General features: G+C 71.2%; 50 protein-coding genes and 2 pseudogenes (1 of these 52 running past the window's edge). 25 read left to right on the forward strand and 27 right to left on the reverse strand.

The window, feature by feature from the left end:
- Positions 1–221 precede the first annotated feature (221 nt).
- On the forward strand, positions 222–1,454 hold the full coding sequence (locus ACIREE_RS05210; protein WP_404146446.1) for a methyltransferase: 1,233 nt from the start codon (positions 222–224) through the stop codon (positions 1,452–1,454).
- A gap of 65 nt (positions 1,455–1,519) precedes the next feature.
- Here the strand turns inward: ACIREE_RS05210 and ACIREE_RS05215 are convergent, their stop codons facing one another.
- Positions 1,520–2,734, reverse strand: a complete 1,215-nt coding sequence (locus tag ACIREE_RS05215; protein ID WP_404146449.1) for an MFS transporter — start codon at positions 2,732–2,734, stop codon at positions 1,520–1,522.
- Positions 2,731–3,318, reverse strand: a complete 588-nt coding sequence (locus tag ACIREE_RS05220; protein ID WP_404146452.1) for a helix-turn-helix domain-containing protein — start codon at positions 3,316–3,318, stop codon at positions 2,731–2,733. The genes ACIREE_RS05215 and ACIREE_RS05220 overlap by 4 nt, the downstream gene beginning before the upstream one ends.
- A gap of 189 nt (positions 3,319–3,507) precedes the next feature.
- Between ACIREE_RS05220 and ACIREE_RS05225 the strand changes: the two genes are divergently transcribed.
- Together ACIREE_RS05225 and ACIREE_RS05230 are read left to right on the forward strand one after the other, a co-directional pair.
- A complete protein-coding gene (locus tag ACIREE_RS05225; RefSeq protein ID WP_404146454.1) occupies positions 3,508–4,278 on the forward strand; it encodes a hypothetical protein in 771 nt (256 codons plus the stop codon).
- A 91-nt stretch (positions 4,279–4,369) separates the two neighbouring features.
- Entirely contained in the window at positions 4,370–5,047 is a 678-nt protein-coding gene (locus tag ACIREE_RS05230; RefSeq protein WP_404146457.1) for an AIM24 family protein, read from the forward strand.
- 19 nt (positions 5,048–5,066) lie between these two features.
- Here the strand turns inward: ACIREE_RS05230 and ACIREE_RS05235 are convergent.
- Positions 5,067–6,046, reverse strand: a pseudogene (locus tag ACIREE_RS05235) (IS5 family transposase).
- A 212-nt stretch (positions 6,047–6,258) separates the two neighbouring features.
- Here ACIREE_RS05235 and ACIREE_RS05240 point away from each other — a divergent pair.
- From ACIREE_RS05240 to ACIREE_RS05250, 3 genes are all read left to right on the forward strand, one after another.
- Positions 6,259–7,755, forward strand: coding sequence for a hypothetical protein (locus ACIREE_RS05240; RefSeq protein WP_404146460.1), 1,497 nt, complete (start codon positions 6,259–6,261; stop codon positions 7,753–7,755).
- A 563-nt stretch (positions 7,756–8,318) separates the two neighbouring features.
- Entirely contained in the window at positions 8,319–9,653 is a 1,335-nt protein-coding gene (locus ACIREE_RS05245) for an AAA family ATPase (RefSeq protein ID WP_404146462.1), read from the forward strand.
- Between the two features lie 167 nt (positions 9,654–9,820).
- Positions 9,821–11,026, forward strand: a complete 1,206-nt coding sequence (locus tag ACIREE_RS05250) for a VWA-like domain-containing protein (RefSeq protein ID WP_404146844.1) — start codon at positions 9,821–9,823, stop codon at positions 11,024–11,026.
- 242 nt (positions 11,027–11,268) lie between these two features.
- Here the strand turns inward: ACIREE_RS05250 and ACIREE_RS05255 are convergent, their stop codons facing one another.
- The 6 genes from ACIREE_RS05255 to ACIREE_RS05280 all read right to left on the reverse strand — a co-directional run bounded on the left by ACIREE_RS05255 (position 11,269) and on the right by ACIREE_RS05280 (position 18,080).
- Positions 11,269–11,730, reverse strand: coding sequence for an SRPBCC family protein (locus ACIREE_RS05255; protein WP_404146464.1), 462 nt, complete (start codon positions 11,728–11,730; stop codon positions 11,269–11,271).
- Positions 11,731–11,861: 131 nt separating this feature from the next.
- Complete coding sequence (locus ACIREE_RS05260) at positions 11,862–12,503, reverse strand: SUKH-4 family immunity protein (protein ID WP_404146467.1); 642 nt, start codon at positions 12,501–12,503, stop codon at positions 11,862–11,864.
- A 138-nt stretch (positions 12,504–12,641) separates the two neighbouring features.
- Positions 12,642–14,348, reverse strand: a complete 1,707-nt coding sequence (locus ACIREE_RS05265) for a nucleic acid/nucleotide deaminase domain-containing protein (protein ID WP_404146470.1) — start codon at positions 14,346–14,348, stop codon at positions 12,642–12,644.
- A 178-nt stretch (positions 14,349–14,526) separates the two neighbouring features.
- Entirely contained in the window at positions 14,527–16,215 is a 1,689-nt protein-coding gene (locus ACIREE_RS05270) for a hypothetical protein (RefSeq protein ID WP_404146473.1), read from the reverse strand.
- Positions 16,216–16,252: 37 nt separating this feature from the next.
- Positions 16,253–17,122 (reverse strand): nucleic acid/nucleotide deaminase domain-containing protein, encoded by an 870-nt coding sequence (locus tag ACIREE_RS05275; protein ID WP_404146476.1) that lies wholly within the window; start codon positions 17,120–17,122, stop codon positions 16,253–16,255.
- Between the two features lie 148 nt (positions 17,123–17,270).
- Positions 17,271–18,080 carry a class I SAM-dependent methyltransferase gene (locus ACIREE_RS05280; RefSeq protein ID WP_404146479.1) on the reverse strand — a complete coding sequence of 270 codons (810 nt, stop codon included), beginning with the start codon at positions 18,078–18,080 and terminating at the stop codon, positions 17,271–17,273.
- A gap of 114 nt (positions 18,081–18,194) precedes the next feature.
- Here ACIREE_RS05280 and ACIREE_RS05285 point away from each other — a divergent pair, with 114 nt between their 5' ends.
- Complete coding sequence (locus tag ACIREE_RS05285) at positions 18,195–18,797, forward strand: TetR/AcrR family transcriptional regulator (RefSeq protein ID WP_404146482.1); 603 nt, start codon at positions 18,195–18,197, stop codon at positions 18,795–18,797.
- Positions 18,798–18,866: 69 nt separating this feature from the next.
- Here ACIREE_RS05285 and ACIREE_RS05290 read toward each other — a convergent pair whose 3' ends face one another.
- Positions 18,867–20,291 carry a dihydrolipoyl dehydrogenase family protein gene (locus ACIREE_RS05290; protein WP_404146485.1) on the reverse strand — a complete coding sequence of 475 codons (1,425 nt, stop codon included), beginning with the start codon at positions 20,289–20,291 and terminating at the stop codon, positions 18,867–18,869.
- A 145-nt stretch (positions 20,292–20,436) separates the two neighbouring features.
- Here ACIREE_RS05290 and trxA point away from each other — a divergent pair, with 145 nt between their 5' ends.
- Entirely contained in the window at positions 20,437–20,832 is a 396-nt protein-coding gene (gene trxA, locus ACIREE_RS05295; RefSeq protein ID WP_363195219.1) for a thioredoxin, read from the forward strand.
- 97 nt (positions 20,833–20,929) lie between these two features.
- Here the strand turns inward: trxA and ACIREE_RS05300 are convergent, their stop codons facing one another.
- On the reverse strand, positions 20,930–21,988 hold the full coding sequence (locus ACIREE_RS05300; protein ID WP_404146489.1) for a LacI family DNA-binding transcriptional regulator: 1,059 nt from the start codon (positions 21,986–21,988) through the stop codon (positions 20,930–20,932).
- Positions 21,989–22,054: 66 nt separating this feature from the next.
- Positions 22,055–23,119, reverse strand: coding sequence for a glycosyl hydrolase family 18 protein (locus tag ACIREE_RS05305; RefSeq protein ID WP_404146491.1), 1,065 nt, complete (start codon positions 23,117–23,119; stop codon positions 22,055–22,057).
- A 71-nt stretch (positions 23,120–23,190) separates the two neighbouring features.
- Between ACIREE_RS05305 and ACIREE_RS05310 the strand changes: the two genes are divergently transcribed.
- From ACIREE_RS05310 to egtD, 5 genes are all read left to right on the forward strand, one after another.
- Positions 23,191–23,652, forward strand: coding sequence for a type II toxin-antitoxin system PemK/MazF family toxin (locus ACIREE_RS05310; RefSeq protein WP_404146494.1), 462 nt, complete (start codon positions 23,191–23,193; stop codon positions 23,650–23,652).
- A gap of 278 nt (positions 23,653–23,930) precedes the next feature.
- Positions 23,931–25,217 carry an ergothioneine biosynthesis glutamate--cysteine ligase EgtA gene (gene egtA / locus ACIREE_RS05315; RefSeq protein WP_404146497.1) on the forward strand — a complete coding sequence of 429 codons (1,287 nt, stop codon included), beginning with the start codon at positions 23,931–23,933 and terminating at the stop codon, positions 25,215–25,217.
- A complete protein-coding gene (gene egtB / locus ACIREE_RS05320; RefSeq protein WP_404146500.1) occupies positions 25,214–26,563 on the forward strand; it encodes an ergothioneine biosynthesis protein EgtB in 1,350 nt (449 codons plus the stop codon). The genes egtA and egtB overlap by 4 nt, the downstream gene beginning before the upstream one ends.
- On the forward strand, positions 26,563–27,318 hold the full coding sequence (egtC, locus tag ACIREE_RS05325; protein WP_404146503.1) for an ergothioneine biosynthesis protein EgtC: 756 nt from the start codon (positions 26,563–26,565) through the stop codon (positions 27,316–27,318). The genes egtB and egtC overlap by 1 nt, the downstream gene beginning before the upstream one ends.
- A complete protein-coding gene (gene egtD, locus ACIREE_RS05330) occupies positions 27,315–28,283 on the forward strand; it encodes an L-histidine N(alpha)-methyltransferase (RefSeq protein WP_404146505.1) in 969 nt (322 codons plus the stop codon). Before egtC ends, egtD begins: the two co-directional genes overlap by 4 nt.
- A 21-nt stretch (positions 28,284–28,304) precedes the next feature.
- Here egtD and ACIREE_RS05335 read toward each other — a convergent pair whose 3' ends face one another.
- Entirely contained in the window at positions 28,305–29,543 is a 1,239-nt protein-coding gene (locus ACIREE_RS05335) for an extracellular solute-binding protein (RefSeq protein ID WP_404146508.1), read from the reverse strand.
- 242 nt (positions 29,544–29,785) lie between these two features.
- Between ACIREE_RS05335 and ACIREE_RS05340 the strand changes: the two genes are divergently transcribed.
- A complete protein-coding gene (locus ACIREE_RS05340) occupies positions 29,786–29,998 on the forward strand; it encodes a dodecin (RefSeq protein ID WP_404146510.1) in 213 nt (70 codons plus the stop codon).
- Positions 29,999–30,047: 49 nt separating this feature from the next.
- On the opposite strand, the gene ACIREE_RS05345 is transcribed toward ACIREE_RS05340, so the two are convergent.
- Positions 30,048–30,536, reverse strand: a complete 489-nt coding sequence (locus tag ACIREE_RS05345; RefSeq protein ID WP_404146513.1) for a hypothetical protein — start codon at positions 30,534–30,536, stop codon at positions 30,048–30,050.
- Between the two features lie 11 nt (positions 30,537–30,547).
- Between ACIREE_RS05345 and ACIREE_RS05350 the strand changes: the two genes are divergently transcribed.
- Positions 30,548–31,609 (forward strand): MsnO8 family LLM class oxidoreductase, encoded by a 1,062-nt coding sequence (locus tag ACIREE_RS05350; protein ID WP_404146516.1) that lies wholly within the window; start codon positions 30,548–30,550, stop codon positions 31,607–31,609.
- Positions 31,610–31,775: 166 nt separating this feature from the next.
- Positions 31,776–34,145: an ABC transporter gene (locus ACIREE_RS05355; RefSeq protein WP_404146518.1), complete on the forward strand. Its 2,370-nt coding sequence runs from the start codon at positions 31,776–31,778 to the stop codon at positions 34,143–34,145.
- Here the strand turns inward: ACIREE_RS05355 and ACIREE_RS05360 are convergent.
- The 4 genes from ACIREE_RS05360 to ACIREE_RS05375 all read right to left on the reverse strand — a co-directional run bounded on the left by ACIREE_RS05360 (position 34,122) and on the right by ACIREE_RS05375 (position 39,212).
- Entirely contained in the window at positions 34,122–35,642 is a 1,521-nt protein-coding gene (locus ACIREE_RS05360) for an acyl-CoA synthetase (protein ID WP_404146520.1), read from the reverse strand. The two genes, ACIREE_RS05355 and ACIREE_RS05360, sit on opposite strands and share 24 nt — an antisense overlap.
- 161 nt (positions 35,643–35,803) lie before the next feature.
- The gene (locus tag ACIREE_RS05365) at positions 35,804–36,553 is read right to left on the reverse strand and encodes a succinate dehydrogenase/fumarate reductase iron-sulfur subunit (RefSeq protein ID WP_404146523.1); all 750 of its coding nucleotides are present in this window, start codon (positions 36,551–36,553) and stop codon (positions 35,804–35,806) included.
- Positions 36,550–38,499 carry a fumarate reductase/succinate dehydrogenase flavoprotein subunit gene (locus tag ACIREE_RS05370; RefSeq protein WP_404146526.1) on the reverse strand — a complete coding sequence of 650 codons (1,950 nt, stop codon included), beginning with the start codon at positions 38,497–38,499 and terminating at the stop codon, positions 36,550–36,552. The genes ACIREE_RS05365 and ACIREE_RS05370 overlap by 4 nt, the downstream gene beginning before the upstream one ends.
- Before the next feature lie 5 nt (positions 38,500–38,504).
- The gene (locus ACIREE_RS05375; RefSeq protein WP_404146529.1) at positions 38,505–39,212 is read right to left on the reverse strand and encodes a succinate dehydrogenase; all 708 of its coding nucleotides are present in this window, start codon (positions 39,210–39,212) and stop codon (positions 38,505–38,507) included.
- Positions 39,213–39,308: 96 nt separating this feature from the next.
- On the opposite strand from ACIREE_RS05375, the gene ACIREE_RS05380 reads away from it, so the two are divergent.
- Complete coding sequence (locus ACIREE_RS05380; RefSeq protein WP_404146531.1) at positions 39,309–40,199, forward strand: LysR family transcriptional regulator; 891 nt, start codon at positions 39,309–39,311, stop codon at positions 40,197–40,199.
- Positions 40,200–40,444: 245 nt separating this feature from the next.
- On the opposite strand, the gene ACIREE_RS05385 is transcribed toward ACIREE_RS05380, so the two are convergent.
- The 3 genes from ACIREE_RS05385 to ACIREE_RS05395 form a co-directional block, all read right to left on the reverse strand.
- The gene (locus ACIREE_RS05385) at positions 40,445–42,592 is read right to left on the reverse strand and encodes a putative bifunctional diguanylate cyclase/phosphodiesterase (RefSeq protein ID WP_404146533.1); all 2,148 of its coding nucleotides are present in this window, start codon (positions 42,590–42,592) and stop codon (positions 40,445–40,447) included.
- Entirely contained in the window at positions 42,589–43,413 is an 825-nt protein-coding gene (locus ACIREE_RS05390; protein ID WP_404146536.1) for an SAM-dependent methyltransferase, read from the reverse strand. Before ACIREE_RS05390 ends, ACIREE_RS05385 begins: the two co-directional genes overlap by 4 nt.
- 298 nt (positions 43,414–43,711) lie before the next feature.
- Positions 43,712–44,668, reverse strand: coding sequence for an SCO0930 family lipoprotein (locus ACIREE_RS05395; RefSeq protein WP_404146846.1), 957 nt, complete (start codon positions 44,666–44,668; stop codon positions 43,712–43,714).
- A gap of 815 nt (positions 44,669–45,483) precedes the next feature.
- On the opposite strand from ACIREE_RS05395, the gene ACIREE_RS05400 reads away from it, so the two are divergent.
- The 3 genes from ACIREE_RS05400 (at position 45,484) to ACIREE_RS05410 (ending at position 47,253) form a co-directional block, all read left to right on the forward strand.
- Positions 45,484–46,245: a hypothetical protein gene (locus ACIREE_RS05400; RefSeq protein ID WP_404146538.1), complete on the forward strand. Its 762-nt coding sequence runs from the start codon at positions 45,484–45,486 to the stop codon at positions 46,243–46,245.
- A 93-nt stretch (positions 46,246–46,338) separates the two neighbouring features.
- Complete coding sequence (locus ACIREE_RS05405; RefSeq protein ID WP_404146541.1) at positions 46,339–46,593, forward strand: hypothetical protein; 255 nt, start codon at positions 46,339–46,341, stop codon at positions 46,591–46,593.
- Between the two features lie 141 nt (positions 46,594–46,734).
- A complete protein-coding gene (locus tag ACIREE_RS05410; protein ID WP_404146543.1) occupies positions 46,735–47,253 on the forward strand; it encodes a hypothetical protein in 519 nt (172 codons plus the stop codon).
- Between the two features lie 113 nt (positions 47,254–47,366).
- Here ACIREE_RS05410 and ACIREE_RS05415 read toward each other — a convergent pair whose 3' ends face one another.
- Complete coding sequence (locus ACIREE_RS05415) at positions 47,367–47,861, reverse strand: hypothetical protein (protein ID WP_404146546.1); 495 nt, start codon at positions 47,859–47,861, stop codon at positions 47,367–47,369.
- A gap of 347 nt (positions 47,862–48,208) precedes the next feature.
- Between ACIREE_RS05415 and ACIREE_RS05420 the strand changes: the two genes are divergently transcribed.
- A complete protein-coding gene (locus tag ACIREE_RS05420; protein ID WP_404146549.1) occupies positions 48,209–48,868 on the forward strand; it encodes a class F sortase in 660 nt (219 codons plus the stop codon).
- 40 nt (positions 48,869–48,908) lie between these two features.
- Here the strand turns inward: ACIREE_RS05420 and ACIREE_RS05425 are convergent, their stop codons facing one another.
- Positions 48,909–49,784, reverse strand: a complete 876-nt coding sequence (locus ACIREE_RS05425; RefSeq protein WP_404146552.1) for a polysaccharide deacetylase family protein — start codon at positions 49,782–49,784, stop codon at positions 48,909–48,911.
- Positions 49,785–49,903: 119 nt separating this feature from the next.
- On the opposite strand from ACIREE_RS05425, the gene ACIREE_RS05430 reads away from it, so the two are divergent.
- Both ACIREE_RS05430 and ACIREE_RS05435 read left to right on the forward strand, forming a co-directional pair.
- Entirely contained in the window at positions 49,904–50,365 is a 462-nt protein-coding gene (locus tag ACIREE_RS05430; protein WP_404146555.1) for a universal stress protein, read from the forward strand.
- Between the two features lie 99 nt (positions 50,366–50,464).
- Complete coding sequence (locus tag ACIREE_RS05435; RefSeq protein WP_404146558.1) at positions 50,465–51,907, forward strand: amino acid permease; 1,443 nt, start codon at positions 50,465–50,467, stop codon at positions 51,905–51,907.
- An 18-nt stretch (positions 51,908–51,925) separates the two neighbouring features.
- Here ACIREE_RS05435 and ACIREE_RS05440 read toward each other — a convergent pair.
- Together ACIREE_RS05440 and ACIREE_RS05445 are read right to left on the reverse strand one after the other, a co-directional pair.
- A pseudogene (locus tag ACIREE_RS05440) lies at positions 51,926–52,294 on the reverse strand (VOC family protein); the annotation flags it as partial.
- Between the two features lie 25 nt (positions 52,295–52,319).
- Positions 52,320–53,516, reverse strand: coding sequence for a CapA family protein (locus tag ACIREE_RS05445; RefSeq protein WP_404146561.1), 1,197 nt, complete (start codon positions 53,514–53,516; stop codon positions 52,320–52,322).
- A 245-nt stretch (positions 53,517–53,761) separates the two neighbouring features.
- On the opposite strand from ACIREE_RS05445, the gene ACIREE_RS05450 reads away from it, so the two are divergent.
- Together ACIREE_RS05450 and ACIREE_RS05455 are read left to right on the forward strand one after the other, a co-directional pair.
- A complete protein-coding gene (locus ACIREE_RS05450; RefSeq protein WP_404146563.1) occupies positions 53,762–54,298 on the forward strand; it encodes a sigma-70 family RNA polymerase sigma factor in 537 nt (178 codons plus the stop codon).
- Between the two features lie 146 nt (positions 54,299–54,444).
- Positions 54,445–54,948 carry a hypothetical protein gene (locus ACIREE_RS05455; RefSeq protein WP_404146566.1) on the forward strand — a complete coding sequence of 168 codons (504 nt, stop codon included), beginning with the start codon at positions 54,445–54,447 and terminating at the stop codon, positions 54,946–54,948.
- Between the two features lie 16 nt (positions 54,949–54,964).
- Here the strand turns inward: ACIREE_RS05455 and ACIREE_RS05460 are convergent, their stop codons facing one another.
- Both ACIREE_RS05460 and ACIREE_RS05465 read right to left on the reverse strand, forming a co-directional pair.
- Entirely contained in the window at positions 54,965–56,158 is a 1,194-nt protein-coding gene (locus ACIREE_RS05460) for a sensor histidine kinase (RefSeq protein ID WP_404146568.1), read from the reverse strand.
- Positions 56,155–56,573, reverse strand: the end of a protein-coding gene (locus ACIREE_RS05465; protein WP_404146571.1) for a cation acetate symporter. Its footprint extends 1,171 nt past the window's final position; only the last 419 of its 1,590 coding nucleotides appear in the window; the start codon falls outside the window, past its right edge; the stop codon is at positions 56,155–56,157. The genes ACIREE_RS05460 and ACIREE_RS05465 overlap by 4 nt, the downstream gene beginning before the upstream one ends.

Here is a 56,573-nt window from a genome sequence, read left to right on the forward strand (position 1 = left end):
CGCGGGGGGGGGGGGGGGGGGGGCGGGGGGGGGGGGGCGGGCGGGGGGGGGGGGGGGCGCGCCCCCCCCCCCCCCCCCACGGCTGTGAGCTCCGGCCGCACCGCTGTGAGCTCCGGCCACACGGCTGTGAGCTCCGGCCGCACGGCTGTGAGCTCCGGCCGCACGGCTGTGAGCTCCGGCCGCACGGCTGTGAGCCGGCGCTCGGTTAGCCTGGTCGGACGATGAACCGCACTGATCAGCCCGCCCCGGCCGCCCCCCGTCTGACCACACCGTGGGGAGACGTCGACCTCACCCGTTTCCCGGCGGACCCTCGCGATGAGCTGCGCGCCTGGGATGCCGCGGACACGTATCTGCTCAAGCACCTCGCCGAGAGCGGCACCGGCCTGTCCGGCGCCGTCGTGGTGGTCGGCGATCGGTGGGGCGCCCTGGGCGCGGCGCTGACCGGCGCCGAAGGCTGCTCGCCGACGCTGATCTCGGACTCGTACGTCGGGCAGCGGGCGACGGAGGAGAATCTCGCGCGCAGGGACACCCCCTCGGGCGCCGGGGCCACCGGGGCCCGGCTGCTCACCACGCAGGACACCCCGCCGGACCGGATCGATGTCCTGCTGGTCCGGGTGCCGAAGAGTCTCGCCCTGCTGGAGGACCAGCTGCACCGGCTGCGGCCCGCCCTGCACGAGGGCACCGTGGTCATCGGCACCGGCATGGTCAAGGAGATCCACACCTCGACGCTGAACCTGTTCGATCGGATCATCGGCCCGACGCGTACCTCGCTCGCCGAGAAGAAGGCACGGCTCGTCTTCAGCACGCCGGACCTGTCCCTCTCCCCCGGCCGCAATCCGTGGCCGCACAGCTACCGACTGCCCGATGACATCGGCGTGTTGGCAGGTCGGACGGTGGTCAATCACGCCGGCGTGTTCTGCGCCGAACGCCTCGACATCGGCACGCGATTCTTCCTGCAGCACCTGCCGCGGGCCTCGGGGGCCGCCCGGATCGTCGACCTGGGCTGCGGCAACGGGGTCGTGGGGACGAGCGCCGCACTCACGGACCCGGACGCGGAGATCCTGTTCACCGACGAGTCGCACCAGGCGGTGGCCTCGGCCGAGGCGACGTACGCGGAGAACCGCGGCGACCGGCCCGGCAAGGCCGACTTCCGGGTCGGCGACGGCCTGGCGGGTGTGCCGGACGCGAGCGTCGACCTGGTTCTCAATAATCCGCCCTTCCATACGCACCAGGCGACGACGGACGCGACGGCCTGGCGGATGTTCTCGCAGGCACACGCCGCGCTGCGGCCCGGCGGCGAACTGTGGGTCGTCGGCAACCGGCACCTCGGCTACCACCTGAAGCTGCGCCGCCTCTTCGGCAACAGTGAACTCGTCGCCAGCGACCCGAAGTTCGTGATCCTGAAGGCTGTGCGACAGGACGGCTCACGGGCGCGGGGCGCGCGGCGCCGGTGATCACAAAGGCGTGCTGCGCGCCACGCCCCGGTGATCACGGACGCGTGGCCGCGCAGCACGGCCGGTCACCCGGGCGTGGCGCGCAGCACGGGTGACGCGGCGAGCACGGCCGCGGACAGGCACACGGCGCCGCACCCCGCGAAGAACACCCCGGCCCCCCAGGCCGCGGCGACGAGGCCGACGACCGGGTACAGGAACGGGCCGAGGCCCAGCGTGCACAGCGAGGTGACGGAACTGACCCGGCCGACGTAGGCGGGTGCGGTCCACCGCTGGAGCAGGGCGGACCCGAGGATCATCGGGATGCCGCTCGCCGCGCCGAGCAGCGCGCACAGCGCCACGGCGGCGCCGGGCCCCGGCCAGGTCAGGCCGAGGGCGGTGACCAGGGCGGCGGTGGCGAACAGACAGCCGGTGAGCACGGCGCCGGGCACCGGCACACCGCGTACGACGGTGAGCGCGACCCCCACGGCGGCACCCGAGACGCTGAACGCACCGAGGAGCAGCGACAACGTGCCGGGGCTCCAGCCGCGCTCCCCGGCGAGCAGGACGAGGGCGGTGCCGACCGGGCCGCTGAAGCACATCTCGCCGAGCCCGATGACGACGACAAGGCGGACGAGCCGAGGCCTTCCGCGCAAGTACCGCAGCCCGTCCCGGAGTTGGGCCCATCCGGAGCTCTCGGCGCGCCGCTCCGCACCGCCCGGCACCCGTAGTGCGACGAGCAGTACGAGCGAGGCGCCGAACAGCGCGCCGACCCCGGCGAACGCGCCCGCCGCGCCGCCCGCCGTCAGGGCCGCCGCGGCGGCGAACGGCCCCGCGGTGTTGGCGAACCGCACCGCGAGGGACCGCATGCCCTGTACCCGTGTGAGCTGTTCCGGCCCGGTCAGGCGCGTCGGCAGCGCGCCCACGGCCGGCAGGAACAGTGCGTCGGCGATGCCGAAGCACACCGCGAGCACGCACAGCACGCCGAGTTCGATGCCGCGCGTGTACGTCAGCGCGGCCGCGGCCAGGATCGTCAGGCAACGCACGAGATCGCTGCCGATGAGCACCCGGCGCGGCCCGAACCGGTCGGCGAGCACACCGCCGCCGAGCATCAGGACGGCCCGTGGCACGGCTCCCGCGGCGAGCACGAAGCCGGCCCGCGCCGGGCCCGCGGCCTCGGCGACGGCCCAGGTCAGCGCCGTGAAGTAGACGACGTCGCCGGTGACGGACGTGGTGTAGGCGCCGAGCCAGCGCAGCACGTTGGGGTCACGGTGGGCGGCAGGGAGCCTCGTCGTCACGGTCACGGTTCGACGGGCGGGTCCGCGGGGAACGCCTGGAACTGCACGGTGGCCGCCGCCGCGCCCGGCGCGGGCTCCTTGTCCCGGTAGCGCGTGATGGCGGCATACAACTCGCCTTTGAGTGCGGCGAGTTCCTCGGGCGTGACGTGCACGGCGACATCAGTGAAGGCCGATACCGCGAACCACTCGTCGGACATGCCGGGCACCGTCTGCGCGGCGGCCCGGCGCAGCGTCTCCGCGGCGGCGAGGGCGACGGCCTGGGTGTACGCGCGGCCCTCGGGTCCGCCACGCTCCGCCGGATCGTGCTGTGAGCCGCGGTGCAGGGCCCGCCACCAGCGGTCGCGCCGGTTTCCCCGCTCGGTGTCCTCTTCGATGAGCCCGCCCGACGCGAGGCGCCGTAGGTGATAGCTCGCGGCGCCGGAGTCCAGATCGAAGTGCCGAGCCAACTGCCGTGCGGTGGCGGGCCCTTGCTGCCGCAGCCGGTTCAGCAGCGCGAGCCGCATCGGGTGGGCGAGAACGCGCAGGGCGGCGGTGTCGAGCGCGATCTCGTCTGGCGACGTGGGGAGTCGGGGATCTGGTGTGTCGACCATGCGCCGACCATAAATCCAGAAGACTTCTTCGGGAAGGCTCGTTCCCGAACATTTCTTCGCAGACAGGGGGCCGGCGCTCAGCGCGGGGCAAGCGATTACCTGTCTCCCTAAGGCGCCGACCATAGTAATAAGCAGTAACTCTGCTTCCCCTCTTGCGAGTTGATAGCAAACGCTTACATCCTGCCGCTCATGAGACTTCCCTCCACACGACTCCGCCGCGTCCTCACCACTCTCGGCGCCACCGCGCTGCTCACCCTGGCGGCGAGCGGCCAGAGTTGGGCCTCGACGCCCACCGTCCGCTGGACGACCGGGGCGCCGACGCCGGTCACGCAGCTGACCCTGCCGATGTCGTTCGGGGCGGCACCCGACGCGTCCGGCATCTACTTCGCGTACTACACGACCCTGGAGAGCGGCACCCGCCCCTACGCGGGCTTTCAGCCCAAGCCCGTCGGCAGCAACGGCAAGTCCCAACTCCAGGCGGTCTTCAGCTCGTTCAACGCGGACGCCACGACCACCGACAGCAACTGCCAGTACGGCGCGGACGGCGGCGCGGGCGTCAGTTGCGCGGTCCGCTTCGACTACACCAAGGGCACGATGTACAGCCTCGTGCTGCGGCGGGCGAGTGACGACGGCACCACGCAGCTGATGACCGGCGACGTGGTGAACACGGCGACCGGCGCCACCGTCGCCCACATCGGCGGCTTCCGGCTGCCCGTCGCGTCGGGCCGCTTCAAGGCGGCGGACGCCGGGTTCGTCGAGCCGTACCAGACAGCCGGGTGCGCGCAGCGGGTCACGGTGACATACGGGAAGCCGAGCGGCACCGAGGGCGGCGTCACGTACACGGGCGGCCTGCCCGCGGTCACCGATCCGGCGTCCGGCAGCTGCCTGAGCAGCACGTCGACGGAGACGGGTGCCGGGCGTCAGGTGACGGTCACCGGCGACCAGTACGCGGGGCAGTAGGCCGGGCAGTGGGAGCGCGGGCATCGGGGTCGGCCGTAACGAGGCCTCCCCGTGCTTGTCGGAATGGATTCGTCCGGGTGACCATGCCCCCATGAAGGGTGATCTTTTCGCAAGTGAGTACATGGTGCAGGCCGCTGTCGCGCCGGGCATGACCGTCCAGAACCCCAAGTCGATCCGATACGTGGTCAACGGCGAGATGCTGGCGCGACAGGGGGCGATGATCGCCTACCGGGGAAATCTGCATTTCGAGCGCAAGGGCCAGGGCGTCGGCGGCATGCTGAAGCGGGCCGTCACCGGCGAGGGCCTGGCCCTGATGAAGGTGCACGGGCAGGGCGAGGCCTGGTTCGCACAGGAGGCGCAGAACGTCTTCGTGGTCGACATCGAGCCCGGCGACGTGTTCACGGTCAACGGCCGCAACGTGCTGTGCTTCGACGCCACGCTGTCGTACGAGATCAAGACGGTGAAGGGCGCGGGCATCTCGGGTGGCGGCCTGTTCAACAGCGTCTTCACCGGGCACGGCAAGCTGGGCCTGGTCTGCGAGGGCAACCCGCTCGTACTGCCGGTCTCCCCGCAGCAGCCGGTGTACGTGGACACGGACGCGGTGGTCGGCTGGAGCGCCAACCTCCGTACGTCGCTGCACCGTTCGCAGTCCATCGGCTCGATGATCCGCGGCGGTTCCGGCGAGGCGGTCCAGTTGATGCTGGAGGGCGAGGGCTTCGTGGTCGTCCGACCGAGCGAGGTGACACCGCAGAAGCCGCAGCAGCACTAAGGCCTGTGTGCGGTTGTGATCAGTGGGCGGCTTGCAGGAGGTCGTCGATCCAGATCATTGAGGCGCGGAGATGGAGTCCGGCGAGGTAGCTTTCGGGTGTCTTGTCGTAGCGGGTGGCGATGCCGCGCCAGGCCTTGAGCTTGTTGATCAGGCGCTCGACGGTGTTCCGTTGTTTGTAGATATCGGTGTCATGACTGATGGGCCGACCGCCTCGTGCGCCCTTCTTCTTCCGGTTGGCTGCTTGGTCCTTCTTCTCCGGGATGACTGCCGTGATACCGCGTTTGTGCAGGTAGGAGCGATTGCCGCGAGACGAGTAGGCCTTGTCCGCGGCGACCGCGCCGGGCCTGGTGCGGGGACGGCCAACCGGCAGACGTATCCGCACCTTCTTGAGCACCGGAATGAACTGCGGGCTGTCCGCGGCCTGCCCGGCGGTCAGGACGAACGCGAGCGGACGGCACTTGCGGTCCGCGGCGAGATGAACCTTGCTGGTCAGCCCGCCCCGGGACCGGCCAAGCAGAGCTTCTTTCAGGCGGAGTTTGCGTCGTCGTCGGACGCGCCGCCGCTCGGCCTGTCCGTTCTGTTCCTGCGATCCGCCCCTTTTTGCCGGGCCTTCTCCTGCACGCTCGCAGCTTCTTCCAGAGCCTCCATGAGGTCCTTGTCGACACGCATGCCCGCGGCGTCATGGTGGGCGCGGGCCGTGGTGGAATCCACGCTGACCAGCGATAAGTCGGATTCACCCTGCCGCGCAGCCTCGGCGATCACGCCCTCCAGCAAGGCATGGAAGACGCCGGCATCCCGCCAGACCCGAAAGCGCCCGTATACGGTGGCCCAGGGCCCGAACTCCGCAGGCATCTCTCGCCACTGGCCGCTGGACCGGAACCGCCAGATCACTCCCTCGAACTGGTCCCGCAGTCGTTCGGGGTACGGGCCGAACCTGCCGATCGGCAGGTAGGTCTCGATGAACTGCCACTGCTCGTCCGTGAGTTGCCTACGCGTCACAGTCAATGTCCTACCGGGCCCCACTCCATGGTGAGGGCAGAACCCCGCAACTGATCACAACCTCACACAGGCCCTAGGACCCTTCTGACGGACCTCCGCGCAGGGTGATCACAAAGGGACTGACAGATCGCGCGCGGCATGGTTACGATGCCGGAGATGAAGAACTTCTCCTTTTCTGGAATGGGGGAATCGTCCGCGCAAGGTGAGTGCTGATGGCACATCACTTCGCGAACGGGATTCCGGCCCACCTGTTGATGTGGCAGCGCGTACGCGAGTACGCCGTGCCTCCGTCCATGATCGAGACCGCGACCGCGCGACGTGCGGCCGGTGACTGGGCGGGGGCATGCGCCGCCGCCCGCGTCGACGTCGATCTCGATCTGCGCGCCGTGCGCGACCGCCACGGCACCGATCTCGCCCACCGCCTCCGTGCGGATCTGCGCCGGCTGGCGCCGGATCTGCTGCGCTGGCACCTGCCCCGGATCGCCCCCGACGGGCGGCTCCGTCCCGGCCTCACCGTGTCCCTCGCCCGGTACGCCACTCCCGGCGCCGCGCCACCCCAGCTCGTGGTGCGGACCCCGCCGGCCTGGGCCGACGCCGGACAGCGGTTGTCGCTGACCTTGTGGGAGGGGTCCGGGGACGGCGCTCCCACGCGGCATCCGCACCCGCGTACCCCTCCGCATCCGCATCCGCATCCCGACCGGCGTTTCCGGCTCGACCTGCACCGCCATCTCTGGGACTCCGAGCGCAGTGGCGAACTGGCACGCAGGTCCGTTCCGCCGGAGTCGCCCGATCGACCCGGCGTACTCGATTCCCCGTGGGCGGTGGGGAGTTGGGCCACGGAGGCGGAGTTGCTGTTGCGGGCCGAAGGTCTGCCTCGCGGGGCTTTCACTGTGCGGCTCGGTGCGCGGAACCGCGCCGCGTTCGAACTCGTCGCCCCCGACGACAGTCATGTCCCTACGTTCCGGCCGCTACCGGCGGCGCTGCCTCCCCAGCAGGTCGCGGCCCTTCCCGTACTGCCGGAGGCGGCGGCCCGGCTCCTTCCCGATCTGGAACTGCTGCGGGCCGGCCTAGTCTCGGAGGACCGATTGCATCCGCTCGTCGCCGCCGCGCTGGCGCCGTCCGGTACCGGGCCGTTGCCCCATACCGGGCCGTCACCCGCTACCTGGCCGTTGCCCGATACCTGGCCGTCGGCCGGGCGCGTCTCCGAGCCGGGTGACCCGCACCGCGTGGAGTGCCGGGGTGAGATCCACCGGATCGCGCTACGGAATCAGGTGCTGACCGCGATCGACCACGACCCGGCGCAACTGCGCCGGGAAGAATTGCTGGTGGCGCTCGGCGGGCCGGCCCTGCCCTGCCTGCGGGCGATCGACGCGGTGCACCGCGACCCGGAGGCACTGCCCGCCGTACGGGAGCGGCTCGGCCACGGTGATGTCGCCGGGGCGCTGGCCGTCGTCGAAGGGCTGCTCGGCCGCGGCGCGATCCTGCGCGACGGCCCGCTCCGGGACGCCCTGGACTCGGCCGCGGCCCGCCGCGTCGACCACGGGTTGTTCCGCGCGGGACTGGTCGCCGTGCACCCCGCCGCCGGTGCGACAGGAGGCGGGAACGCCTCGGGCGCGGGGCACCGACCCCGGCTCGAACGCCATACGCCTCAGGCGATCCGCCTCAAACACCGCAGCCGGGGCCGACCCCGAATCGGCCTGAACGGCTGATGGGCGGGCCCCGCCGGGCGCTTTGACGACGCCCGCGCCGTGCGATCTCGGTGCCCGCCGTACCAGGCGCACATCAGCCCGGATCACCAGCGGATGCGCGGGCCGGCTGTGCCGCTGTTCGGCGAACCCGGTGAACCCGGTGAACCCGGTGAACCCGGTGAACCCGGTGAACCCGGTGAACCGTACGACCCGGCGATCCCCGGTCGACCCGGCGATCCCCGGTCGACCTGGTCGACACGGCGAACCCGGCCGAACCATACGACCCGGCGAACCCGGACGGCCCGGATGACCCGCTTGACCCGCTTGACCCGCTTGACCGTACGACCCGGCGACCCGGCGACCCAGCGACCCAGCGACCCAGCGACCCAGCGACCCAGCGACCGTAGATTCGCCGCCCTCGCCGGTCCGGAGACCAACCGACATGCCGACACATCGACATGTAGCCCTGTCCCTCACCGCAGCACTGCACACCTCCTCCCCCGCCCCCCCCAGCCCGGCACCGACCCAACCTCCGCCCCTCCCTCCTCCTGTCCCCTCCTCCCCTCTCCTCACAGGTGATGCCCATGACCTCCAGCACCCTCCGGCCCACCGCCCCGATCTCCATCGGTGCACCCACCTCCGCCCTCGCCCCTTCCACCCTCACCCCCGACAACGAAGCCGGCTCAGGACCCCAACTCGCCGTCGCCGAAGGCCTCCTGGCCCTACTACGCGCCACCACCACCGAATCGCGCCCCGACGAACAACTCGAAGCGCTCACCCTCGCCGTTGCCGCCGATCTGCCCGTGCTGTTGTGGGGAGAACCGGGGATCGGGAAGACGGCGGCTCTGACGCAACTCGCCGTGTCGCTCGGGTTGCCTCTGACCACCGTGATCGCCAGCGTCCATGAGCCGTCGGACTTTTCCGGGCTGCCCATCGTGGGTGACGACCCGGCGGTGCAGGGGGTGCCGATGGCGCCGCCGCAGTGGGCGGTCGAACTCGTACGGGCTGGGCGGGGCCTGCTCTTTCTGGACGAACTCTCCACCGCCACCCCCGCGGTCCAGGCCGCACTGCTCCGGGTCGTACTGGAGCGGCGGGTCGGCGCCCTGCAGTTGCCCCCGGGCGTACGGATCGTGGCCGCCGCAAATCCGCGCGCGTCGGCGGCGGACGGCTGGGAGCTGAGTCCGCCGCTGGCCAACCGGTTCGTGCACCTGCACTGGGTGCACGACCGGGAGGTGGTGGTGCGCGGGCTCGGCGGGGTCTGGCCCCGCGCCGAACTGCCCCGGTTGCGGCCGGAGCGGATGACGGACGCCGTGGCTTTCGCCCGCCGCGCGGTCTGCGGCTTCCTGAAGGCCCGGCCGACGCTGATCCACCGGCTGCCGAGCACCGAGTCGCGGCGCGGCGGCGCCTGGCCCTCGCCTCGTAGCTGGGAGGCCGCCATGACTCTGCTGGCCTTCGGCACGGCGGCCGATGTCTCACGTGACGTGCTGGCGCTGCTGGTTCGGGGCGCGGTGGGGGACGGGCCGGGGCACGAGCTCCTCGCCCATCTGGACCGGATGGATCTGCCGGACCCGGAGTCGCTGCTGGCCGATCCGGCCGCCGCCGAACTGCCGGAGCGCGGCGATCTGCGTCAGGCGGCGCTGGAGGCTGTGGTCGCCGCCGTCGGTGCGCGGCCGGAGCGGGATCGGTGGGATGCGGGCTGGGCCGTACTGGTCAGGGCTCTGCAGACCGGCGCCCCTGACCTGCTGGTCGCCCCGGCGACGGCGCTGGCCGCGCTGCGGCGTGACGACTGGGAGGTGCCGGAGGCGGTGGAGCGGCTGGCCGAGGTGGTCGGTCTCTCGCGCCGGGCCGACCGGTCCGTGGGACGAGCCACGGCAGCCGGCGCCGAACGCGCGACGCGTACGATGCGGGCCGGCCGATGACCAGCACCGAAAAGCACCCACCGGCACACCCTCACCCGCACCCGCACCCGCGCCCGGTGCCCCGGCCCGCCCCGCCCCGCCCGGCGCGGGCCACCGTACCCAGGCCCACGCCTACGCCACCGCCCGGCTCCGCCGACTCGGCCGACCGGTCCGAACTCCCTCTGGACATCGAGAAGTTGCTGGCCGCCCGGTTGCACGCGGTGAAGGTCCGGCCGTATCTGGCCGCCGCGCTCTTCGCCCTGCACGTGGTGGAGGACAGGACGGTGCCGACGATGGCGGTGGACGCGCACTGGCGGTGCTACGTCTCCCCCGGCTTCGTGGCGCGTACCCCCGTGGAGGATCTGGCGGGCGTCTGGGTGCACGAGGTCTCCCACCTGCTCCGGGACCATCACGGACGGGGCGAGCGGTACGCGCGCGAGCACGAGGAGCAGGGAGCCGGCGCGCGGCTGCGCCGGAACATCGCCGCCGACTTCGAGATCAACGACGACATCTACGGCGACGGGCTGCCGCTGCCCGCCGGCGCGGTACTGCCGTCCCTGCTGCGGCTGGACGACGGACTGCTGATGGAGGAATACCTGCGGACCGCCTCGATGACCGACCTCACCGTGGACCTGGCGTGGCTCGACTGCGGCAGTGCCGCCGACGGGCAGGACCGGCCCTGGGAACTGGGTCCTGACGGAGCCCACGGACTGAGCAGGCACCAGCGTGACGCGGTCCGCTTCCGGGTCGCGGAAGGGATCAAGGGCCGGCCGGGCGACGCGCCGGAGGGGTGGCGCCGGTGGGCGGACACGGCGTTCCAACCGCCGCAGCCCTGGAGGCAGTTGCTGGGGGCGGCGGTCCGCACGGCCGCGGGTGCGCCGGGGGTGGGCGAGAACCACAGCTACCGGCGTCCGTCCCGGCGTTCGGCGAGCGTCCCCGGGGTGCTGCTGCCGAGCCTGCGCCGCACGCCGCCCCGGGTCAGCGTCGTGATCGACACCTCCGGGTCGGTGAGCGACGCCGAACTGGGCAGCGCCCTACTCGAGGTCGCGGCGATCTCGCGAGCGGTGGGCGGGCGGCGCGACCTGGTCTCGGTGATCTCCTGCGACGCGGCGGCCGGGATCGCCGTCCCGATCTGCCGTGCGGAGAACATCGAACTGGTCGGCGGCGGCGGAACGGATCTGCGCGCCGGTTTCGCCCGCGCGCTGCGCTCCCGGCCCCGCCCGGACGTGATCGTCGCCCTGACGGACGGCCAGACGCCGTGGCCCTCCGCGCAGCCGCCCTGCCGCACCGTCGTCGGTCTCTTCCCGCGCCCCACCCGATCCGTGAACGAGAACAACCCCGACTATGTCCCGGACACCCCGCCGCCCTGGGCGCGTGTCGTCACCATCAACTGACCAGGGGCGCGACGGTCCTCGGCGGCTGCGCCTAGGGCCCTTCTGACGGATCTCCGTGGGAGAAGGAGCGGCGTAGTGGGGTCTCCCCTGCTCGAACGGAGTTGAGAGCTTGGGGAAGCGTGCCCTCGGCGTGCGGTGTGAAAAGTCATGTGGCGGAGCCACCTGTCCCTTTGCGCCGTGCGGTGAGGGGGCGTGCCGGGCGTCGTGACGCCGCGGAGATCCGTCAGAAGGGCCCTAGGGCCCTAGCTGTACTGGGCGTCACCGGCCCGCTCGCCCTCTCGTACCGCGATCCGGGCCAGTTTCGTCAGCATCATGCCGTTGCGGATCTTGACCAGGTACTCCACGGGGAGCCCGTGCATGCGGGTGCCCGGGCCACGGAGGGGATGCCAGTCCAGAACGAAGAGGGTGTGCTCGGCCCAGGGGATCAGGTTCATGGCGATGCGGGCCGCGCCGAAGGGGTCCGCCTTCGCCTCCAGCTCCAGGCGGTGCTCCGGTTCGCAGATCCGCACGACGCTGGTGTCGTCGAGGGTGAGCGGGCCGAGTCCGACCCGCACCTTGAGCGCGGCACCGACCTGCGGCCACTCCGGGTCCGCGGCCAGAATCTGCTGCGTTCCCGTCACCCATTCCCCGAAGCGATGGCCGTCTGCCAGCAGTGCCCAGACCGCGGACGGCGGGCTCAGGATGAGGCGGCGGTTGCGGGCCACGTCGATCACGCTCCTCGGGAGGTTGCGACCCCAGCTTCACCCCGGCCACCCTCGTGGGACACCTAGACGGGTCCGGACGGGGGTGGCCGGCGGTGCGCCGATCGCGACCGGTGCACCGCCACCGGCTCAGGTCACCCGTAGAGCGAGCGGGCTCCCGGGCTGTCGCCCGTGAAGCGCTGGCCCGCGGCGATCTCCTCGCCGACGACCCACCAGACGGTCTCGTCGTCCTGGAAGGGGAGCGGGTCGACGCCGCTCGTCTCCTGACGGACACGCTCGACCTCGCTCTCCAGGCGCTCGAAGTCGGCTTCCTCATCACTGTCGTCACCATCGTCGCCGCCGTCACCGCCCTCGCTGAAGGTGAACTCCTCAAGCAGGCGCTGGAACCGGACGGTGACCTGGACGAGGGAGGAGACGTCCGTGTGGAGTGCTTGCGCGGTCTCCTCGTCGGCGTCGAAGGCGTGCACCTTGCCGGAACCGGAGTCGAGGGCGAGGTGGGCGTTGAGCAGCCAGCCGATGACGGGCCATGCGCCCGCGCCCTCCGGGGCATCCTCGAAGTCCCCGAGGTCGACGACGTCCTGGACGAGGGGCAGCCGACCGGAGTCCTCGTCGGGTTCGCGCAGCAGGAGCGTCCCGGTGGGAACACCGACGGTCTGCAGGAGGCGGGCGCCCTCGGTGTCCGCGGTGGAGGGCGGGAAGGCGGTGGCGGGCAGGGTCGCGAGCCGGTCCTCGCCGAAGATGTCGGCGAGTTCGCTGCGGGTGATGTCGAAAAGCACTGCCGGAACTCCGAACTCGGCGGCGGCACAGGCGCCGTGAGACTTTCAGTGGATGGGAGCGGTCACAACAACCGACCGCGGTGCGGGTCGAGGCGCTTGCGGCGCATCCGATCCCGCCCGTCTCACCCGCCCGTCCTCTTACGGAACGAACTTGTTGTCGGTGGGCGAGAAGTTCATCACCGTATCAGTGCGTCCGCCCTCGACACCGTGCTGGTCCCACTGCCCGTGCAGCCACTTGACGTAGGCACGGTGCTCCCGGTCCTTCCTGTGACCGGAGAGTTCCTTGCCGTCCGCTCCCTTTTCGGACTGGTCGTATTTCTGGCTGTGGGTGACCTCGAGATGGTCGGGGAATTCCCTCGCGAGATATTTGTTGCACTTGGGATTCTTCTGGCAGGGCTCACGTTCCGTGTAGAGCTCGCCGACGTTGCCCTCGTGCCCCTTCTTGATCAGCGGGTGTCCGATGGACCGTTCGGAGTGTGCCCTGCCGCTGGCGCCGACCAGGATGAATTTCTTGCCCTTGCCGTCGTCGTGCAGCGCTGAGGCGTAGTTGCCGCCGGGGATGTAGGAGTCAAGGCGTTCGGTGCGGTTGGCGAAGCGGCCGAGCTGGCTGGCGCGGGCCAGCTCGGTGGAACCGGGCGCGACCTTCGTGGAGCCGACGGTTCCCTTGGCGGGCTTGTCCTTGCGCTGCTTCTCGCCAGTGGTCCACGGGTACCAGGCCTTGTCGCCGAGTACGTCTTTCACTCCGGAGGAGTCGTTGTGAGCAACAGGAGTGGTCTTCCCGTTGGGGTGCAGCTGGCGGATCGAACCGTCGTCGCTGAGCAGGTACATGGGCGTACCGCCGTCCCGCTTGACCTTCTTGACGTCGACCTTTTCGGCCTCGTCGCGAACGTCGTGATCCTTGCGCTTCTGGTGCCGGGAGGCAGCCTTCACCCGGTCCGGGACCGTGTCGGTGACGTGGTCGGTCACCTTCTTCGCGGCCTCCACCATGCCGTCGATGGCGCCCTCGAGCACGCCCTCCCACGGCTCGGAGAAACTGTCCTTGCCCTTGGTCCTGCTGAAGGCGCTCTTCGACTTGCTGAGGTGGATTCCGGACTGGCTGCCCATGTCGCTGCCGTGGCGGGAGACCTTGCCTGCGCCGTCCTCGAACTCGAAGTGGTCGATGACCGTCCTCTTGCCCGCGCTGCCGGAGCCGCCGTCGTCGTCGCCCGCGGAGGCCAGTTTCATGCCGCCCGGCTTGTCACCGGGGTTGAAGGCCCCCTCGGCGAGGTCGAGGGCCATGTCCGAGACGAGCTCGGCGAGTTTGGCGGTGACGGGCTCGGTGACCTTCGCCATGAGCGCGTCGACGATCTGGTCGACCGCTTCGTCGACGATCCGCTTCACGATGGTGCGCATCAGCGCGATCTCACCGGCGGCGACCGCGGCGGAGATACCCAAGGTGAAGGGGGCGGCGGCGAGTTCGGCGACGATGGTGCCGGCGAGGATGCCGAGTTCGACGCCTGCCTTGACCTTCAGGCCGCGGATGATCTGGCCGACGGCGTCGCAGGCTTCCGCGAACAGCCGGGCCACCTCGGGGATCTTGTCCAGGTGGCCGGTCTTCACATGTGACCAGTGCTTCTGCATGGAGTCGACGGCCCAGCCCTCGGAGGAGCCGAGGATGCGGGTCACGGCCTTGTCCGCGTCGCCGCCGCGGCCTTCGAACTCCTCGGCGAAGTCCCGCATGGACGTCGCCATTTCGAAGTAGTCGTCCTCGTCGACGTTCGGCCAGCTGACCCCGATGAGGTCAAGTGCCTCGTCGATGATGCTGGGCAGTACCAGACCCATGGCCGCGTGCTCCGTCCCCGTCATCTACATGATCTTTCGCCCAGGCTAACGGGAGAGGTTGTCAGGTACACAAGCGGAAGCGTCACGGTTCTGCGACAAGGGACTTATCTGGCGGTGTCGGCAACGGAATTGACCGGGTCCGCCCGGGGGAAACGGAGTCTCTCCGGTGCCATGAGGGTGCCCGTTCACCGCGTCGCAGCCGTTACCGCATCCGCATCCGCACGAGCGCCTCGTCCGTCCCCACCACCAGATCCCCTTCCGCCGTGAAGGCAAGGGCGTGGGCCTGGCTGCCGGGGTGGAAGGTGCGCAGCCGGTCGTCGTCCAAGGCGCGGTGTTCGACGAGGCCATCGGCCCAGGCGATCGCGAGGACGAGCCCGGTGTCGGCCATCGCCACCGCCACCGCGTTGACGGCGCAGTTGCGGGCGGCCACCGGCTCGGACATGGGGTCGGTGTGCGGGGCCCATGCGCGTACGGTGCCGTCGGCACCGCCCGTGTACAGCAAAGTAACGGTGTCGCCCGCCGCGGAGACGGGCAGGGCGGTCCCCGCGACCGCGGTGACACGCCCTCGGTGGAGAGAGGCGGTTCGCGGCTCCGCGCCGACGGTCACCACGTGCACTGTTCCGGCGGCATCGCCGAGGACGACGCAGTCCCCGGTGCCGGTCAGCGCGGTGGCCGTCTCCTGCTGACGTTGCGTGTACTCACCTACGGCTTCGAGGAGTTGCTCCCGCGCTGAGGGGCCGTCGTCGAGGAGGGCGGCGAGCCCCTTGGGCTGTGCGGAGTCCGCGGCGCGCTGGGTGTGCAGGAGGCCGTGCTCGTCGAGGACGCCGACCGTGCCGTCGCCGTACTCGGCGGTGGCACGGACGCCGGGCGCGGCGTGCGGCAGGCGTCCGGCGGAGCGGGCACTCTCCGCGTCGAGGAGGCGCACGGTGCCCTGGTGGTCGGCTACGACGAGCTGCCCGGCGAGGGGGCCGGTGCCGATCGCCATGGAACGGACCGGGCCGGGCCACGGTGGAGTGACGTCGCCGCGCACCCGGTGCCAGACGACGGACCAGGAGGCTCCCTGCGCAAGGGAGTCGAGGGCGGCGGGCAGTCGCGGATCACCGGCGTCGCCGAGTGCGGCGAGGAGGACGAGGGCGCGTTCGGCGGCCGGCTGCTCGCGGGTCAGAGAGGCACCGGCCCGCAGCCAGGCGGCGCGCAGGCCGCCATGGCCCTCCTCGGAGCGTTCGTACGCGGTGGTCACGCTCCAGGGGTCCGCCGCGCAGACCGAGGCGGGATCGTCCAGGTCGAACGGTTCCGCCGGTTCCGGGCCCTGCTCCGCGAGTCCGGCCTGGTCGACGGGGTGGGCCGCGTCCCAGGACTCGCGGCGAACCTCGTCGGTCCACTGGGGCTCGTCCAGGTCCATGTGGGCGCAGGGTGCGGCGGTGAGCGCCTGCGCCCACTGCGTGCCGGAGCGGACCTCGACGAGTACCCGGACGTGCTCCAACGAGGCCAATTGCAGGGCCAGTTCGACGAGGGGTCCAGGCTGGTCGGCGGAGTGCAGTTCCGGCAGCGCGATGACGGTGCGGCGCCGGTCGGCGGCGAGCGCGGCCAGCAGGTCGCCCGGGGAGGAGGCGGCGATCGACAACTGTTCGCCGAGCATCCAGGCGGCCGTGGTCGCGGTCTGGCCGGGCAGCGGTACGAAGCCGTGGACGCGGCGTTCGCCGACGGTACCGGGCCGGGTGCCGTGGCCGATCAGCCAGGAGAGGAGCCGCGATTTGCCGCTGCCCTCGGAGCCGGTGACCACGGCGAGGCCGGGGGCACCGGGGTCGCCGAGCCAGACGAGCAGGGCGGCCGCGGCGGGGTCCCGCCCGGAAGCGGGCCGGGACCAGCGCAGGGCGGGGTCGGCGGTCACGAACCCGTCTCCGTCTCCGAGGCGCCCGCGCGGCGTGTCACTGCCGGGCCTGCTGCGCGGCGTGGGTGATGAGTTCCTTGAGGCCTTCCTCGCGGGACTCCGCGGTGTCGCCGTAGTCGAAGCTGTGCGTGAACTCGGCATGCGGGAGGACCGCCTGGAGCCAGGCGGAGCAGTAGTGGCCCGGCATCATGCACGGTTCGAGTTCGCAGTAGACGCGGCGGACCTGCTCGGGCTCCACTCCGGCGGAGGAGAGCTGCTGCCACAGCTGCTCCTCGGGGTGCATGCGGCCAGGGCCGGCCTGGGCGGTGACGATCTGCCTCTCGCCGTCCCTGCCGACGTACTCGAAGGCCGACGAGAAGGGGAAGTTGAGGGTGTGGCGGACGTCGTCGAGCACCCGCGACCACCAGTTCTCCCGGTCGGCGACGGCCTCCGGGTCGATCTGCCGGATCTCCTGGACCAGCGCGGCGAAGGCCTCGGCGGCGGAGTGGAGCCCGTCGGAGGCCGCGATCACCGGGAGGGCGCGGTCCAGGGCGGCGGCGCAGTGCGTGAAAGCGGCGATGTCCGAGTTGACGAACAGGCGGGCTTCGTCGCGGCCGAGGAAGAGGGCCTGCACGGAGCCGTCGGTGCGTACACACAGGCTCGCCAGCCGGTCGGTGCCGATGCGCACCCACTCCGCCCAGTCGCCCTCAAGGGCCACGCCCCGGTGGCCGGTGTACATCCCGAGGGTGGGCCCGTCGGTGTCGTCCGCCGCGATGAAGTACGGGCCGACGTGCAGCGGCACACCGATTTGCGCGAGGTGGGCGCGGGCCGAACCCGGCACGGTTCCGTACGAAGCGGGCACGCTGATGCGACGCAACCCCTGAGGACCGAACTGTGCGACGGCGGGGTCCGAGGGGAACTCGGGCATTACAGACCTCTCACGGGGGCGGACTGACCGGCTCCACCCTATGCGCAGGCCGGGCGGGGGCCGGAGGGCTGTGACGAATCCGGGACGAGGCCGGGGTACGCGGCCGGGACGAGGCTGCCCGACCGCGACAAGTCGCCGGCGAGCGCCGCTAGACGCACAGCGTCGCGGTCACCGCGACGGCGGTGTACTTCATGTCGAAGCCGCCCCCCATGGCGTCGATGGCGGAACCGACCCCCGCCATGACCTTGTCGAGTTTCTCGGGCGGGAATTGACCGTGGTCCCCCTGCGTGGGCAGTTGATCCAGCCATTCGTCCTTGCTGTACACGTGCTGCCACTCGAACCGCCATTGCTCGGGCTCACCGAATCCGCCGACCTGGCGAATCCCCTCGATGGTCTTGGCGAGCAACGGCGAGGTGTTTGTCGGTGGAGGCGTCGGCATTCTGTAGGCGCGCGTGGCCAACGCGTCCGGCACCACCTCGACATAGACCTCCCTGAAAGCCTCGCGCACCTCTTCCGGAGGTTCGGCGACATTCCAGAAGGCGGCGAACTGTCCCCCCGGACGCAGCACCGACGCCGCCTTGAGCGCGCCCGCTACGGGGTCTACCCAGTGCCATGCCTGTCCCGAGACGACCCCGTCGAATCGACGTTCCGCCGCTTCCCATTCCTCGAATCGCGCGACGTCGACTTCAACTCCCTTGGCCCGCGCGAACTCCGCCATCCGCACATCCGGCTCCACGCCGAGAACCGAACACCCGGCGGCCTGGAATTGGCGCGCCTCGATACCCGTACCCGTGCCTACATTCAGTAGCTCAACACCCGGGCACGACCGCACTATTCGGTTCACCAAGTCATCTGGGTAGCGAGGTCGCGTCCGGTCGTAGCGTTCCGCGTTCACCCCATAGGATTCGGCCACGCGCCGCTGCTGATGGAGTTCTCCGCCGAGCTTCAAATTCTCCATGGAGCGAACTTAGTGGGCGTGCGCCCACTCCGTCAATCCGGAAACGGTAAGGTGGGCGCGCGCTCATCTTGATGGCCGGGGCGCAGGCAGGCCGACGTACGAGAGGATCTGTGAGTGCCGACTGGAGTGCACCTGCGCGATGCGCGGCAGCAGCTGTTCGACGCCGCCGAACGCGTGCTGCTGCGCGACGGGCCGAACGGGCTGACCGGCCGGGCCGTCACCGACGAGGCCGGCTGCGCCAAAGGCGTCCTGCACCGGCACTTCACCGACTTCGACGCCTTCCTGACCGACCTCGTACTCGACCGGGCCGGGCAACTTGAGCACCAGGCGAGTGCGCTGCGCGAGTCCGCCGGCACCGGCACCGTGGCGGACAACCTCACCAGCGCGCTGATCGTCTCGTTCGGACCGGTTCCGGTGGCGATCATTCCGCTGATCACGTTCCGGGACGAGCTGCGCGCTCGCCTTCGGCAGGCCATGCCCGGAGGCGGCATCGCGATCCTCGCCCAGGCCACGCAGGCGATCTCCGCCTATCTCGCCGACGAGCGTGGACTGGGGCGCATCGCGACCGACGCCGACATCGACTCGCTCACGCTCTCCCTGGTCGGTGGCGGGCATCTCCTGTTCACGGACCGCGACACCGGACCGCCGACCACGGCGGCCGTCCACAAGTTCGTGACAGCGGTCGTCGCCGACGCTGTTCAGCGACGCCCGTCGTAGAGCGTGTCCGGACTCGGGGGCGCGGCGGTGGCCGGCCCCCTGTCCGGACGGATTCGGGAGGCCCCTGCCTTAGCCGCGATAAGCCTCCAGCAACCGCAGCCACACCTCGCTCACCGTGGGATATGACGGCACCGCGTGCCACAGGCGGGCGATCGGGACCTCGCCGGCGATCGCGACCGTGGCCGAGTGGATGAGTTCGCCGACGCCGGGGCCGACGAACGTGACGCCGAGGAGGATCTCGCGGTCGAGGTCGACGATCATGCGGGCGCGGCCGGTGTAGCCGTCGGCGTAGAGGCCCGCTCCGGCCACGTTCGCCATGTCGTAGTCGACGGCGCGCACCCGCAGGCCCGCCGCCTCGGCCTCGGCCAGGGTCAGGCCCGCGCTCGCCGCTTCCGGGTCGGTGAAGACGACCTGGGGGACGGCGGCGTGGTCGGCGGTGGCCGCGTGGGCGCCCCACGGGTCGGTCTCCAGGATCGGGACGCCCGCGGCCCGCGCGGTGATCACGTCGCCCACGATGCGGGCCTGGTACTTGCCCTGGTGGGTGAGGAGGGCGCGGTGGTTGGCGTCGCCGACCGCGTAGAGCCAGTCGCTGCCCTCGACGCGCAGGGTGTCGTCGACGGTCAGCCAGGAACCGGGCTTGTGGCCCACCGTCTCCAGGCCGATGTCGTCGGTGCGCGGTGCGCGGCCGGTCGCGAAGAGGATCTCGTCGGTCTCCAGGGTCGAGCCGTCGCCGAGGGTGACCGTGACGGTGTCGCCCTGTCGCTCGACGGCCTTCACCGACACGCCCGTACGCACGTCGGCGCCTGCCTCGCGCAGCGCGTCCGCGACCAGTTCCCCGGCGAACGGCTCCATCCGGTTCAGCAGTCCGTCGCCGCGTACGAGCACGGTGACCTGCGAGCCGAGCGCCTGCCAGGCGGTGGCCATCTCGGTGGCCACGACTCCCCCGCCGACCACGACGAGGCGGCCGGGCACGTGGTCGGAGCTGGTGGCTTCCCGGCTGGTCCAGGGCTTGGCGTCGGCGAGGCCCGGCAGATCGGGCAGGGCGGCGCGGGTGCCGGTGCAGACGGCGACCGCGTGCCGGGCGGTGAGCGTGGTGACCGTCCCGTCGTCGGCGGTGACCGTGACCCGGCGCGGCCCGGCGAGGCGGCCGTGGCCGCGGTAGAGGTCGGCGCCGATGGACTCGATCCAGCCGACCTGGCCGTCGTCCTTCCAGTGCGAGGTGTAGTAGTCCCGGTGGGCGAGCACGGCGGCGGCGTCGAGCGGTCCCTGCACGGCCTGGCGCAGGCCGGGCACGCGGCGGGCGTCCGCGCGGGCGATCACCGGGCGCAGCAGCGCCTTGCTGGGCATGCACGCCCAGTACGAGCACTCACCGCCGACCAGTTCGCTCTCCACGATCGCGGCGCTCAGGCCGCCGGCCCGTACCCGGTCCGCCACGTTCTCGCCGACCGGCCCTGCTCCCACCACTACAACGTCGTACTCAATAGGTTCCGTCATAAGCCCTAGTGTGGTCGTAGGTGTGCCGGTGGGCCACATGGGTACGTGCGCGGAATACGTCCGCTCTGCGGACCGTTGTGTTCAGCGGCTTTGCCCCCTACGGCTTCGCCCCCGAAACCCAGGAAGCAGGAAGAGGGAAAACACCATGAGCAGCACCACCGTGGAGCTGACCAAGGAAAACTTCGATCAGATGGTCACGGAGAACGAGTTCGTGCTGATCGACTTCTGGGCGTCCTGGTGCGGGCCCTGCAAGCAGTTCGCCCCCGTGTACGAGAAGTCCGCCGACGCCAACCCGGACCTGGTCTTCGGCAAGGTCGACACGGAGGCGCAGCCGGAGCTGGCCGCCGCGTTCGGCATCCAGTCGATTCCGACGCTGATGATCGTCCGTGACCAGGTGGCCGTGTTCGCTCAGCCGGGCGCGCTGCCGCAGGAGGCTCTGGACGACGTGATCGGACAGGCTCGCAAGCTCGACATGGACGAGGTCCGCAAGTCGGTCGCCGAGCAGCAGGCGCAGGCCGCGCAGCAGCCCGAAGAGGGCTGAGCCCGACAGTCGCGGGTGGAGGCGGTCGCCCGTGTGGCGGCCGCCTCTCCTTGTCTCCCCCAAGAACTTCTCAGGTCGTCAGGTCGTCAAAAAGTTCTCAGGTCGATTCGCGGGGCACCGCGCTCGCCCCCATCACGTCCCTGACCTCGGGTTCCGCCGCCGGATCGCGCACCAGCCGGTCGACGAGTCCGGCGAGCTCCTCGCCGGAGGGCAGGTCGATCCGGACCGTGCTGAGGCGGGGGCGCAGCAGGCGGCCGAGCATCAGGTCGTCGGCGCCGACGACGGCGACCTCGCCCGGGATGTCGACGCCCGCGTCCTGGAGTGCGCGCATCAGCAGCATCGCGTACTCGTCGTTGTACGCGAACACGGCGGCCAGGCCCAGCTCCCGGATCTGCCCGGCGACGCGGGCCGCGTCCGCTTCCTCGTACGAGAGGGGCAGCCGCACCACGCCCGCCCCGGATTCCGCCACGCCCGCGAGGCGGGGCAGCGCGAACGTGCCGAGGCCGTCCTCCCGGGGCATGACCACGCCGATCCGCCGGTGTCCGCGGGCGCGGAGGTGTTCACCGGCGGCGCGGCCGACCTCGCGGTGGTCCATGAGCAGGGCGTGCGCGCCTTCCACGGGGTCGGGGCCCAGCGTGATGACGGCCTTGGCGCCCGATCGCCGGAGGATGCCGACGCCGTCGGGGCCCATGCCGGTCGGGGCCAGGACGGCGACCGGGCGCAGTTCGGCCCAGGCGCGGGCCGCCTCGTCACCGCCGACGCCGACGCTGCCGTACTGCACGACGGTGTAGTCGAGGCGGCTGAGCGCCCACTGCAGCTCGTTGAGGAAGCCGCTGTAGAGCGGGCCCACGGGCACTTCGGGGGTCGGCATCAGGACGATGCGGGTGTGGCCGGCGCGCAGGCTGCGGGCGGCCGCGTGCGGGACGTAGCCAAGTTCCTTCGCGGCCTCGTGGACGCGGCGCCGGGTGGGTTCGCTGATCCGGACGGCGCTGGTGTTGTTCAGGACGTAGCTGACCGTGGCCCGTGAGACCCCGGCCAGGCGCGCGACGTCGGCGCTCGTCGGCACGGCGCCCCGGGCTGTCCCGGCGGCCCTGGGAGGTGCGACCTCGGGAGATCCGGACGGCTGGGCGTGTTGCTGCTTCGGTATCTGCACCATGTCCCCCGGCATCTTTCCAGACGTGCCCCGGCGGGCCCGCCCCGGGCGTGCCGGGCGACGGGCCGGCTATCCGGCCGCCAGCGTCGGCCACAGCTCGGGCCGCTCGAACCCGAGCGCCCACACAACGGTGTGCGGCACCCCGTATTTGCGCAGAACGGGCAGGTGGGCGGCGGTGCCGCGGGCGTCCTGGTACCAGACCGTGCGGCGTGTTCCGCCGTCCTTGTACGTGAAGTGCGGGGTGTGCGAGGCCGGGTCGAGGGCGTAGGGCGCCTTGACCTTGCGGCGCAGCGCCTCCGCCTCCGTCGAGGTCAGGTGCCTGGCGCGGGCCTTGCTGCCGACGGCCCAGTCCCAGCCGTACGCCGGCAGGCCCATCTCCAGTTTGGCGCGCGGTACTTCGGCGGTCGCGCGGGCCAGGATCTCGTCGTACCACTGCGGTGTCGACAGCGGTCCCGGCGCCCCTTGGGCGTAGTGCATGTTGTACGCCATGATGCGCATCCGGTCGGCGGCGGCGCCGAGTTTCCGGTAGTCCCAAATGCGGCCGGTGGTACGGGTCTTGGGGGTGACGGTGACGAAGCACTGTTTGCGCAGGGCGTGCAGCCGCGCGCACAGGTCGGTGACGAAGGCGGCGTAACCGGCGCGTACCGCCGGGTACTTGGCTTCCGGGGTCGGTGCGATCGACTCGTAGTCGAGGTCGAGTCCGTCGTAGGCGCGGCTGTTGACGACCGCGAGCAAGGCCTTTACGTGCGCCGCGCGCTGAGCGGGGCTGGTCAGGACGGCGGCCAGGGCGCCGGGCTTCATCTGTTCGTTGACGGTCGGGACGACCTGGATGCCCTTGGCACGCAGGCCCTTGATGATGCGCTGCTCGCCGGCTCCGGGGTGGCCGACGACGCCGGTGGCCGATCTCGTCTCGTACCAGAAGGGGCTGATGGTGCGGATCTGCGCGGCGTGTGCGAGGGCGTCGCGGTAGGCGGCCTCCTGGCCCCAGTAGGGCAGCCAGGCCGAGACCGTGCGCGGGGGCGGCGCGGAGCGGACGGGGGCCGCGGCGATCAGCGTGAGCAGTACGGCGAGGCCAGACAGGCCGGCCAGGCCGGTCAGGGCGGACAGGGCGCTTCGGTGTATTCGTCGTGCCATGTGCCGAGCCTGTGCGGCGCCCGGCCCACCCGCCGCGCGAATTGGGCCGTCCAGGCTCTAACGTGACCCGCGTGACTGCCTTTACGGATACGGATGACCACGCGTACGAGCACCCCGGCCGCAGCGGCGCGACGGCCACGGTGGAGGCCGAGCCGCGCCAGGTGGGGCGGGTGCGCACCGAGTACGCGCCGGCGCACGACGGCGACCCGGACCCGGGCGAGATCGTCTGGACGTGGGTGCCCTTCGAGGAGAACGACGGGCGTGGCAAGGACCGGCCGGTGCTCGTCGTCGCGCGCGAGGCCGCGGGCACGCTGCTCGCCGTGCAGCTGTCCAGCAAGCGGCACGCGAACGACCGGGAGTGGGTGCCGCTCGGTTCGGGTCCGTGGGACGCCAGCGGCCGTGACTCGTGGGTGGACGTGGACCGGGTGCTGCGCGTGCACGAGCGGGGGATGCGCCGCGAGGCGTGCGCCCTGGACCGGGGCCGCTTCAACCTGGTGGTGCTGCGGCTGCGGGAGCGCTACGGCTGGCAGTGACGCCTCGCGCGACGGTCCGGGGCTCGGCATCGCCGACCGTATGCACGGACGACCAAAGCTCGGCATCGTCACCTTTTCATGAACACGTCGTGCGTGATCGGTGACGGCCGGGGCAACAGTTTTCCGACCCGCTCAGGATGCGCCGGGCACTCTTGTGCGAACCGGCGGGAACGTCTTGGGTGGATCGAGCGTTGCCAGAAACGGCCCGCACCGGGCCGAATCGCCGGCATGGCCCCCACCGGGGACCATGGGATGCACGAGGACCAGGAGGCCCCGGCATGAGCGAGGGAGACTGTAAGGCGCTCGGTGACCCGGTCACCGAGGCCGAGGCGGAGGCCCTGGTACAGGGCATCTGCTTCAAGACCGGCCCGCCCCGCACGGTGGGTGTGGAGCTGGAGTGGATCGTCCACGAGCCGCGACGCCCGCGGCTCCTGGTGGCACCCGAACGACTCGATGCGGCCTACGTCGCACTGCGCGCCCTGCCACTGAGCTCGGCGCTCACCGTGGAACCCGGCGGACAGCTGGAGCTCAGCTCGCTCCCTGCCGCCTCGCTGATGGAATGCGTCTCGGCCATGCAGGCCGATCTGACCGCCGTCCGCGCCGCGCTCCGCGGTCACGGACTCGTCCTGTCCGGCCACGGCACCGATCCGTGGCGGCCACCGCGCCGCGTCCTCCGCCAGCCCCGCTACGACGCCCTGGAGGCGTCCCTCGACCGGGCAGGACCCGCCGGGCGGTCCATGATGTGCTCTTCCGCCTCCGTTCAGGTGTGCCTGGACGCCGGATACGAGGAGCCCGGTCCGCTCGGCCACGGCAGACGCTGGCGGCTCGCCCATCTGCTCGGCCCCGTCCTGGTCGCCGCATTCGCCAACTCGCCCTTGTTGTCCGGCCGTTCGACGGGCTGGGCCTCCACGCGTCAGCTGTTGTGGGAGCGCATCGCGGTGGGCCGTTCGGGCGCGCCGCCGCTCGACGGCGAGCCGCGCGCGGCGTGGGCACGGCATGTCCTGGACGCACCGGTGATGTGTGTGCGCACGGACAGCGGCCCGTGGCACGTCCCTGAGGGCCTGTCGTTCCGCGAGTGGATCCGCGGCGGCGGGCCGCGGCCGCCGACCCGCTCCGACCTCGAGTACCACCAGAGCACACTGTTCCCGCCGGTACGGCCGCGCGGCCACCTCGAACTGCGCATGATCGACGCGCAGCCGGGCGACGACGGGTGGCTCGTGCCGCTCGCCGTGACGACCGCCCTGTTCGACGATCCGCAGGCCGCCGAGACCGCGTACCGGGCCGTCAAACCCCTCGCGGAGCGGGCGGGCCCGCTGCCCGCGCCGCACAATCCGCTGTGGCGGGACGCGGCCCGGATCGGCCTCGCCGACCCTGAGCTGCGCGAGGCCGCGACGGCCTGCTTCACGACGGCCCTGGACGCGCTGCCCAGGATCGGCGCGGGGGACGACGTACGGAAGGCGGTCGCGGACTTCACGCACCGCCATGTCGTACGCGGCCGCTGCCCCGCCGACGACGTGCTCGACCTGCTTCCCGAACCCGCACAGGGGAGGACCGTCCGCTCATGACCACCGAGGAGAACGTCACCACCGACCCGGAGGCGCTGCGCCGTCGCGCGGCGGACGCCCTTCTCGCCGCGCGCCGTCGCACCACTCTCCTGACGAGCTGCGTGGAGGGGCCCGAACTGACCGCGCAGCACTCGCCGTTGATGTCACCGCTGGTGTGGGATCTGGCGCACATCGGCAACCAGGAGGAGCAGTGGCTGTTGCGGGCGGTGGCGGGCCGTGAGGCGATGCGGCCCGAGATCGACCCGCTGTACGACGCGTTCGAGCACCCGCGCGCCGAGCGCCCGCGGTTGCCGCTGCTCGCACCGCAGGAGGCCCGCGGCTACGCGGCAGATGTGCGCGGCCGGGCGCTCGACATCCTGGACACGGCGTCGTTCGCGGCGGACGGCGCCGACCGGCTGACCCGCTCGGGCTTCGCCTTCGGCATGGTCGCCCAGCACGAACAGCAGCACGACGAGACGATGCTGATCACGCATCAGCTCAGGTCGGGCGCGGCCGCGCTGACCGCGTCCGACCCCGGGCGGCCGGCGGAGCCCTTCGACGGTCCGGCCGAAGTCCTCGTCCCCGGCGGCCCGTTCACGATGGGCACGACGGCCGAGCCGTGGGCGCTGGACAACGAGCGGCCCGCGCACACCCGGCTCGTGCCGCCCTTCCACATCGACACGACGCCCGTGACGAACTCCGCGTACATGGAGTTCATCGCGGACGGCGGCTACCGCGAGACCCGCTGGTGGGAGCCCGCGGGCTGGGCCATGGTCCGCGACGGCGGCTTCGAGGCGCCGCGGTTCTGGCGCCGGGACGCGGGCCAGTGGCTGCGCCGGCGCTTCGGGGTGACGGAGGTGGTTCCGCCCGACGAGCCGGTGCTGCACGTGAGCTGGTACGAGGCCGACGCCTACGCCCGCTGGGCCGGGCGGCGCCTGCCGACCGAGGTGGAGTGGGAGAAGGCCGCCCGCTTCGACCCGGAGTCGGGCCGCTCCCTGCGCTACCCGTGGGGCGACACCGATCCGACGCCGGAGCGCGCGAACCTGGGCCAGCGCCATCTGCGCCCGGCCACCGCAGGCAGTTACCCGCTGGGTGAATCCCCGCTGGGGGTACGGCAGTTGATCGGCGATGTCTGGGAGTGGACGGCGAGCGACTTCCTGCCCTATCCCGGTTTCGTCGCCTACCCCTACCGCGAGTACTCGGAGGTGTTCTTCGGCCCCGATCACAAGGTGCTGCGCGGCGGCTCGTTCGCGGTGGACGCGGTGGCCTGCCGGGGCACGTTCCGCAACTGGGACCTGCCGATCCGCCGGCAGATCTTCGCCGGCTTCCGGACGGCGCGCGACGGCCGGCCGCAGGACGGCTCCTGATGTGCCGTCACCTGGCCTACCTGGGGCCGCCGGTAGCGCTCGGCGAGGTGCTGGACGCGCCGCCGCACAGTTTGTTCCGCCAGTCGTGGGAGCCGCGCAGACAGCGGCACGGCACGGTCAACGCCGATGGTTTCGGCGTGGGTTGGTACGCGGACGGCGATCCGACGCCCGCCCGGTACCGGCGCGCGGGGCCGATCTGGGGCGACCAGTCGTACGCGGACCTGGCCCGGGTGGTCCGCTCGGGAGCGCTGCTCGGGGCCGTCCGGGACGCCACGCTCGGCGGTGCCGACGGAGAGGCCGCGGCAGCCCCGTACACGTCCGGGCCGTGGCTGTTCAGCCACAACGGCGCGGTGCCCGGCTGGCCGCGCTCGCTGGCGCCGTTGGTTCCCACGCTGCCCGCGGTCGAGCTGCTGTCGATGGAGGCCCGCTGCGACGCGGCGTTCCTGTGGGCGCTGGTGCTGCACCGGCTGCGCGCGGGCGACGACGAGTCACAGGCGCTGGCCGACACCGTCGCCGAGGTCGCCGGGGCGGCGCCGGACGCCCGCCTCAATCTCCTTCTCACCAACGGCGAGACGATCACCGCGACCGCCTGGGGCGACACCCTCTGGTATCTCTCCGAACCCGGCCGCCGCACCGTCGTCGCCTCCGAGCCGTACAACGACGATCCGCACTGGATCGAGGTGCCCGACCGCACGCTGCTCGCGGCGAGCCGCACCGACGTCTTGCTGACCCCCCTCAAGGAGCCGTCCGCGTGAGCCCGTACGCCATGACCCGCACTCTTCCCGAGGACGCCACCGACGCCGCTCTGCGCGCCGACGTCCTGACCGGCCTGACCGCCGCTCCCAAGACGCTGCCGCCCAAGTGGTTCTACGACGCGCACGGCAGCGAGCTGTTCGACAAGATCACCACGCTGTCCGAGTACTACCCGACCCGCGCCGAGCGGGAGATCCTCGTGGGGCGCGCCACGGAGATCGCGACGACGACCGGAGCGCGGACCCTGGTCGAGCTGGGCTCGGGCTCCTCCGACAAGACCCGCCATCTGCTGGCCGCGTTCCCGGAGCTGACCACCTACATCCCCGTGGACGTGAGCGAGAGCGCGCTGCGGGGCGCCGCGGAACTCCTTCTCACCGAGCACCCCGCGCTCGACATCCACGCCCTGGTCGCCGACTTCACCGGCGCGCTCGCGCTCCCCGAGACGCCCGGCCCGCGCCTGGTGGCGTTCCTCGGCGGCACGATCGGCAATCTGCTGCCCGAGGAGCGGGCGGCGTTCCTCACGTCGGTGCGGGGGCTGCTGGCGCCCGGCGACTTCTTCCTGCTCGGCACCGACCTGGTCAAGGACGAGGCGACGCTGGTCGCCGCGTACGACGACAGGGCGGGCGTCACCGCGGCGTTCAACAAGAACGTGCTGAGCGTGGTGAACCGTGAACTCGGCGCCGATTTCGATCTCGACGCCTTCGACCACGTGGCCGTGTGGGATCCGGAGCGGGAGTGGATCGAGATGCGGTTGCGCTCCGCGGTGGCGCAGACCGTGAAGGTTCCCGCGCTGGACCTCGCGGTGAACTTCGCGGCGGGCGAGGCGTTGCGCACGGAGGTGTCGGCCAAGTTCCGGCGCGCGGGCGTACAGGCCGAACTCGCTTCGGCAGGGCTTGAGTTGGTGCGCTGGTGGCCGGATTCGGAGGGTCGGTTCGCGCTGTCGCTGAGCTCCGTCCCGGCCACCTGATTCACGCCCGGTACGCGAAGGTCACTCGCCGCTCTCGTCCAGGCGGCGGGTGATCTCCCGGGACGCCTTCTTCGCCGCGGTGGCCGGGTCCGCGCCGGACAGGACCTGGGACATGTAGGCCTTGATGGGGTTGTCGGCGGCCTCCACGCCCGCCCAGAGCGGGGAGGCGGGCGTCGCCTTGCCGTGGGCCGCGCCGACGGCCATGGCGGCGACGCCCGGCTCGTCGGCCACGGCGTCGGCCAGGGTCGTCTTGTTGGGGACGTAGTTCATGGTCCTGGCCAGCTCCGTGTTCCATTCCTTCCCGGCCAGGGCCTTCACCACGGCGACCGCGCCCGGCCGGTCGCCGGTGTTGCCCGCGACGACGAGGTCCGAGCCGCCGGTGAAGACGGCGCCCGCCCGTGCGGCCGTCTTGCCGGGGATCGGAAAGTAGCCCAGTTTCCCCTTCAGGGACGGGTTCTTGCGGACGATCTGCTGGGCCGCGCCGGGGACCGAGATGATCTGGGCGATGTCGCCCTTCGCGAACTCGTCGGCCTGCGAGGGGTGCTCCTCGTCGGCGTTCTTCGGCCCGCCGCCCAGCGCCTGCAGCTGCTGGTAGAAGTCCATGGCGCGGAGTGCGGCCGCGGTGTCCAGGGCGCCGGTCCAGCTGCCCGCCGACTGGTGCGCCAGCTCGCCGCCCTCGTCCCAGATGAACCCGGACAGCGTGTACCAGTCCTGCCCGGCGAGGTAGATGCCCTGTTTGCCGCCGGAGTCGAGGCGGCTCGTCGCATCGAGCCATTCCTCGCGCGTCCTGGGCGGATTCTTGATGCCGGCCTGCGTGAAGAGGTCCTTGTTGTAGATGACGACGCGGTTGGCGGCGTACCAAGGGATGCCGTACTGGCGGGACTTGTCGACGCCGGGTTCGGCGAGGCCGGGCAGCCAGTCCTGCATACCGAGGTCGCGCGCGGACTCCAGGGACAGGTCGAGCAGGCCGCCCCCCTCGACGTACTGCGGGACCTGCGTGTTGCCGACCTCGATCACGTCGGGGGTGCTGTCGTCGGCGTGGCTGCGCTGCAGCGCCTTGGTGACTTTTTCGCCGATACCGGTCCACTCCTGGATGCGGATGTCCAGGCGTACGTCGGTGTTCTCGGCCTCGAACTCCTTGGTGAAGCGCTTGATGAACGCGTCCGACGCACTGTTGCGCATCAGCCACACGGTGACGGTGCGCCGATCCGGCTCGCCGCCCGGGAGGACGCCGCATGCGCTGGTGAGCGCACCGGACACGACAACGAGGGAACCGAGGGACAGTACGGCACGGCGGGATCTCACGAGGGTCGCTTTCTGCCTGCGGACAGGGAGGATCGCCCGACGTGGGGGAAGAGCGCTCGGCTCGTACGGGTATGTAGTTGAATTTTGGTATGTACCAATCGGACGGTCAAGAGTTACCGAGAAGTAAGTCGAACACGTCGAACACGCGCACCGTCCGTCCCCTCGCGATCAGCGGCCCCCTGGGGCACGGTGGAACCATGTCGAACCACACATATCGCGTCACCGAGATCGTCGGCACCTCCCACGAAGGCGTCGACCAGGCCATCCGCAACGGGATCGCGCGCGCCTCACAGACCGTGCGCAACCTCGACTGGTTCGAGGTCACGCAGGTCCGCGGCCAGGTCGTCGACGGGGACGTCGAGCACTACCAGGTGGGCCTCAAAGTGGGCTTCCGGCTGGACGAGGACTGACACCGTCCGCCCGGCGCCGCCCAGGCGGCACGGTCCGGCCGGCACCTTCTCAGGTCCGGCCCTCGCGCTCCTGGGCGTCCTTCAGCGCCGCGGACGTGCTCGCCCAGCGGGCCCGTACGACGGAGAATCCGGCGCGCTCCGCCTCGTCGCACACCAGCTCGTCGTCGTCGACGAGCATCCGTACGGTGCGGCCGCGCGCCAGTCGGCGCAGCACCTCCAGCTTCGTGCGCCGCGCGGGCCTGCGGTCGTCGTCGCGCCGCATCTTCAGCGCTCCCGCGGGCAGGCCCTGGGCCGCGAGCCACGCCTCGGTGTCGGCGCGGCAGCGCTCGGGCCGCCCGGTCAGGTACACCACCTCGCACTCGCGCGCGCTGTCCAGAGCCAGCGCCACCCCCTCGGCGAGCGGCGGATCCTGCGGGGCCGCCGCGAAGAAGCCGTTCCAGTCCCGCGGCCTGCGCTCCAGAAACCGCTGCCGGTGGGCGGTGTCGGCGAGCGTGCCGTCCAGATCGAATACGGCCAGCGGCCTCGGGTCCGGGGTCATGACGGCACCCTATGGGGCGGGTCAGGGAATCCCTGCGGAGCCACTGTGTTGAAACAACCGTGACCACCGTGATCGAAACGACCCGCTTCTCCGTCCTGGACCGCTCCCGCACCCGCGAGGGCCACACCGGCCCCGAGGCGCTGCGCGACACCGTCTCGCTCGCCCAGGACCTGGAGCGCCTCGGCTACCGGCGGCTCTGGGTCTCCGAGCACCACGGAGTGCCCGGCGTCGCGGGATCCGCCCCGACCGTCCTCGCGGCGGCCGTCGCGGCGGCGACCCGCACGATCCGCGTCGGCACCGGCGGCGTCATGCTCCCCAACCACCAGCCGCTCGTCGTGGCCGAGCAGTTCGGGGTCCTGCACTCCCTGTTCCCGGGGCGGATCGACATGGGGATCGGCCGGTCCGTCGGCTTCACGGACGGGGTCCGCGCGGCCCTCGGCCGCGACAAGGACGCCGCCGACGCCGCGGATTTCGCCGGGCAGCTGGACGAGTTGCTCGCCTTCTTCACGGGCACGTCGTCGACCCGCGCCCACGCACGGCCGAGCGAAGGCCTGACCGTGCCGCCGTACGTACTGGCGATGGGCGAGGGCGCGTCGATCGCCGCCCGCGCCGGGCTGCCCATGGTGATCGGCGACTTCCGCGGCCGGGAGAAGATGCTGCGCGGCATCGACCGCTACCGCGCCGAGTTCCGCCCCTCGGCCTGGGCCGACGAGCCGTACGTCATGATCTCCGGGACGGTCGCCGTGGCCGGCAGCGAGCCGGAGGCCCGACGGCTGCTCGTGCCCGAGGCCTGGTCGATGGCGTACTCCCGCACGCACGGCACCTTCCCGCCGCTGCCGCCCGCCGAGCGCGTCTCGGCCCTGGAGATGACCGCCAAGGAGCGCGAGCTGTACGAGTCCGGACTGCGCGGCCACATCGCGGGCACGGAGCAGCAGGTCGCGGACGAGCTGGAGACCGTCATCAAGGAGAGCGGTGCGCAGGAGGTGCTGGTCACGACCAGTACGTACGATCGCGAGGGCCTGCTGGAGTCGTACCGGAGGCTGGCGAGGATCGCCCGGCTCAGCCCGGTCTAGAGAGCCGGAGGGCCCGGTGCGGCGGTGACCCGCCCGGGGGTGGTGCCGCCGCATGATGATGCAGCACGGCGGCCTAGAATCGGGTGGTTTGCCCCTGCCCCTCCCCTGCTACCGCCACTCCGGCCGCGGTCGGCCCGCGACCGCCGTACGACCTGGAGCCGCCCTCATGACCCAGCCGTCCTCGCCCGACCCCCGCCACGACGGCTTCGTCCGGGTCCGCAACGCCCGTGAGCACAACCTCAAGGGCGTCGACGTGGACGTACCGCGGGACGTCATCGCGGTGTTCACGGGGGTGTCGGGGTCGGGGAAGTCGTCGCTCGCGTTCGGCACGATCTACGCGGAGGCGCAGCGCCGCTATTTCGAGTCGGTCGCGCCGTACGCGCGCCGCCTCATCCACCAGGTCGGCGCCCCGAAGGTGGGCGCGATCAGCGGCCTGCCGCCCGCGGTGTCGCTGCAGCAGAGCCGGTCGGCGCCGACGTCCCGCTCGTCGGTCGGCACGGTCACCACGCTCTCGAACTCGCTGCGGATGCTGTTCTCCCGCGCCGGGAACTACCCGCCGGGGGCGGAGCGGCTCGACTCGGACGCCTTCTCGCCGAACACCGCGGCCGGTGCGTGCCCGGCCTGTCACGGCCTCGGGCGCGTGCACCGCACCACCGAGGCGCTCCTGGTACCCGACCCGTCGCTCTCGATCCGCGACGGCGCGATCGCCGCGTGGCCCGGCGCCTGGCAGGGTAAGAACCTGCGCGACGTCCTCGACGCGCTCGGCTACGAAGTGGACCGGCCCTGGCAGGAGTTGGCGCAGGCGGACCGCGACTGGATCCTGTTCACGGACGAGCAGCCGGTGGTCACGGTGCACCCGGTGCGGGACGCGGGCCGCATCCAACGCCCGTATCAGGGCACGTACATGAGCGCGAACCGGTACGTACTGAAGACGTTCGCCGACTCCAAGAGCCAGACGCTGCGCGCGAAGGCGGAGAAGTTCCTGGACAGCGCGCCGTGTGCGGTGTGCGGGGGCGCCCGGCTGCGGGCCGAGGCACTGGCGGTGACGTTCGCGGGACGGACGATCGCCGAGCTGGCACGGCTTCCGCTGGCGGAGCTGGCCGGAGTCCTCGCCAGCGCCGACGACGCCTCCGAGACGGCCCGGGTTCTCACCGATGACCTGAAGGCCCGCATCGGCACGGTCACCGAGCTCGGGCTCGGATATCTGAGCCTCGACCGGGCGACGCCGACGCTGTCCGCGGGCGAGCTGCAACGGCTGCGGCTCGCCACGCAGTTGAGGTCCGGTCTCTTCGGCGTCGTGTACGTGCTCGACGAGCCGTCCGCCGGACTGCACCCGGCGGACACGGAGTCGCTCCTGACCGTCCTCGACCGTCTCAAGGCGGCCGGCAACTCGGTGTTCGTCGTCGAGCACCAGCTGGACGTGATGCGGCACGCGGACTGGCTGGTCGACGTCGGCCCGCTGGCCGGGGAGCACGGCGGGCAGGTACTGCACAGCGGCCCGGTGGCGGGGCTGCGGGAGGTCGAGGCGTCGGCGACGGCACGCTTCCTCTTCGACGACGCGCCACAGGGCGAACGTCAAGTACGGGAGCCCGCGGGCTGGTTGAAGGTCGGCCCGGTGTCCCGGCACAATCTGCGGGACGTGACGGTGGAGATCCCGTCGGGCGCGTTCACCGCCGTCACGGGAGTCTCCGGGTCCGGCAAGTCGACGCTGATCGGCGAGATCACGGAGGACCTGGCGGGCGTCGGACGGCTGGTGGTCGTCGACCAGAAACCGATCGGTCGGACGCCGCGCTCCAACTTGGCGACGTACACGGGCCTGTTCGACGTCGTACGGAAGGTCTTCGCGGGCACGGACGAGGCGAAGGGCCGGGGGTACGGCGTCGGCCGCTTCTCCTTCAACGTCGCGGGAGGGCGCTGCGAGACCTGCCAGGGCGAGGGCTTCGTCAGCGTCGAACTTCTCTTCCTGCCGAGCACGTACGCGCCGTGCCCGGACTGCGCGGGCGCGCGCTACAACCCCGAGACGCTCCAAGTGACGTACCGGGGCCGGAACATCGCCGAGGTGCTCGATCTGACCGTGGAGTCCGCGGCCGTGTTCTTCGCCGACGACGACGCGGCCGGGTCCGTGCTCCGCAGCCTGCGCACCCTCCTGGACGTGGGGCTCGGCTATCTCCGCCTCGGCCAGCCCGCCACCGAGCTGTCCGGCGGCGAGGCGCAGCGCATCAAGCTGGCCAGCGAGTTGCAGCGCGTGCGTCGCGGCCACACCCTGTACCTCCTCGACGAGCCGACCACCGGACTGCACCCGGCCGATGTGGAGGTACTGCTGCGCCAGCTGCACGGGCTGGTCGACGCGGGTCATTCGGTGGTGGTCGTCGAGCACGACATGGCGGTGGTCGCCGGCGCGGACTGGGTGGTCGACATGGGGCCGGGCGGGGGCGACGCGGGCGGCCACGTTGTCGTCGCGGGGCCGCCCGGGGCGGTGGCCGGTGACTCGATGAGCCGCACCGCTCCTTACCTAGCGCGCGCCCTGGGCCGGTGACCGCAGCTTCCCCTTGGCCAGTTTCCCGGTCGGGGTCCGCGGGAGGCCGGGTACGAACTCCACCTCCCGCGGCACCTTGTAGTGCGCCATCCGGTCCCGTACGTACGCGATCAGCTCGTGCTCCAACTCCCGCCCCGGAGTGCTCCCTTCGGCGGCCTGCACCACCGCGCGCACGGACTCCCCCATCTCTTCGTCCGGCACACCGATGACCGCGACGTCGGCGACGGCGGGATGCAGCACCAGGCAGTCCTCCACCTCCTGCGGGTAGATGTTGACACCCCCCGAGATGATCATGAACGCCTTGCGGTCGGTGAGAAAGAGGTAGCCGTCCTCGTCGACATGGCCGATGTCGCCCGTGGTGGTCCAGTGCGGGTGTTCCGGGTGCTGCGCCTCGCGCGTGCGGTCCTCGTCGTGGTGGTAGCGGAACGGCAGCGCGTCCCGCTCGAAGTAGACGACACCCGTCTCCCCCGGCGGCAGCACCTTCCCCGCCTCGTCGCAGACCCGCAGCTCGCCCAGGATCCCGGCGCGGCCCACGGACCCCGGCTTGCGCAGCCACTCCTGCGGCCCGATGAAGGTGATCCCGTTCCCCTCGGTCGCCGCGTAGTACTCGTACAGCACGGGCCCCCACCACTCCATCATCCGCCGCTTCACCTCGACGGGACAGGGCGCCGCCGCGTGGATGGCGACCTTCATCGACGAGGTGTCGTACCTCGCGCGCACCGCGTCCGGGAGCTTGAGCATGCGCACGAACATCGTCGGCACCCACTGACTGTGCGTGACCCGGTGACGCTCGATCGCCGCCAACGCCCCCTGCGCGTCGAAGGAGTTCATGAGGACGACAGTGCCGCCCGTCGCGATGATCGTGCCGCAGAACCGCAGCGGCGCCGCGTGGTACAGCGGGGCCGGGCACAGGTAGACGGTGTCCTCGTCGAAGCCGTACATGGGCTGGAAGAGCAGCTGGTACGTGGAGGGGTCGGTGCGGATGTCCCCTTCGGGCAGCGCCGGTTCGATGCCCTTGGGGCGGCCCGTCGTGCCGGACGAGTAGAGCATGTCGGCACCGCGCGGCTGGATCGCGGGCGGCTCTGCCGAGGCGGCGGCCAGCGCCGCGTCGTACGTCCCGTCGCCGAAGCCGAGGCGGTGCGTCACCTCGGGAACCAACTCCGTTACGCGTGAGCCGAGTTCACCAAGAGTGCCGTCGGCGACGATCAGTGCGGCCGCCCCGCAGTCCCGCACGATATAGGCGGCCTCCTCGGCGGTCAGATGGTGGTTGACGGCGGTGAGGTAGAGGCCCGAGCGCAGGGCGGCCCAGTACACCTCCATGACGCGCGGATCGTTGTCGGACAGCAGGGCCAGATGGTCGCCCCTGCGCAGCCCCTGCACGCGCAGATGGTCGGCGAGGCGCAGTGAGTTGTCCTCCAACTCGCCGTAGCTGAGGGTGGTGTTGCCGTCGGCCGTGACGACGGCCGGCCTGGCTCGGTCGTACGCTCCCGGGTACATGGGAACGACGGTACGCCAGAGAGGTGACGAGGCGTCAGGGGCGTACGGCGACCTGCTCCCGGCCGGTGCGCGGACGCGACGACGGGACCGGGGTTGAGCACCACTCCCGGTCCCGCCCACCCCGCGCTGTTCGCGGGACGTCATGGATGGATCGAATCGGATCAGGCGCGGCTGACCTTCCGGTTGGCGCGCAGCCACTCCTTGTTCATGCTGGTGATGGAGAACAGCGGGATGCCCTTGGGGCAGGCCGTCGCGCACTCGCCGGTGAGCGTGCAGCCGCCGAAGCCCTCCTCGTCCATCTGGGCCACCATGTCCAGGACGCGGGTCTCGCGCTCGGGCGCGCCCTGCGGCAGCACGTTCAGATGGTTGACCTTGGCGGAGGTGAAGAGCATGGCCGCGCCGTTCGGGCAGGCCGCCACGCACGCACCGCAGCCGATGCACTCGGCGTTCTCGAAGGCGAAGTCCGCGTCCGGCTTGGGGACGGGCGTGGAGTGCGCCTCCGGGGCCGCGCCGGTCGGCGCGGTGATGTAGCCGCCGGACTGGATGATCCGGTCGAAGGCCGTGCGGTCGACGACCAGGTCCTTGATGACGGGGAACGCGGAGGCGCGCCACGGCTCGATGTCGATCGTGTCGCCGTCCTTGAAGGACCGCATGTGGAGCTGACAGGTGGTGGTGCGCTCCGGGCCGTGCGCGTCGCCGTTGATGACGAGCGAGCACGCGCCGCAGATGCCCTCGCGGCAGTCGTGGTCGAAGGCGACGGGGTCGTCGCCCTGGACGATGAGTTCCTCGTTGAGGGTGTCGAGCATCTCCAGGAACGACATGTCCTGCGAGATCCCGTCCACCTCGTACGTGGACATGGCGCCTTCGGCGTCGGCGTTCTTCTGGCGCCAGACGCGCAGGGTGAGCTTCATGCGTAGCTCCGCTGAGTGGGGTGGACGTACTCGAAGACGAGGTCTTCCTTGTGCAGGGCGGGGGCTTCACCGGTCTCGGTGAACTCCCAGGCCGCCGCGTAGGAGAACTCCTCGTCGACGCGGGCGGCCTCGCCGTCGGGGGTCTGCGACTCCTCGCGGAAGTGACCGCCGCAGGATTCGGCGCGGTGCAGCGCGTCGAGGCACATCAGCTCGGCGAGCTCGATGTAGTCGACGACGCGGTTCGCCTTCTCCAGGGACTGGTTGAACTCCTCGCCGGTGCCGGGGACCTTGATGCGCCGCCAGAACTCCTCGCGGATCTGCGGGATCCGGTCGAGCGCCTTGCGCAGGCCCTCCTCGGTGCGGGCCATGCCGCAGAACTCCCACATCAGCTCGCCGAGTTCACGGTGGAAGGAGTCAGGGGTGCGGTCCCCGTCGACGGCGAGCAGCTTCGCGAGCCGCTCCTCGGTCTCCCGCACGACCTCGACGGTGGCCGGGTGCTCGGCGTTCACCTCATCGGTGTGCGGGTGCTTCGCCAAGTAGTCGTTGATGGTGGCCGGGAGGACGAAGTAGCCGTCCGCGAGGCCCTGCATCAGTGCGGAGGCGCCGAGCCGGTTGGCGCCGTGGTCGGAGAAGTTGGCCTCACCGATCGCGAACAGGCCGGGGATCGTGGTCTGCAGGTCGTAGTCGACCCACAGGCCGCCCATCGTGTAGTGCACGGCCGGGTAGATCCGCATGGGCACCTTGTACGGGTCCTCGTCGGTGATCCGCTGGTACATGTCGAAGAGGTTGCCGTACTTGGCCTCGACCGCCTTGCGGCCCATGCGCTGGATGGCGTCCGCGAAGTCCAGGTACACGCCTTGCCCGCCGGGGCCGACGCCCCGGCCCTCGTCGCACACGTTCTTCGCGGCGCGCGAGGCGATGTCGCGGGGCACGAGGTTGCCGAACGCCGGGTAGATGCGCTCCAGGTAGTAGTCGCGCTCGTCCTCGGGGATCTCGTTCGCCGGACGGGTGTCGCCCTTGGCCTTCGGCACCCAGATGCGCCCGTCGTTGCGCAGCGACTCGCTCATCAGGGTCAGCTTCGACTGGTGGTCGCCGGTGCGCGGGATGCAGGTGGGGTGGATCTGTGTGAAGCAGGGATTGGCGAAGTAGGCGCCGCGCCGGTGGGCGCGCCAGATGGCGGTCGCGTTGGAGTTCATCGCGTTGGTCGACAGGTAGAAGACGTTGCCGTAACCGCCGGAGGCGAGCACCACGGCGTCCGCGAAGTAGGTGTCGATCTTGCCCGTGATCAGATCGCGGGCGACGATCCCCCGCGCTTTCCCGTCGACGACGACGAGGTCGAGCATCTCCGTACGCGGATGCAGCTCGATGGTGCCTGCGGCGACCTGCCGGCTGAGTGCCTGGTAGGCGCCGAGCAGCAGCTGCTGTCCCGTCTGGCCTCGGGCGTAGAACGTGCGCGAGACCTGCACACCGCCGAACGAGCGGGTGTCGAGCAGGCCGCCGTACTCACGCGCGAAGGGCACGCCCTGGGCGACGCACTGGTCGATGATCTCCACCGAGATCTGCGCGAGCCGGTGCACGTTCGACTCGCGGGCGCGGAAGTCGCCGCCCTTGACGGTGTCGTAGAAGAGGCGGTGCACCGAGTCGCCGTCGTTGCGGTAGTTCTTCGCGGCGTTGATGCCGCCCTGGGCTGCGATCGAGTGGGCGCGGCGTGGCGAGTCCTGGTAGCAGAACTGGACGACGTGGTAGCCCTGTTCCGCAAGGGTGGCCCCGGCGCTGCCGCCGGCCAGTCCTGTGCCGACCACGATGACGGTGTGCTTGCGGCGGTTGGCGGGGTTGACCAGCTTCGCCTCGAAGCGGCGCGTGTCCCAGCGCTCGGCGACGGGTCCGGTCGGCGCCTTGGTGTCGACGACCGGTTCGCCGGTTGAGTATTCCGCGTAGGTGGTCATGTTCTTCAGCTCACCAATCCGGTCATCACGCCCACGGGCACGGCGATGAAACCGAGCGTGAGCAGTACGGCGAGAACGTTGCCGACGGTCTTCAGGACGCGGTCACGGGTCCGGCTGCCGACGCCGAGGGTCTGCGCGGCGCTCCAGAACCCGTGCTGGATGTGCAGGCCGAGGGCGAGCATCGCGACGATGTAGATGACGTTGCTGTACCAGGTCGAGAACGTGTCGATGATGTTCTGGTACGGGTGCAGGTGCTCGTAGCCGCCCGGGTGCACGGTGCCCGTGGTCAGGTCGAGGATGTGCCAGACGATGAAGAGGGCGAGGATGATGCCGCCCCAGCGCATGGTGCGCGTGGCGTAACTGGCGCCGGGCTTCTTGTGCACGTACTTGCTGGGGCGCGCCTTGATGTCGCGGCGGCTGAGCTGGTACGCGGAGGTCGCGTGGGCCACGACGGCGACGACGAGCACGATGCGCACGAGCCACAGGGCCCACTCGTAGTGGAGCACCGGCTCGCCCATGGTGCGCAGCCAGTGGGCGTAGTGGTTGATCTCGCCGGGCCCGAAGAAGATCTTGAGGTTCCCGATCATGTGCGCGACCAGGTAGAGCAGCATCACGATGCCGCTGACAGCCATCACCGTCTTCTTGCCGACGGAGCTGTCCCAGATCGTGCGTGTCATGGACGGTCGTCGGTCCGTCCGCGTTGCCAGAGCCATGGTTCAAGACGGTAGAGCCGAAGGACACGATCGGTCCAAGACATGGTGCGGCTCATTTCCATAGGCATTGCCTATGCGGGGAACTATCGTGGTCTTATGCAGTTCCAACAGCTCCAGTACTTCGTCGCGGTCGCGGAGACCCGGCACTTCACCCGAGCCGCCGAGCTGGTGCATGTCGCCCAGCCGTCCCTGTCCCAGCAGATCCGGGCGCTCGAGCGGGAGCTGGGGGCAGATCTGTTCGGCCGGGCCCGGGGCAACATCACGCTCACCGACGCGGGCGAGGCGCTGCTGCCGCTGGCCCGGCGCATCCTCGCCGACGCGGACACCGCGCGGCACGAGGTGCAGGAACTGGCACAGCTCAGGCGGGGGCGGGTGCGGCTCGGGGCGACGCCCTCGCTCTGCACGGGCCTGCTGCCGGACGTGCTGCGCGCCTTCCACGACCGCTATCCCGGCATCCAGCTGCTCATCGAGGAGGGCGGCTCGCACGATCTCGTACGGGAACTCGCGCGGGGCGCGCTGGATCTGGCGCTGGTCGTCCTCCCCCTGCCGGCGCCCGCGCCCGCGCTGACCTCGGTGGAGCTGCTGCGGGAGGAGCTGGTGGTGGTGTCCTCACCGAGCGCGCCCCGGCCGGGCCGCGGGCGCACGTCGGTCCGGATCTCCGACCTGGAGGGTGAGCGCCTGGTGATGTTCCGGCACGGCTACGACCTGCGGGAGCTCACCGTCGCGGCGTGCCGGGCAGAGGGGTTCGACCCGGATTTCGCGGTGGAGGGCGGCGAGATGGACGCGGTCCTCGGCTTCGTCCGGGCGGGGCTCGGGGTGGCGGTGGTGCCGCACATGGTCGCGCTGCGGGCCGGGGCCGATCTGCACGTCACGCCGTTGGCGCGGCCGGGGCTGCACCGGACCATCGCGCTGGCCCATCGCAGCGATGTGGCTCCGCCGCGGGCTGCGCGGGAGTTGCAGCGGATGCTGGTGGAACGGGACGGGTGACAGCTCGGGTCCGCCGGTCTGTCGCCGGGCGCTGCCCTGGTAGGGGCTGGTCGCCCAGTTCCCCGCGCCCCTGAGATGCACACTGCGTGCGCCATCTCAAGGGGCGGCGCGCAGCGCGCCCCATGGGGCTGCGGCGAAGCCGCATGCTCCATGGGGCGCGGGGCTGTGTCGATCAGCGGCTCCGCCGCGGGGCGCGACCAGCCCCCACCGGCCCGCACCCGGCGAACAACTTCGAACAGCCCCGCTCAACCCGTCGCGTCGGCCAGAGCCAGCTCGTGCAACCGGTCCGGCGGCCCGGGACGGGCGTAGTACCAGCCCTGCGCCGTGTCACAGCCGAGCTCCCGCAACTGCTCGGCCTGCGCCCCCGTCTCCACGCCCTCGACCGTGACGGCCAGGTCCAGGCTGTGGGCCAGGGACACGATGCCCTCGACGATCTTCAGGTCGACCGGGTCGGCGGGGTACTGCTGCATGCCCTGCGTGAAGGAACGGTCCAGCTTGAGTACGTTCACCGGCAGGCGGCGCAGGTTCGCGAGGTTCGAGTAACCGGTGCCGAAGTCGTCGAGCGCTATGTCGACGCCCATCTCCGAGAGGCGCCTGAGCGGCTTCAGCAGGTCGTCGTCGGCACCGATCAACGCCGACTCCGTCACCTCCAGGCACAGCGCGCCCGGCGGGAGCCCGACACGCTCCAGGATGTCGACCGTGTCGGAGACCAGGCCGGGGTGGGTGAGCTGCATCGGTGACAGGTTCACGTTGATGCGCAGCGGGCCCGCTCCCTCGTGGCGGTCCTGCCAGACGCGGGCCTGCCGGACCGATTCTTCCAGGACCCAGCGGCCCAGCGGAACAATGAGGCCGGTGTGCTCGGCGAGCGGGATGAAGCGGTCGGGTCCCAGGACGCCGTGCTGCGGATGGTGCCAGCGCACCAGCGCCTCGGCGCCGCGCACGCTGCCGTCGCCGAGGTGGACCAGCGGCTGGTACTCGATGAAGAACTCGCCGCGGTCCAGGGCGGCGGGCAGCGCCGTCGTCAGCCCGTGCCGGGTGATGGCGCGGGCGTCGGCCTCGGGATCGGCCAGCTCGTAACGGTTGCCGCCTGCGGACTTGGCCCGGTACATCGTGATGTCGGCGCTGCGCAGCACCTCGGCGGGGCTCCGGTCGCCGACCGGGCCCTCGACGATGCCGATGGAGCCGCGCACGCTGAGCTCGCGGCCGTCGATCCGGATCGGGGTGGCCAGCGCGTGCATGATGCGGCCCGCCAGTTCGTCGACCTCGGCCTCGGTGTCCCGGCCGGTGGTCAGGGCCACGAACTCGTCGCCGCCGAGCCGGGCGACCATCTCGCCCCGCGCCGTGGCGCAGGCCTGGAGGCGGTCGGCGACCTCGACGAGGAGCCGGTCGCCGACGGCGTGGCCGAGGCTGTCGTTGATGGTCTTGAAGCCGTCTAGGTCCAGGTAGCAGAGCCCGAAGCGCATGCCTTCGCCCGCGCCGAGCACCTTCTCCAGGCGCTCGAAGAACAGGGTGCGGTTGGGCAGCCCGGTGAGCGCGTCGTGCGTGGCCTCGTACCGGAGCCGGAGGTTGAGCAGCCGGCGCTCGGTCGTGTCCTCCATCAACGCCAGTTGGTACTGCGGTACGCCGTCGGCGTCGCGCAGCAGCGACACCGTCAGGTTCGTCCACAGCGCGGTGCCGTCGGGCCGGTGGAACGCCTTCTCCACGCGGTAGTGCTCGCGCTCGCCGCGCACCAGCTCGTTGTAGAGGTGCCAGACCTGCGGGGCGTCGTCGGGGTGGGTCCACTCCGCGACGTTGCGTCCGCGCAGCATGCCCTCGGCGCCGCCGAACATCCGCACCAGCGCGTCGTTGACCTCCAGGACGGTCCCGTCGAGGGAGGCGATGCTGATGCCGATCGCGGCGCCGTGGAACACCGCGCGGAACCGGGCCTCGCTCGCGTGCAGCGCTTCGGCGACGGCACTGCGGGCGTTGAGCGCGGCCAGCGAGATGGCCTCCTGCTCGGCGAGCGTCCGTTCGCGCAGCGCGGCCGCGAAGCCGGCGGCGACGGTGTGCTGGATGCGGGCGCACCGGGCCCGCAGATCGTCCTCGCGCTCCGGTGTGTGCGCCTCCTCGCCGCAGTACAGGACGAGGTACGCGTCGACGACGTCGAGGGTGCGGCTGAGCGCCTCGGGGTCGGTGCAGTGGACGCCGATCAGGGCGGCCCCGACGGCCTGCCCCTGCGCGGCGTCCAGGGCCCGCGCGGCCAGCGCTTCGCGCAGCCGGCGGGCGAGCGGCACGAGTTCTTCCTCGAACTCGGGCCGGGTCAGGGAGGTCGCCGTCACCGGGAAGATCGCCCGGCTCCATATCGTGGCGAACCTGCGCAGTCTGTCTTCCGGTCCGCCCGGCTCTTCGCTCACGCCTTGCGCCCCACTCCCACATAGCCCGCGAAAGTGAACGGGTCCTCGTCCTCGGGCGCGGTCTGCGGCCGCCACACCGGCATCTGCACGATGCCCGGCTCGACCACCTCGTACCCCTTGAAGAACCGTCCGATCTCCTCGCGGCTCCGCATGATCAGCGGATTGCGGACATCGTTCCGGTAGACGTCGACCGCGCCGTCGGCCTGCTCCGTCGATATGGTCGATATCGGCATGCCTTCGTAGGAGGCGTGCGTCACGATCAGCATGCTGCCCGGCGCGAGCGCCTCGCTGAGTTCCGCCACCGCCCCGTAAGGGTCGTCGGCGTCCTCGATGAAGTGCAGCACGGCGACGAGCAGAAGCGCCACCGGCCGCTCCAGGTCCAGGAGTTCGGTGATCTCGGGGCTGCGCAGGATCTGGTGCGGTGTGCGCAGGTCGGCCGTGACGACCGCGGTGTCCGGGTTGCCTGCGAGGACGGCCCGGCTGTGCGCGACGGCGACCGGGTCGTGGTCGACGTAGACCACGCGGGCGCCGGGGCTCGCCTGCTGCGCCACCTCGTGGACGTTGCCGAACGTCGGAATGCCCGAGCCGATGTCGAGGAACTGGGTCAGCCCCGCGTCGACGGCGTGGCGCACGGCCCGCCGCATGAACGCCCGGTTCGCCTGCATGATCTTGGGCAGGCCCGGCAGGAACTCCATGGCCTTACGGGCGGCTTCCCGGTCGACCTCGAAGTTGTGCGAACCGCCCAGGTAATAGTCGTAGATCCGGGACACACTGGGCACCGAGATATCGATGCCCTGCGGGGCCCAGGCAGGACGCTCCATCAATCTCTCCAAGGCGTAGGCGAGCCGGTGTTCGAGCAGAGGCTACTGATCAGCCGCCAAAGGAGCGAGTCAAAACGGAAATTGACCGTCCGTTCTCGGTCACTACCTGCGGCACGTGCCAATTGGTCCGGATCCGAAACCACGCCGAAACCATCTCTTTCCCAACCGAAAAGAACCGGTCCGTTCCCGACGCATGACCATCACTCGGGCATACGGGGAACGGACCGGCCATTCGCCCAATCCTTCAAATGACTCTACTGTGCGCCGCGCGCGGGACGCACCGCCGTCGCCGCGGTTGTTACTTGGGCGCGCCCACCGGCTTTCCGTCGGGCGCGGCCGCGTACCAAGTACCGCCCACGCCCTGCCCGTTGGTGTCGCCGGCCTTTTTGTCGCCGGAGAACGTATAGACCGGCCAGCAGTTCAGCGTCTGCTGCTTCGTGCCGTCGGGCCGGTCGAAGGTCATGTATCCCTTCAGTGGAATGTTCTCGGTGTCGTTCTTGGCGACCGGCGCGAGCGCGGGCCACTTCTTGGCGCAGGCGCCGACGCAGTTGGACTTGATGGGCCAGGCCGAGTCCTTCAGGAAGCGGTAGACGGTCATGCCGTTCTTGTCGACGACGATCTCGCCGAGCTTCGGGTCCTTGCGCGTGGACAGCCCCTTGAGGTCGGCGGGCTGCGCGGGTTGCGCGGCGGCGGCCGGGCTCGCCTTCTTGCCGTCGGGGGCGGACGCGTACCACGTGCCGCCCACGCCCTGCCCCTTGGCGTCGCCGGCGGCGGCGTCCATCGCGTAGCGGTACATCGGCCAGCCGTCGATGGTCAGTTGCTTGCTGCCGTCGGCTGCGGTCACCTCGCCGACCAGGGACGCGTCGACGCCGGGCGCGGCCTTGGCACCGTTCGCCGGGACGGCCGGCCAGGTCTTCAGGCAGGCCGCGTCGCAGTTCGACTTGGGCGGCTGCGCCGTGTCCTTGTCGAAGCGGTAGAGCGTGAACCCGGCGTTGTCCGTCACGACCTTGCCGAGCTTCTTGCTGTCCCACACGGCCAGTTGGCCCGCGGCCTTGGCCTTGGGCGCGGCCTCCGCCTTGTCCTGCCCGGACGAACCGTAGCCGTCGGATCCGTAACCGCCCTGCGCAGGGGCGGCGTTGCCCACGTTCTGGCCGTTCGCGGACGTGCTGCCGGCGTCCTGACCGCACGCCGTCGTCAGCGCCAGCAGGGCCGCAGCTGTCGCTACGAGCGAGGCGCTCCGCCAGGAGGTCTTCATCGTCAACTCCCGCATGTTACTGGGGTGTTGTGAGACCCGAGTGGGCCCGCACATGGCCCTAGGTACGGGCGGGAACGGCGGGTGCGTTCAACGCGTTCGAAGATTTATTGCCTCGAACGACTCCCCGGACGAGTGACGCGGCGGGCCCAAACCCCGAGCGCTCCCAGTACCCACCTTCGGGGTATTCCGGTCCGAGGACGGCGTGCCGCTCCCCCGCGCCGCTCATGATCTCCGTCGTGCACCGAACCAAGCGGGCCAGGTCCGCCCTGGTCACACGAGCCCTCGCGGCGGTGGCGGCCGCATGGCTGTGCGGCGCGCCCATGGCGGCCGCGGCGCCCCTCGCCCCGTCCGACAGCTGTGCGTACGCCTCGATCGACGGCGGCGCGACGGGGGGCGCGGTGGCGGTCTCCGGCTCCGGCGTCATCTGCAGCGCGGGGCCGCGCACGCCCCCACCCAAGAAACCCGCCCCCGCGCCACCTCCGCCCAAACCCGCGCCTCCCCCTCCCCCACCTCCTCCGCCGCCACCGCCTCCTCCGCCACCACCCCCTCCGTCACCGCCTCCGCCGCCCCAGCCCCGTCCTTCACCCCCGCCACCGCTCGCCCCGGCCCCCGCCCCGGATCCGACGCACTCGGAGCCGCCGAAACCCCCGAAACCCTCTTCGAAGCCGGTGCACTTCCCTGTCTACCGTCCCGCGGTGCACAACGCGCCGCCGCGCGGCGGGCCGTCCCTGGTCACACTCACCCTGCTCATCACCGCGCCCGCGGTGCTCGCGGTCGCCGCACTGCGCCCCCGCTGAACCTGTGTGGAGGTTCCGATGTCGGAATGGCTTGTTCTCGCCCTCGCGATGGTCGTCGTCTGCGCGGTCGTGCTCATCGTCCAGGTCCTGCAGCAACGAAGAATCGGCGATGACGACGACCCGTCGGAGACTCCGGACGTCATCGAGTACATGACGATGATGATCGGGGTGGTCTACGCGATCGTCCTCGGCCTGGCCATCGCGGGCGCCTGGGAGGGCCGCAGCGCCGCCCAGGACCACGTACGCAACGAGGCCCAGGCGCTGCACGAGGTCCACGAGCGCGTCCGCGTCTACCCCGCCGACGTCCGGGACACGATCCGGGCGGATGTCGACACCTATGTCAGCCATGTCGTGACCACGGAGTGGCACACGATGCGGACCAAGGGCGAACTGACGGACAAGGGCACGCGGCTGCTCGACAAGGTCCGTACCGATGTCACCGATTTCAAGCCGAGGAACGACTTCCAGGCCCAGGCCTACCAGCCGCTCCTGGATCAGGTGACGGCGGCCGACGACGCGCGCAATGCCCGCGCGGACGCCACCGGGGCCACGATGCCGGGCGTCGTCTGGTTCGGTCTGATCGTCGGCGGCCTGGTGACCATCGGCATGATCTTCGCGCTGCAGATCCGGCGTACGCTGCGCGAACTGATCCTGGCCGGCCTCTTCTCCTCCCTGATCGCCTTCCTGCTCTTCCTCATCTGGGACTTCGACGCGCCCTACAGCCGAGGCGTCGCGGCCACCGCGGAACCGTTCCTGATGCTCTTCCCCGGAGCTCACTGAGGGCCCCGCCGGGGTCCGCCGAGGGGTCCGCTGTCGAGCCAAGTGACGCCGATCGGGCTGCGGCCGGGCCTCGCGCGCTGCATTCTTCAGGGCATGACCCGATGGCAGACCCCGATCGTCGTCCATCCGCCCGCACCCGAAGGGGGTCGGCACGTGACCGTGCGCGGGCAGGCGGCCGGCCTCGCCCACGACGACGCGGACCTGACGGAGCTGCTGCGGCGGGCCGGGCTCGGCGAGGCGGATGTGACGCTCGACGACCCGCACCTCGTCGAGTGGCGGGGAGCGGGGCCGCACGTGTGGCACATCCACGGGTCCGACGAGGAGACCACGCGCCGGGACATCCCCTGACCGGCTCAGGCGCATGCCCCGTTCGCCCGACAGGGATAGCGCCCATACGGGGCATTATTTAGCGTTTCGGGCATCGAGGTGCTTGTCCCAAGCGAGCGGAACCGGTCCGCAGCTGCTCCTCGTGGACCCGGAGGAACCCTCATGCACGCGATACGCGCCGCTTCCGCCGCCGTGCTCTCGCTCACCGCTCTCGCCCTGGCCGCCCCCTTGGCCGCGGCCGGAGACTCCGAATCGTTCCAGGCCGGCGTCACGCCCAGGACCATCGCGGCGGGCGGACAGGTGACGCTGAACGTCAGCGGCTGCGCGAAGAAGACCACGGTGTCCTCCGGGATCTTCGACACCACGACCATCGGCAAGGGCAGCGGCTCACAGACCCGAACCGTCGACTGGGACGCCAAGCAGGGCGCGATCTACTCCGTGACGTTCGCCTGCAAACACGGTGCCACCCGCAACGTCGACCTGACGATCGCCGGCGGCAGGCCCGAACATTCGGTCGCCCCCAACCCCCCACCCGTCGACCACGGCGTCCGGGCCGGCGTCGGCGGCAGCATCGCCGGCTTCGATCTCCAGGAGATCGGTCTCGGTGCGGCGCTGATCACTGGCGCACTCGGCGGCGCGTACTACCTTGTGCGGCGCCGCACGGCCGACGACAACACCTGACAGACGTTCGAACGGGCCGGTGCCTCGAAGACCGCGTGGTCTTCGGGGTACCGGCCCGTTCACGTGCGCGGGCCCCGCGAAGGGGGGTCGGGGCCCGCGTGTCCGCCCCGCCGCTATGCCCTGCTCTCCGCGCGGCGACGCATCCAGAAGACGCCGCCGCCGATCAGCGCGGAGGCCACGAGCGCCCCGCCGATCGCCATGTCGGTGCTGGTCGCACCGGCCTGACTCGCGCCGCCCAGACCACCGCGCACCCCGCCGTGGATGACGGTGAAGGCCGCCGGCCTGGTCAGCGACGACCCGCCGCAGTTCACGGAGATGTCGTGCGCGCCGGGGCCGGCGTTCTCGTGCACGGTGGCGTTCGCGCTCGCCGTGGTGCCGCCGCCGGGGACCGGGGTGAAGTTCGCCGAGCCGAAGGCGTCCGACGTCGCCGTGCCGCCGGACGCGCACTTGCTCCCGTCGACCGTGACGGTGAGCTGGCCGCCGCGGGGGATGACGCTCGGCACGGCCGTGATGTTGGACGGGTCCGCCCAGGCCGACGCGGCAGGGGCGGCGAGGCCGACGGCGGCGACCGCGACGGCGGACACCGCCAGGGCACGGGTGGTACGCATGGAACTCTCCCGCGGAAGGCGTCCCCGGGGAGCGGCCCCGGGAATTTCGGCGAGAACGCCTCCCAGACGAACCCTCAGATGCCGTGCGCAGAGCCGCATTTCGGAAACCGCCGTCCTGGTGGGCCGACACACCGGGGGATTTCCGTACGAGCCGATATCACCGCAGGTCACGGGCGGTCAGAAATTTCCTGACGGCGGCGCCCCGGATGGCGCACCGACCCGCTGGACGGCCCCGCGCGGCGCCACCCGTTCGCCCTTGCCCCGTCGCTGGCCGCCCGCGGCCGACTTAGCGTTTTCGTACGCGCAACGGTCGCGGTCCCGCCGCCGCGGCCAGAGGGGATGAGCGAATGTCCGACGCAAGGCTCGCAGACGAGGAGCAGCCGAGAAAGCGTGCGCCGTGGGGCGTGATAGCGCTGGTGCTGCTGACCGGTCTCGCGTTGATCCGCAATGGCTCGGGGGAGTTCGACATCGGCCCGCCGCAACCCGCCTCGGCCGCCGCCGCGGACAGCCGCACACCCGCCTGGGCCACATCGAAGGCGCCCGAGCCGCTGCCGTTCTCGCTGGTGGAGCGGGTGCGGATTCCGGCGATCCGGGTGGACGCGCCCGTGACGCAGGTCGGTCTCGACGCGGAGGGCTGGGTGGACGCGCCGCCGCCCGGGGACCCGAATCTGGCGGGCTGGTTCACGGGGGCGGTCTCCCCCGGCGAGAAGGGCACGGCCGTCGTCGTCGGACACGTCGATAACCGGCAGGGCCCGGCCGTCTTCTACGGCCTGGGCTCTTTGAAGAAGGGCAATCACGTCGAGGTCCTGCGCAAGGACGGCAGGACGGCCGTCTTCGAGGTCTACGGGATCGAGGTCTTCGAGAAGTCGAACTTCCCCGGCCAGAAGGTCTACGCAGCCACCGGCGCACCGGAGTTGCGGGTCATCACCTGCGGCGGCGGCTTCTCCAGGGGAAGCGGCTACGCCGGGAACGTGGTGGCTTTCGCCCGCCTGGTCTCCGTGCGCTGAGGAGCGCGCGGCCCGGGCGGGCAGGGGTGCGGGGGATCTGTCAGATGCCGCGGCGGCGCGGGATCGTGATGCGGTAGCCGTCGTCGAGCAGCCGGGGCAGGTACGCGCGCAGGCCGGCGACGCTCTGCGCACGGTTGCCACCGGCGTCGTGGTTGAGGACGACGACGCCGGGCGCCGCGCCGTCGAGGACCCGGGAGACGATGGTGCCGGTGCCGGGGGTGGTCCAGTCGAGGGAGTCGACGGTCCAGGCGAGGGGTTCCATGCCGAGGTCGGCACCGAGCCGGAACGCCGCACCGTTCCAGGCTCCGTAGGGGGCTCTGAACCAGGCGGGCGGTTCGCCGACGGCGTCGTCGATGACCTCGCAGGTCCGCTCGATCTCGGGGCGCATCTGCGAGCGCGTCATCCGGTTCAGCTGCGGGTGGGTCCAGGTGTGGTTGCCGATGAGGTGGCCGTCGTCGGCCATCTCGCGCAGCAGGTCCTTGTTGTCGACGGCCATCTCGCCGCACACGAAGAACATCGCGCGCACGTCGTGCTTGCGCAGGATACGCAGGATGTGCGGTGTGTAGCGGGGGTCGGGCCCGTCGTCGAAGGTGAGCACCATGGCACGGTCGCCGTGCTCGAAATCCATGCTCAGGATCGGCTTGTGACGGGCTCTCAGCTTGGGCGGGGCGGCGCGCTGCGGCCCGTATCCGGCGATCGGCCGGAGTCGGTACGCCGACGGTGCGAGCGCGCGGGCGGCGGGCGGCCCCGCGGCGGGCGCGGCACTCGCACTCGCACTCGCGCCCGCGCTCGGCAAGGCGCTCGGCGGGGCACTCGTACGGCCGTCGGCGGCGCAGCCGGTGAGGGCGGCCACACCGACGGCGGTGAAGCCCCGCAGCACCGTCCGACGCCCGAAAAGCTTCTGATCGTTTTTCATGCTTTATGCGTCGCACGGTGTCGGCGGCGCCGCGCGCACGACCACCGGATGGGACGCGCGAAAGCACCCGTTCAGCGGCGCCCCTGCCCTCACCTGCGGGTTTCCGCTAACCTCTGCCCGTGAACGATCAGCAGCCACACCAGTTCGAACGCGGCACCGACGGCCCCAAGGTGATTGTGGTCGGGGTCGACGGCTCCGACTCCTCGTTCCGCGCGGCGGCGTACGCCGGGGGCCTGGCCAGACGACAGCACGCGCTTCTCGCCGTCGTCTATGTGCAGCCCGTGATGGCGGCCGGTGCCGCGCTCGGCGTCCCCGTGGCGGAGACGACCGACGAGATCGCCGAGGGGCTCATCGCGGAGATCCGGGAGTCCGCGGAGCGGGTGCGGGACATATACGACGTGCGCTGGGAGTTCCACACCTTCCGCGGCGATCCGTTCAACGGGCTGGTCACCGCCGCCGACGACCTGAAGGCCGACGCCGTCGTGGTCGGCGCCTCCGAGCAGGCCGGGCACCGCATCGTCGGCTCGGTCGCCGTCCGTCTGGTGAAGGCGGGGCGCTGGCCGGTCACCGTCGTGCCGTAGCCGGCGCGCCATCTCGCCTGGCGCGGCGTCTTCCGTGGCCGCCGCCACGGGTGCATCATGATCGGCCGTCAGCCGTCACGTCTGCGAAGAGGTGAGCTCATGGCCGTTCCCCGACTCCCGCGCCCGGGGCAGGGCGTACTGCGCCGCAAACCCATCGAACAGATCGAGGACACCGGGGGCGGGGCGGGCGGCGGACAGTCGCAGCTCACCCGCTCGCTGGGTCTCTGGCAGCTCACCGCGATCGGCGTCGGCGGCATCATCGGTGCGGGCATCTTCACGCTCGCGGGCACGGTCGCCAACGGTACGGCGGGCCCCGCGGTCCTGATCTCCTTCCTCATCGCTGGCATCGCGAGCGCGGCGGCCGCACTCTCCTACGCCGAGTTCGCCGGGCTCATCCCGAAGGCCGGGTCGGCGTACACGTACGGCTACGCGGTCCTCGGTGAACTCGCGGGCTGGTTCATCGGCTGGGACCTGCTCCTGGAGTACACGGCGATCGTCGCGGTCGTGGCGATCGGCATCTCGGGGTACTTCAGTTTCCTGCTCGGCGAGATGGGCCTGGACCTGCCGAAGTGGATGCTGGGCGCGCCCGGCACGGGCAGCGGTCACAAGGTCGACCTGTTCGCCGCGGCCCTGTGTCTGCTCATCGCGTACCTGCTGACTCTCGGCATCAAGAACGCGGCCCGCTTCGAGACGGTCGTCGTCGTCCTCAAGGTGCTCGTGGTGCTGCTCGTCATCGGTGTGGGCTTCTTCCACATCAACACGGGTCACTACAAGCCGTTCTTCCCGTTCGGGGTGAGCGGCGCGTTCACGGGGGCGGCGACCGTCTTCTTCGCGGTGTTCGGCTACGACGCCATGTCGACGGCGGCGGAGGAGTCCAAGGACGCGCAGCGCCACATGCCGAAGGCGATCCTCTACTCGCTGGCGATCTCGATGGTCCTGTACGTGCTCGCGTGCCTGGTCCTGACCGGTATGCAGGACTACAAGGACATCGACCCGGAGAGCGGGTTCTCGACCGCGTTCAAGTCGGTCGGCCTGAGCGGACTCGCGGATGTGATCGCGGTGGGCGCGATCATCGGCATCCTGACCGTCATGTTCACGTTCATGCTGGGTGTCACCCGGGTGTGGTTCTCCATGTCACGCGACGGTCTGCTGCCGAAGTGGTTCGCGAAGACCCACCCGACGCGGCACGTGCCGACCCGCGTGACGTGGATCGTCGGGGCCGCGTCGGCCGCCATCGCCGGTTTCCTGCCGATCGGCGAGGCAGCCGAACTGACCAACATCGGGATCCTGTTGGCGTTCGTCGTCGTGTGTGTCGCGGTGATCGTGCTGCGCTACCGGCAGCCGGAGCTGCCGCGCACGTTCCGCACACCGGGGATGCCCTTCGTGCCCGCGCTGGGTGTCGTCTTCTCGATCTGGCTGATCACGTTCCTGCAGTGGCAGACGTGGGTGCGGTTCGCCGTGTGGTTCGTGATCGGGCTCGGCGTCTACTTCGGGTACTCGTACAAGAGGTCGGAACTGGCGCGCGGCGACACCAGGACGTGAGCCGGACGGCGGCTCCTGGTCGACGAGGGTGGTCTTCGGGCGGACCACGCAGAACTCGTTCCCTTCCGGATCGGGCAGCACGGTCCATGACTCGCTTCCGCTCTGCCCGACGTCCGCCCGACGGGCGCCGAGTGCGAGGATCCGCTCGATCTCGGCCTCCCGGTCCGCCGCGGCGGACGTGAGGTCGAGGTGCAGGCGGTTCTTGACGGCCTTGCGGTCGGTCACCGGCATGAAGCAGATGCCCACCGGGGCGATCTCGTCCGGTCCGATCACGACCTCCCGTTCCCGCTCGGAGAGGATCCGCCAGCCGAGCACCCCGGCCCAGAACCGGGCCAGGGCGGGCAGGTCGTGGGCGTCGATGACGATGTGGTGCAGCGAAAGAGGCATGGCGGCCAGTGTGCCCGGGAAGCGGCTACTTCCCCATGGTGAGGCCGTCCTCGGCGGCGCCCCTGCTGAGGACGACCCGGCGGATCTGGTCCCGGATGCCGTGCAGATCGGCGCCCCGGTCGATGGCACGGTTCAGGTTCACCACCCGGTCGGAGCCGAGGTCGAACCACTCGGGGACGAACTCGGCCTTCTTCACCTGCCAGCGCTCCCCCGCACCGGCGGGCGGAGCGAAGGTGAAGCGGCCGATCGTGCCCATGTTGCCGCGCGCGTCCTGGGCGCCGTCGTAGTTGAACATCTCGCCGGCGATCTGATCGCCCATGCCGTAGATGATCCAGGTGCCGTTGACCTTCTCGTACGCCTGCGGGATGTGCGCGTGGGTGCCGAGGATCAGGTCGATGTCGGGGCGACCGTGCGTGCGGGACGCGGTGAGTTCCCTGCCGAGACTGAGCTGTTGGCCGTTCGGCTCGTCCTGCCACTCGGTGCCCCAGTGCAGCGAGACGACGACCACGTCGGCGCCCGCCTTCCGGGCGGCGCGGGCGTCGGCGAGGATGCGCTGACGCTCCATCAGGTTCACGGCCCAGGGCCGGCCTTTGGGCAGCGGATAGCCGTTCGTGTCGTAGGTGTAGGCGAGTTGGGCGACCTTGGCGCCGTTCGCGCGGAGCCAGGCCGGGCCACGCCCCTCTGCGGCGGTGCGCCCCGAGCCCGTGTGCTTCACCCCGGCGCGGTCGAGAGCGCCCAGAGTGCGGGCGATGCCTGCGGCGCCGTCGTCGAGGGTGTGGTTCGAGGCCGTGGAGCAGGAGTCGTAGCCGGTGGCTTTCAGGGCCACGGCGATCTGCGGTGGGGACTTGAACGCCGGGTAGCCGCTGTAGTCACCGTTCGCGCCGTACACCGTCTCCATGTGACAGATCGCCAGGTCCGCTCCGGACACGACCGATCTGGCACCTGCGAGCATCGGGCCGAAGTCGTAGCCGTGGCCGCCCGCGTCCGCATGGGCCCTGTCGATGATCGAGGTGTGCGGCAGCACGTCGCCTGACGCGACGAGTGTGAAGTCACGGGACGCCGGAGGGCCGGGCCGGGCGCCGGTCGTTCCCGTTGCCGAGGGCGTACCCGGCGGGCGGGCCGGTCCGTCGGCGGGGCCGGCGCAGCCCGCGCCGAGTCCGATCGCGGCGGCCACGAGGACCACCGCCGCTGTCCGCCGCGTCCGGCGCGTACTCCGTGTCATCGACCAGGCTCCCTGGGAGTCGCGACCCTCGAAAGGGTGCATATCGGTAGGATTTTCGCATTACGCATCCATGTACGAGCGAGAGGCGGAGTCAAGGCTCCATACCGGGTACGCCCCTGAATGGGCGTCACCCCGCTGCTCCACTCGGCCCGTTCACCGCACCGCTCGTCGAGGGCATCGACCGCCTGCCGCAGAGCCGCGCGCGTCCCCTGGGCGGACGCGGCGGCCTGCGTTGCCATACGCGCATGACGACGGCGCTGACGAGATCCACGACACCGGAGGAGGACCTCGCCGAGGTCCAGCGGGAGCACGGCGGGCCCTTGTTCTCGTTCCTGCTGCGCCTGTGCGACGGGGACCGGCAGCGGGCGGAGGACCTGGTCCAGGAGACGTATGTACGGGCCTGGCAGCATCCGGAGGCGCTCGACTCCCCCTACGAGTCGTTGCGGCCCTGGCTCTTCACGGTCGGCCGGCGCCTCGCCATCGACGCCCGGCGCGCGCGGCTCGCCCGGCCCGCCGAGGTGGGCGACGCGGTTCTGGAGAACGCGCGGGTCTGCGCCGACCACGCCGAGCGGTCCACGGCCGCGCTCGACGTGCGGGAAGCAGTGGCGACTCTCAGCCAGGAGCACCGGGCCGTGCTATTGGAGGTCTACTTCAAGGGCGCGAGTGTGGCGGAAGCCGCAGGAGCACTCGGCATTCCCGCGGGTACCGTGAAGTCCCGCGCGTACTACGCGTTGCGGGCGTTACGGAGGGTACTTCCGGGCTACGCGCCTGACCTGCGATGAAACTGTGGGTCGGGTCAAGCATCGGTAAAGCGCCTTGCTCAGCGTGGTGGTTTCTCGGTTGAGTAATCCGCTGTCCTCCCCGGTGAGTTGGGCGGGTGGGGGTCCGGGGGCCGCGAGACGCACCGACCGGAGGAAGGCAGGAAAGGATGTTGCACGAGAGCCAGGGCGGTGCTTCGGGCGCCGACGGCGGTGAACTCGTCGTTCCCATGGCGTGGTTGTACGCCGAGTACATCGCGGACGAGCTGCTGCGTACCGGGGATCTGATGCCCCCCACCTCTTTTGAGTTCCGGGCCGGGCGCGACGCGCTCGCCCTGACGATTTTCCTCTCCGACGCGGACGACGAACTGTCCGGGATCCGGGTGATCTCGCAGCTGGACATGTGGTCGTCGCTGACGGCGTACGACCAGCCGTGGCAGTCGTGGGTACGGGCGCGCTTCGCGGAGCGGGAGGAGCGCTCGGGCGGCGCCGGGTGCCGCCCGCCCGATCTGGAGCTCGCCGCCGTCGCGTGGCGATGGCTGGAGGAGACCGAGTTACTCGCGCCGGATCTGGACGCCGTGCCGGTGCCGGACGAGGAGAACGGGCCGCAGGTGTGGACCCCGGCGTGGCAACTGGGGCTTCCGCTTGGGCACTTGGCCATCCATCTGTTCTGAAGGAGACCGGCTGTCCTCAAGGCGCGTACACGCCTGCCCGGTACTTCGGGATACGGATGGTGATCTTCGTGCCCGCGCCGATCCCCGTCTCGATCACCAGACCGTAGGCGTCGCCGAACACCTGCCGCAGGCGTTCATCCACGTTCGAGAGGCCGATGCCGTGCGAGGCGCCGCCCTCGCCGCGCAGGATCCCCCGGAGTTCCTCCGGGTCCATGCCCACACCGTCGTCCTCGATGACCACTTCGGCCTCGGCGCCCGCGTCCCTCGCCCCGATGGTGATGCGGCTGCGGGCCACCGCGCCCTCCAGGCCGTGTTTGACCGCGTTCTCGACGAGGGGCTGCAGGCACAGGAAGGGCAGCGTGACCGGAAGGACCTCCGGGGCGATCTGCAGGGTGACGGAGAGGCGGTCGCCGAAACGGGCGCGGACCAGGGCCAAGTACTGGTCGATGGAGTGGAGTTCGTCGGCGAGCGTGGTGAACTCGCCGTGCCGCCGGAACGAGTAGCGGGTGAAGTCGGCGAATTCCAGGAGGAGTTCGCGGGCCCGTTCGGGATCAGTGCGGACGAACGAGGCGATCGCCGCGAGGGAGTTGAAGATGAAGTGGGGTGAGATCTGCGCCCGCAGCGCCTTGATCTCGGCCTCGATGAGGCGCGTGCGGGAGCGGTCGAGCTCGGCGAGTTCGAGCTGGACCGAGACCCAGCGGGCCACCTCGTCCGTGGCCCGCGCCAGGACCGCGGACTCGCGGGGCGCGTAGGCGACCACCGCGCCCAGGACGCGGCCGTCGGCGACCACCGGGGCCGCCACCGCCCAGCGCAGCGGGCAGTCGACGTCCGAGCAGCCGCAGTCGAACGCGGCGGAACGCCCGCCGGCCAGGACGGGGACGAGCCGGTCCATGACGTGCTCGGCGTGCTGCTGCTCGGACGAGCCGTCCCAGGCGAGGACCGTCGAGCGGTTGGTCAGGGCCAGGGCGTCCGTGCCGAGCAGGGTACGCAGGCGGCGGACGGACTTGCGGGCCGTGTCCTCGGTGAGGCCGGCGCGCAGGGCCGGGGCGGCGAGCGAGGCGGTGTGCAGGGTTTCGAAGGTGGCGCGCTCCACCGGGGTGCCCACGTCGCTGCGGCCCGCGGGGTGGGCGGTGCGTCTGCCGACGAGGAACCCGGCCGCCAGGAGGACCGGGCAGAGGGCGAGGAGGGTCGCTGTGACGGTGCCGCTCATATGTGATCGCCTCCCGTCGTGGGCGGGGAGGGCGGCTTGCGGGTTGTCGTGGGTTGCTCGCGCAGTTCCCCGCGCCCCTTCAGGGCGCCGGACCACAGGGTCTCCGGGAGGTGGAGGCGGGTGATGGTGGCCGTCGTGTGCGGCGGGATCGCGTCCGGGGTGGCGAGCGAGACCAGGATCATGGCCAGGAAGCCGACAGGGACCGACCAGACCGCCGGCCAGGCGAGCAGCGTGTGCAGCCAGCCGTCCGTGGCCACCCCGGCCACCGTCGCCGTCACCGCGACGAACGCGGAGCCGCCGCCCAGGAGGAGTCCGGCCAGGGCGCCGGGCGGGGTGAGGCGGCGCCACCAGATGCCCAGGAGGAGGAGCGGGCAGAAGGAGGACGCCGAGACCGCGAAGGCCATGCCGACCGCGT

It is taken from the genome of Streptomyces sp. NPDC102467 (assembly GCF_044765445.1).
Lineage (GTDB): Bacteria > Actinomycetota > Actinomycetes > Streptomycetales > Streptomycetaceae > Streptomyces.

Coding starts and splice junctions, on each gene's coding strand:
- ACIREE_RS05290 (WP_404146485.1), bottom strand. CDS start 20,291: ATGACGGAACCTATTGAGTACGACGTTGTAGTGGTGGGAGCAGGGCCG.
- ACIREE_RS05340 (WP_404146510.1), top strand. CDS start 29,786: ATGTCGAACCACACATATCGCGTCACCGAGATCGTCGGCACCTCCCAC.
- ACIREE_RS05450 (WP_404146563.1), top strand. CDS start 53,762: ATGACGACGGCGCTGACGAGATCCACGACACCGGAGGAGGACCTCGCC.
- ACIREE_RS05275 (WP_404146476.1), bottom strand. CDS start 17,122: ATGCCCGAGTTCCCCTCGGACCCCGCCGTCGCACAGTTCGGTCCTCAG.
- ACIREE_RS05420 (WP_404146549.1), top strand. CDS start 48,209: ATGTCCGACGCAAGGCTCGCAGACGAGGAGCAGCCGAGAAAGCGTGCG.
- ACIREE_RS05305 (WP_404146491.1), bottom strand. CDS start 23,119: ATGGCACGACGAATACACCGAAGCGCCCTGTCCGCCCTGACCGGCCTG.
- ACIREE_RS05220 (WP_404146452.1), bottom strand. CDS start 3,318: ATGGTCGACACACCAGATCCCCGACTCCCCACGTCGCCAGACGAGATC.
- ACIREE_RS05230 (WP_404146457.1), top strand. CDS start 4,370: ATGAAGGGTGATCTTTTCGCAAGTGAGTACATGGTGCAGGCCGCTGTC.
- ACIREE_RS05210 (WP_404146446.1), top strand. CDS start 222: ATGAACCGCACTGATCAGCCCGCCCCGGCCGCCCCCCGTCTGACCACA.
- ACIREE_RS05240 (WP_404146460.1), top strand. CDS start 6,259: ATGGCACATCACTTCGCGAACGGGATTCCGGCCCACCTGTTGATGTGG.
- egtB (WP_404146500.1), top strand. CDS start 25,214: ATGACCACCGAGGAGAACGTCACCACCGACCCGGAGGCGCTGCGCCGT.
- trxA (WP_363195219.1), top strand. CDS start 20,437: ATGAGCAGCACCACCGTGGAGCTGACCAAGGAAAACTTCGATCAGATG.
- ACIREE_RS05370 (WP_404146526.1), bottom strand. CDS start 38,499: ATGACCACCTACGCGGAATACTCAACCGGCGAACCGGTCGTCGACACC.
- ACIREE_RS05425 (WP_404146552.1), bottom strand. CDS start 49,784: ATGAAAAACGATCAGAAGCTTTTCGGGCGTCGGACGGTGCTGCGGGGC.
- ACIREE_RS05400 (WP_404146538.1), top strand. CDS start 45,484: ATGTCGGAATGGCTTGTTCTCGCCCTCGCGATGGTCGTCGTCTGCGCG.
- egtC (WP_404146503.1), top strand. CDS start 26,563: ATGTGCCGTCACCTGGCCTACCTGGGGCCGCCGGTAGCGCTCGGCGAG.
- ACIREE_RS05445 (WP_404146561.1), bottom strand. CDS start 53,516: ATGACACGGAGTACGCGCCGGACGCGGCGGACAGCGGCGGTGGTCCTC.
- ACIREE_RS05355 (WP_404146518.1), top strand. CDS start 31,776: ATGACCCAGCCGTCCTCGCCCGACCCCCGCCACGACGGCTTCGTCCGG.
- ACIREE_RS05390 (WP_404146536.1), bottom strand. CDS start 43,413: ATGGAGCGTCCTGCCTGGGCCCCGCAGGGCATCGATATCTCGGTGCCC.
- ACIREE_RS05350 (WP_404146516.1), top strand. CDS start 30,548: ATGGGGCGGGTCAGGGAATCCCTGCGGAGCCACTGTGTTGAAACAACC.
- ACIREE_RS05365 (WP_404146523.1), bottom strand. CDS start 36,553: ATGAAGCTCACCCTGCGCGTCTGGCGCCAGAAGAACGCCGACGCCGAA.
- ACIREE_RS05345 (WP_404146513.1), bottom strand. CDS start 30,536: ATGACCCCGGACCCGAGGCCGCTGGCCGTATTCGATCTGGACGGCACG.
- egtA (WP_404146497.1), top strand. CDS start 23,931: ATGAGCGAGGGAGACTGTAAGGCGCTCGGTGACCCGGTCACCGAGGCC.
- ACIREE_RS05300 (WP_404146489.1), bottom strand. CDS start 21,988: ATGGTGCAGATACCGAAGCAGCAACACGCCCAGCCGTCCGGATCTCCC.
- ACIREE_RS05410 (WP_404146543.1), top strand. CDS start 46,735: ATGCACGCGATACGCGCCGCTTCCGCCGCCGTGCTCTCGCTCACCGCT.
- ACIREE_RS05395 (WP_404146846.1), bottom strand. CDS start 44,668: ATGAAGACCTCCTGGCGGAGCGCCTCGCTCGTAGCGACAGCTGCGGCC.
- ACIREE_RS05360 (WP_404146520.1), bottom strand. CDS start 35,642: ATGTACCCGGGAGCGTACGACCGAGCCAGGCCGGCCGTCGTCACGGCC.
- ACIREE_RS05265 (WP_404146470.1), bottom strand. CDS start 14,348: ATGACGGGGACGGAGCACGCGGCCATGGGTCTGGTACTGCCCAGCATC.
- ACIREE_RS05460 (WP_404146568.1), bottom strand. CDS start 56,158: ATGAGCGGCACCGTCACAGCGACCCTCCTCGCCCTCTGCCCGGTCCTC.
- ACIREE_RS05405 (WP_404146541.1), top strand. CDS start 46,339: ATGACCCGATGGCAGACCCCGATCGTCGTCCATCCGCCCGCACCCGAA.
- ACIREE_RS05380 (WP_404146531.1), top strand. CDS start 39,309: ATGCAGTTCCAACAGCTCCAGTACTTCGTCGCGGTCGCGGAGACCCGG.
- ACIREE_RS05225 (WP_404146454.1), top strand. CDS start 3,508: ATGAGACTTCCCTCCACACGACTCCGCCGCGTCCTCACCACTCTCGGC.
- ACIREE_RS05245 (WP_404146462.1), top strand. CDS start 8,319: ATGACCTCCAGCACCCTCCGGCCCACCGCCCCGATCTCCATCGGTGCA.
- ACIREE_RS05280 (WP_404146479.1), bottom strand. CDS start 18,080: ATGGAGAATTTGAAGCTCGGCGGAGAACTCCATCAGCAGCGGCGCGTG.
- ACIREE_RS05435 (WP_404146558.1), top strand. CDS start 50,465: ATGGCCGTTCCCCGACTCCCGCGCCCGGGGCAGGGCGTACTGCGCCGC.
- ACIREE_RS05375 (WP_404146529.1), bottom strand. CDS start 39,212: ATGGCTCTGGCAACGCGGACGGACCGACGACCGTCCATGACACGCACG.
- ACIREE_RS05415 (WP_404146546.1), bottom strand. CDS start 47,861: ATGCGTACCACCCGTGCCCTGGCGGTGTCCGCCGTCGCGGTCGCCGCC.
- ACIREE_RS05455 (WP_404146566.1), top strand. CDS start 54,445: ATGTTGCACGAGAGCCAGGGCGGTGCTTCGGGCGCCGACGGCGGTGAA.